Here is a 57,671-nt window from a genome sequence, read left to right as displayed (position 1 = left end):
GCAGCGACCATGGCGCATGCCGACATGTCCCTTGAAGTCCATCTGCCAAAGATCGTTGGGGGCTTCATGCTCAAATCGGATAAAGGGTTTGGTATTTGCCGCCTGCGGGTCGATTCGCGAATTACGCTGCAAAATCGCATGCACCGTGCTGACGGCGGGCATCAAATACCCCTCATCCTCCAGATTGCGTTTGAGCTTGCGGGCGCCCCAGGCCGTGTGCTCCACCCCCAAGGCCAGAATCTGCTTTTCAACCGTATCAGCGCAGCGTTTGGGTGAATGTTTTGGGCGCCGAGACTGGTCGTGCAAGCCGTCTGCACCAGAGGTTTCGAACCGGCCAAGCCATTTGTATCCGGTGCTTGGGCTGATATGAAAGCGTCGGCAGAGTTGTCGGATATTGGCCCCTTCTTGCCGAGCTAACAGTACAAATTCGGAACGAAGCTGCATGGTGGACACCTCTTCCCAAGACACAAACCATCTCCTTTCAGATGAGCAATGTGTCTATTTAAAAGTGTCCACCATGTCTCCGAACACCTGTCCACCATGTGTCCGGTACAAACACCCCAGAGGGTAGAGGGGACTGACCGAGGTGAATTTCGAGGTACATCGACCTGAGATTCCGAGTCGAACTCAGGTTTTGGACTGCTCGCGATCGGCTCCCTTTCCCCCTCTCCCCCGTGGGGAGAGGGCTGGGGTGAGGGGTCGATCCACATGACACACCACCGAAGTCCAGCAAACACAAAAAACCCGGCCGAAGCCGGGTTTTTCGTTAACCGATCACTGCATCCAAGGCGGAGGCGGCTCTTCGGTTTTGCCCGGTGGCGCGTCATCTGCCGCGCGCACCGCTTGCTTGCGCTCTTCATCAAGGCGTGCGGCCTCGATCTCGCGCATGATCCCGCCAACGTCAGCCAACTCTTCCGGCTCGTCGAACTCGCCGGTCAAGATGCTGGCCGGGTGCAAGGTGCCGGCTTCGAACAGGGCCCACATTTCCTTGGCGTACTTGGTCTTTTTCAACTCCGGCGCAAACCGCCCGAAGTAGGACGCCATGTTGCCAACATCACGCTCCAGCATGCTGAACGCGTGGTTGTTGCCCGCTGCGTCGACCGCTTGCGGCAGGTCGATGATCACCGGGCCGGTCGGGGTCAGCAGTACGTTGAACTCCGACAGGTCACCGTGCACCAGACCGGTACACAACATCAGCACGATCTGCGAAATCAGGAACGCGTGATACTCGCGCGCCTGATCCGGTTCCAGCACCACGTCGTTCAGACGCGGCGCGGCATCACCGTACTCATCGGCCACCAGTTCCATCAACAGCACGCCTTCAAGGAAGTCGTAAGGCTGAGGGACCCGCACGCCAGCACCGGCCAGACGGAACAATGCCGCCACTTCGGCATTCTGCCAGGCGTCTTCGGTTTCTTTCTTGCCAAACTTGGAGCCCTTGGCCATCGCACGAGCCTGACGGCTGTTGCGCACCTTGCGGCCTTCCTGATACTCGGCCGCCTGACGGAAACTGCGTTTATTCGCCTCCTTGTAGACCTTCGCGCAACGTAACTCGTTGCCGCAGCGCACCACATAAACAGCTGCTTCTTTACCACTCATGAGTGGGCGCAGCACCTCGTCGACCAGACCGTCCTCGATCAGGGGTTCAATGCGTTTTGGAGTCTTCATCAGCTTTTATTGGGGGTCCTTTATTACCAAACACGCGAAAGTCATTCGTTATACGGCAATCCACTCATTCGGGGGAGGGGTTGCCGACCTATGAACGTCCTGTGACCGTCAACAAGCACACAATGTGCCGGATTAATCGGTCAACAACCGCCGGTCGTCATCGGCCGCCACAGATCATAGCTGACCCTGCGTCACTTGTTGCTGAAGGGCTAAGCGGGTATTTGCGACAGAAGCTGACATCTCGATTCATACCCTTCGTAGGATTTTTCTTAATAGGCCTCAATTTCCGCCTCGGCTAGCCGAAGTCATCAGAGACAAAGTGATTTGTCCGACAATCGTTTCGGCAACAACAACGATGGCGCAATCACGGAACCGGGTCGATCAAAAACGTTTACGGCTACCAATAATCCGCGAGTCATCTGCACTGCGTGGGCCTACAAGAAAAATCTGGAGCGCGGATGAACATCAAACAGAAGTTGACCTGGGCGTTTGCAATCATCGCCTGCTTGCCGGTGGTGCTGGTCGCTACCCTGGTTGTGCTGAACTTGCGTAGTGATGCCAAGGACAGTTTCGTCGACGGCAGTGGCCGCGAGATTCGTCAGGTCAGCAACGCCATGCAACTGTTCTTTGACGGCATCAGCCAGAACGTGGATTACCTGGCGACCCAACCGCTGATCAAGAATTCCGACGACAGCCTCAAGACCTACATGAGCGCCAACGCCGAGAGCATTCCCCAAGGCGAGATGGACAAGAAGGTCTTCGGCCTCCTTCAGGACCTGGGTAACAGTCACCCGTCCTACGCCTATGCCATCCTCGGCACCGCGGCGGGCGGTTATGTGTCCTGGCCGGACGATGCGAAGCTGAGCAATTACGACCCGCGCCAACGCCCCTGGTACAAGGCTGCCCAGGCCAAACCGGGCAAGCCGTTCCGCACTGAGGCCTATTACTGGGCCCAGGACGACGCGACGTACGTCAGTACCGTGCGCACCATCGACAACAAATTGGGCACCCATGGCGGCGTGGTCAGCATCGACGTGACGCTCAAGCAGCTCACCGAAATCGTCAAACAGATCAAGCTCGGTGAAACCGGTTACCTGATGCTGCTGGAAAACACCGGCACGGTGCTGGTCGATCCGAAGCAACCGGAACACAACTTTAAAGCGCTGAGCAGCCTCGGCGACGGCTACGCGCAACTGGCCAAGGCCGGCAAAGGGCTGGTGGAAGTCGAGTTGAACGGCGAACGCTACATGGCCAACGTCTGGCCGTCGGAGCAGCTGGGCTGGACCTTTATCGGCCTGATCAAGCAGACCGACGTGATGAGTTCGGCAACCCAACTGACCTGGCTGATCGCGATCATCGCCGCCGTGCTGGCCGTGTTCTTCGCCATCGTCGGCGCCAGTTTCGCCAGCCTTATCGTGCGGCCGATCCGCAGCGTGGCCAGCGGTCTGGAAGGCATCGCCCAAGGTGAAGGCGACCTGACCAAGAACCTGCAAATCCGTGGCAGCGACGAAACCGCGCAACTGGCCAACTGGTTCAACCAGTTTTTGGCAGCGATTCGCAACCTGATTCAGAGCATTGGCGGCGCCGCGACCAAGATCCTCGCCACCTCCAAGAGTTCGACCCAGGTCTCCAGCGACATGGCCGAAGCCGCCGGGCGTCAGCGTGAAGCGGTGGACATGGTCTCCACGGCGTTCCACGAAATGGTCGCCACCGCCAACGAAGTCGCGCGCTCTTGCAGCCAGGCAGCGGAATCGGCTGACAGCGGCCAGCGTCAGGCGCGTGAAGGTCAGCAGCAGATTGATGCGGCCGTGACCAGCGTTGATCGCTTGAGCCAGGAAATCGAACAGTCGGCCCAGTCGATGCAACAGCTTGAGCGCGACAGCAACGACATTCAGTCAATCCTCGGGACCATTCGCTCGATTGCCGAACAGACCAACCTGCTGGCGCTGAACGCGGCCATCGAAGCAGCGCGGGCCGGTGAACAGGGTCGTGGGTTTGCGGTGGTGGCCGATGAAGTTCGGGCGCTGGCCAAACGCACGGCGGATTCCACGGCGGAAATCGACGGCTTGCTGGGCAACCTCGCCAAACGTACCAGTCAGGTGACTCAGCAAATGCACGCCAGCTTGGAAGTGTCCCAGCAATCGGTGACGCGGATCGGTGAAGCACGCAGCAGCTTCGGGCTGATTCGGGAATCGGTCGACGTGATCCGCGACATGAACACCCAGATCGCTACCGCGGCGGAAGAACAGCATCAGGTGGCTGAAGACATCAATCGACACATCAGCCAGATTCATGGTGATGCGCAATTGGTGGCGGAACTGGCGAACTCGGCGCGGCTGGATTCGCAGAGTCTGGCGGGGTTGTCGAATGAGCTGGATGGGTTGGTTCGGCGGTTCAGAACCTGATCCTGAATCCCGGTGGCCGCTATGCGGCCAATCGTCGGAACGCCGCCCGGAGCCGGCTCGCTCCCACAAGGACACTGCAAAACCCTGTGGGAGCGAGCCTGCTCGCGAAGAGGTCGTCACTGCTTGAACAATTCTCCCGGGGTAAACCCAAACAGGCTTTTGAACGCCGCAATAAACGCCGAAGTCGAGTCATACCCGCAAGACAGCGCGGCATTGGTCACGCTGTCCCCCTCCTCCAGCAAACTCAACGACGACAGCAACCGCATCCGCTGGCGCCACCCTCGAAAGCTCAACCCGGTTTCACGCTGGAATAACCGCATCAAGGTCTTCTCCGACGTCCCCAACCGCTCGGCCCACGCCTGCAAGGTCACATTGCGCTCAGGGCTTTCGATCAGCTCGTTGCACAACCCCAGCAACCGTTCATGGCGCGGTAACGGTAGCGAGAAGCCAACCTCCGGCAGATGCGCCAACTGATCCAGCAGTACACTCACCAGCCGCGATTCCTGGCTGTCGCCCTGTGGATATTCAACCGGCAGCAAACAAAAACTCTTGATCAGCTCCCGGGCCAACGGCGTCACTTCCAGCACCCGGCAACGCCCGTCCGCCCATTCACAATCCTCGCGGCGCACATAGAGGCTGCGCATTTCGGCGCGCATCGAGGTCACCACTTGGTGTTCAAGATCCGCCGGAATCCAGATGCCCCACTGCGGCGGCGCAAAGAAACTGCCTTCGGCGGTGTGCACGCCGAGAACACCGCTGATCGCGTAGGAAAACTGCACCCAATCGTGCCGATGTGGCGGCGTCCATGAACCGGCGTTGAGACTTTCCGCACGGGCATACAGCGGACGCGGCAGCGCCGTCAGCGTCGGAATCGTCCGTTCGAGGGAAAGTTGTCCGTTAGTCGGCATTGTTTGGCCTTATGTCGCAAGACGGCTGATGGAGCCGACGTTAGGCTAAGTCACCAATTCTTACAAATGTATTCGGTGCCTGTTATGCATGCCTTCAAACACCTCAAACGCGTGGTCACCGACTGGTTCTTGTGTGGCATGTTGATCGCCACGCTGCTGGCGTATTTCTTCCCGACCTTCGGCGCCACCGGCGGCGGAATGCACGCTGAATACGTAATCAACATCGGTGTGTTCCTGGTGTTCTTCCTGCATGGGGTCAACCTGTCCAGCGAACAGATCACTCACGGCCTGAAAAACTGGAAGCTGCACGTGATGGTCCAGGGTTTCACCTTCGCGGTGTTTCCGCTGATCTGGCTGCTGAGCGACACGCTGTTGGGTTCACACATGCCGTCGCTGCTGATGCTGGGTTTCCTGTACCTCTGCGCCCTGCCCTCGACCATCTCCTCGTCCGTGGCCCTGACCGGCAGCGCGGGCGGCAACGTTCCGGCGGCGATTCTCAACGCGAGCCTGTCCAGCGTGCTGGGGATCTTCCTGACGCCGTTGCTGGTGAGTTTCGTGGTTGGCAGCGGCGCGGGCGGCATCGATCTGGGCTCAACCCTGCTCGACCTCTGCGCCATGTTGCTGTTGCCTCTGGTGCTCGGCCAATGGGTTCGGCCATTCCTCGGCAAGTTCTTCGCCCGCCACAAGCGCTACACCAACATCGTCGACAAGCTGGTGATTCTGTTGCTGGTTTACGCGGCGTTCTGCAATTCGATGATCTCGGGAATGTGGCAAAAGCAGGGCAACAGCGTGATCCTCACGGCACTGATCGGCAGTGCGATCCTGCTGGCGATCATCCTGTGGATGACCACCCGCACCGCTCGTGCGTTGAAATTCAGCCCGGCCGATGAAATCGCCGCGGTATTTTGCGCCAGCAAGAAATCCCTGGCCGCCGGTGCGCCAATGGCGGCGCTGATCTTCGGCGCCAACCCGGGGCTTGGGCTGATTCTGCTGCCGATTATGATCTACCACCCGTTGCAGCTGATCGTCTGCTCGGTCATGGCCGAGAGTTACGCCAACCGCAACCGGCAGCTGGCCCAACAAAGCACCGCCGTCCTCAGCGCTCAATAATCGCTGTCACCCCTTGGCCACCGGCGGCGCAGATCGAGATCAACCCTCGGCCCTGCCCCGCCGCATCCAGCAACTTCGCCAGGTTCGCGACGATGCGTGCGCCGGTCGCGGCAAACGGATGCCCCGCCGCCAGTGAACTGCCTTTGACGTTGAGGCGACTGCGGTCGATGGGGCCCAGTGGCGCATCGAGACCGAGGCGGGTTTTGCAATATTCCGGATCCTCCCAGGACTTCAGCGTGCAGAGCACCTGCGCGGCGAAGGCTTCGTGGATTTCGTAGTAATCGAAGTCCTGCAAGGTCAGGCCGTTGCGCGCCAGCAAACGCGGCACTGCATACACCGGCGACATCAACAATCCTTCCGCACCGTTGACAAAATCCACCGCCGCCGTCTCGCCGTCACGCAAATAGGCAAGGATCGGCAGGCCACGCTCCTTGGCCCACTCTTCACTGCCCAGCAGCACCAGCGACGCGCCATCGGTGAGCGGCGTCGAGTTGCCCGCCGTCAGGGTACCCTTGGCGCTTTTCTCGAACACCGGCTTGAGTGACGCGAGTTTTTCCAGGGTCAGGTCCGGGCGCAGGTTGTCGTCGCGGGTCAGGCCGAGGAACGGCGTTATCAAATCGTTGTGCCAACCTTCGGTGTAGGACGCGGCCATTTTCTGGTGGCTTTCCAACGCCAGTTGGTCCTGTTCGGCGCGCGGAATGTTCCAGGTCTGGGCCATCATCTCGCAGTGCTCGCCCATCGACAGGCCTGTGCGTGGCTCAACGTTGCGTGGCAGATCCGGGATCAGGTGACGGGGGCGCAGTTGCAGGAAGGTTTTCAGTTTGTCGGCGGTGTTTTTGGCGTGGTTGGCTTGCAGGAGGATTTTGCGCAGGCCTTCGTTGACGCCGATCGGCGCGTCGGAGGTGGTGTCAACGCCGCCGGCGATACCGCATTCGATCTGACCCAGCGCGATTTTATTCGCCACCAGCAACGTCGCTTCCAGACCGGTGCCGCACGCCTGCTGAATGTCATAGGCCGGGGTGGTTGGCGACAGCCGCGAGCCGAGCACACATTCGCGGGTCAGGCTCATATCCCGGGAGTGCTTGAGCACCGCCCCCGCCACCACTTCGCCCAGGCGCAAACCGTGCAGGTTGTAGCGTTCGATCAGACCTTCGAGCGCGGCGGTGAGCATCGCCTGATTACTGGCGGTGGTGTACGGCCCGTTGGAACGGGCGAAGGGGATACGGTTACCACCAATAATCGCAACGCGGTGCAGCTGAGTCATGAAAAGCTTCCTATTCTGTGAAGGCCATAACCCACAAGCGTAGGCCTTATCTCGTGGATCGAACGACTGATCGCCATTCATGGTCCACACTTTGAATCCCAGCTGCTGGAGCGCGTTCCATGTCTGACCGCTATATCGACTTCGCCAATTCGTCCATCGGCCATCGTTTGGTCGGGGCCCTGGGTCTGCCGTCGCCGGTTCGGCTGGAGCGCTGGCAAGCCGGCCGGCTGCGGCCTGTCGAGGGGGCGCTGTTGTTAGGCGGTGGCCCGTTGACGGAGAAAATCGGCGCCTTCGCCAACCGCCTGACCGACGCGATTTACAGTTACGGCACCGAGCCTTCACTGGCCACCGCGTGGATTCCCGGCCACGGCCCCAAACTCAAAGCCGTGGTGTTCGACGCCAGTGACCTGGTGCAGACCGATCAACTCAAACAGCTGCGCGAGTTCTTCCAGCCGTTGATTAAAAACCTCGACCACAGCGCGCACCTGGTGATTCTGGGGCGCACGCCGGAGACCTTGAGCGATCCGTTCGCCGCCAGCGCCCAGCGAGCGTTGGAAGGTTTCAGCCGTTCGCTGGCCAAGGAACTGCGCAGCGGCGGCACCTTGCAGCTAATCTATGTCGGCGAAGGGGCGGAGGATCAACTGGAAGGCCCGCTGAGGTTTTTCCTCTCGCCCAAAAGTGCGTTCGTTTCCGGGCAAGTGATTCGCTTGAATGCTTGCGACACACAGGTGACGGACTGGACTCGCCCATTGTCCGGCCGCAAGGCGCTGGTCACGGGTGCTGCGCGCGGCATCGGCGCCTCCATCGCCGAAACCCTGGCCCGCGACGGGGCCGACGTGATCCTGCTCGACGTAGCACCGGCCAAGACCGACCTCGAAGCCCTCGCCGCACGCCTCGGCGGTCGCAGCATCACCCTGGATATTTGCGCCGAAGACGCCGCCGCGCAGTTGATCGAGCAACTGCCCGACGGCATCGACATCGTGGTCCACAACGCCGGCATCACCCGGGATAAAACCCTGGCCAACATGACCCCGGAATTCTGGGACGCGGTGTTGGCGGTCAACCTCAATGCACCGCAAGTGCTGACCAAGGCACTGCTCGACAGCGGCACCCTGCACGACAACGGCCGGGTGATCCTGCTGGCGTCCATCAGCGGCATCGCTGGCAATCGCGGGCAAACCAATTACGCCGCGAGCAAGGCCGGGCTGATCGGTCTGGCTCAGACCTGGGCGCCGCTGCTGAATGAGCGCGGCATCAGCATCAATGCGGTAGCACCCGGTTTCATCGAAACCCAGATGACCGCGCATCTTCCGTTCGGCGTGCGTGAGGCCGGGCGGCGCATGAGTTCGCTGGGCCAGGGCGGCCTGCCGCAAGACGTCGCCGAAGCGGTGGCGTGGCTGGCTCAACCGGGCACCGGCGCGTTCACCGGGCAAGCGCTGCGAGTGTGCGGACAAAGTGTTTTGGGGGCTTAGGCATGATCATCGATTGGCACCTACTCAACCGCGAACCAAGCCTGTCGGGACTGTACGTGCGGGCCGCGACGCGACGCAAGATCACCGGCACCACCCTGCCCGATTCGGGTTTGCGCTGCTGGATCAATGTCGATCCGAAGCGCCTGGCGGACTATCGCAAGGTCTGCGGTTTTGCCGACAACGGTTTGTTGCCGCCCACCTATCCACACATCCTCGCGTTCGCCTTGCAGATGCAATTGCTGACGGCCAAGGAATTTCCGTTCCCGCTGCTGGGGTTGATTCACCTGAGTAACCGCATTCGTATCTTTCGCCCAATGGGCGGTGTGAATCGTGTGCGGGTCAGCGTTCAAGTGCAAAACCTTCAGCCCCATGAAAAGGGCGCGACGTTCGATCTGGTGACGACGCTCGACGATCAGCTGGGGGCGTTGTGGGAAGCTGAAAGTCAGATGTTGTGCCGCGGGGTCAAACTCGAAGGAGAGCCCGTCGAGGACGTGTTGGCATCGACACTGGATATGTCGGAAGTGGCCCGCTGGAAAGCGCCGTCGGACATTGGGCGGCAGTACGCCAAAGTGTCCGGCGACTACAACCCGATTCACCTGAGTGCCGTCAGCGCCAGACTCTTCGGTTTCCCGACGGCCATCGCCCATGGGTTGTGGAACAAGGCCCGAACCCTGGCGGCGCTTGCCGATCATCTGCCGGCGGCGAATGTCGAAATTGCGGTGCAATTTCGCAAACCGGTGCGATTGCCCAGTGAGGTGACATTACTGGCCAGTGCGGCGGGATCCAGTGGGGATTTGAGGTTGGTGGGTGCAGGGGATCTTGAGCATATGGCGGGGCATTGGCGGCCGGTTGCCTGACCCGAACGTTTCCGAGCTCTGCGTTCGGCTCTTGGGACGCAGAGCGTGGGAACGATCAATTCACTGCTAGCTCATGCCAAGGATTCGCCGTCCTCACGGACTCACTAAATCCATGCGAGGCTGTGGAAACAAATTATTCAACGTCTCCAACAACCGCACGTGATAAATCGGCTTGCGAAACAGGTCGAGCACCTGCAACCGCAACATGTCACTCACATCCTCCATGTCCGCATGCCCCGACGTCACAATCACCGGCAAATGCTGGCGGGACGTATGTTCTCGCAACCGCTTGATCAACGACATGCCACTCTCCTCCGGCATCCGCAAATCAGTGATCACCAACGCAATATCGGGGTGGTGCGTCAGATGATTCAGCGCGAGCTTGACCGAGGTGGCGGTAAAGCAATTGAAGCCCTCGCCCTCGAGCAACTCCGCCAACTCCAGCAACGCATCCTCCTCATCATCGACCAGAAGTAGCTGTTGGCGTGGAAATGAGGGAGCGTTCATGGGCAACACCTGCAATGGACTAAGCGCTGACGTTAGAAGCCCTTTGCGGGATTGGCAAGTAGCTGACCATTGACAGCAGGCAGGTCAAAGCGCGTCTCGGATAGTGGTAAACATGGCGGTAACAGCCGTGGAGATCGGCGTCACAAACGCCGCTAGAGCGACTGCCACCATGCCCGCAATAATGGCGTACTCGATACCCGAAGCACCCTCAGTATCTTTGGCCAGGCCTTTGTAAAAAGCGATTTCGGATTTGATCTTCTGAGCAATTTTCGTAAAGGACATAGCGGTACTCCTGGACGACGACGGGTGTTGCACGGTCGCAACATGGTTCCCCTTTGCCAGCATCAGCATTGTCGGCATTCCCCATACCCACAACTGTAAGAACGAATTATCACTAAAGTATTAGTCGCTTCGTTGACGCCAAAAAAGTCACGTTTTCGCCCTGGCGACTTACTTTCGTTCGTTATTTTCAGTCCCCTAATGGCTTTTTGCTCTAGGTGAGCTACCGTCAAATAGCGAAATAGTTCCATGTTCATAGCTGCCTGATTGCGAAATTGTCTTGTTGGATGCGACGAGGTCTCAAGCAGCAGGAAAGGGAGAGCCGTCATGAACAGTCGTATCACTCTGGGCCTGGCCGGTTTATTTCTGGTGGGCGCCATTATTGCCGGTTACTGGGGCCTCACGCTGAGCCGCCAACCCGCTCCCGAGCCTGTCGTGCAACCCGGGATCGTCACGCCTGCACCCATCGCCCAGACGCCTGCCCCCGTGGACGACCCCACCCGCCAACCGGTGGTGGTGTTGCTGCATGATGTGCCACCGTTCATGCCGATCAGCGCCGCCGACGTGACCCTGGAAAAACTCCGTGCCGTCCCGGCCGGCAGCCTGAGCCGCCTCGATCAAGCGATTGGCCGAACGCCCTGGCGCGCCCTCAGTGCCGGCACCTGGCTCAATGATGAAAGTTTCGAATCCGGCGGCAGACTGGCGCGGATGATTCGTCCCGATGAACGCGCCCTCGCCGTCGCGGTGGATGAAGTAATCAATGCCGGTGGGCAACTGACACCGGGGGACTATGTCGATGTGCTGCTGTTTCTGCGCATGGACAACAACAACCTTCAGCCGTCGGCGCAACTGGTGGTGCCGGCCTTGCGGGTGCTCGGAGTGGGCGAACAGATGGGGTTGACCAACGACGGTCAACCCGCAAGCCCCGCCCGCAGCATCGAAGAAAATCTCCGGCAGGAACAATTGCGCACCAGCGCCCGCAGCGTCGTGCTTGCCGTCCCCGAACAACTGTTGAGTCGCCTGATGTTGGCGGCCCAGGCCGGCGTGTTGCGCCTGGCCGTACGCAGCGCCGATGAAAAACGTCTGGCGCGTTACTGGGCCGGCGAAAGCGATTCATCGGCCAACCTTGCCAGTGCCAACCGCGAGTTGATCCAGTTCAGCCAACTGGCCATGACGCCCCCACCCAAACCTGTCGCTACCCACGGCGGCACAGCTCCGCGCAAGTCGAGCGTGGAAGTCATCCGCGGCAACGAAATCACCCAACAAACCCCCTGAATCGAGCAAGGACGCATCTAAATGCGCAGTCGTTCCATGCCCCTGTTTCAAGGCCTGCTCTGGGTCTCTTTACTGAGCGGCGTGCCGCTTGGCGTAACGTTCGCAGCCGCTGGCAATTGCGCCGCGCTGGGTTCGTTGCCTGCGGTACTGGAAGTCAGTGAAGGGCTGCAACAGGAGGTGCAATCGCCGGTGGCAATCACTCGGGTGGCGGTGGGTGACCCGAAAATCGCCGACGTGCGAGTCAACGGTAATCAAGCGTTTTTGCTAACCGGAATGGCCCCCGGCGCTACCAGCCTGATGGTCTGGACCGCCTGCGCCAGTGCTCCGCGCCAAAGCATGGTTTTCGTTCAGGGCAAGGCCACCGCGGCGATGACCACCGCGACACGGTTACCCTCTGATGACCCACTGCTACCGTCGCAAGTACAGACCGACATTCGTTTCGTCGAAGTCAGCCGGACCAAACTGAAAGAGGCCGGCACGTCGATTTTCGGCAAGGGCTCGAACAACTTCCTCTTCGGCGCACCCGGTACGGTGCCCAACACGGCCGTGACGCCGGGCGTGGTGCCACTGTTCAACCTTGATCCCCGGATCGCGGTGCCCAGCATCCCGCTGCTCAACGACAGTTTCAACATTGTCTGGGGCGGTGGCAGCAGCAAATTCCTCGGCATCGTCAACGCCCTGGAAGGCAGCGGCTTCGCCTACACCCTGGCACGGCCGAGCCTGGTGGCCCTCAGCGGGCAGAGCGCGAGCTTCCTGGCCGGTGGTGAAATTCCGATCCCGGTGCCCAGCGCCAACAGCGACAGCTACTCCATCGAATACAAGGAATTCGGCATCCGCCTGACGCTCACACCGACCGTGGTCAGCCACGATCGCATCACCCTCAAAGTGGCGCCGGAGGTCAGCGAACTCGACTACAACAATGGCGTGACCATCGGCGGCACCACCGTCCCGGCGTTCACCATTCGCCGCACCGATACCAGCGTCTCGCTGGCCGATGGCGAGAGTTTCGTCATCAGCGGTTTGATCAGCACTCACAACAGTTCGCAAGTCAGCAAGTTTCCAGGCCTGGGCGATATCCCGATTCTCGGTGCGTTTTTTCGCAACTCAGCGGTCAACCGCGAAGAGCGTGAGCTGCTGATGATCGTCACGCCGCACCTGGTCCAACCATTGGCTGCCAACGCACAACTGCCATCGTTGCCGGGTGAAAAGCTGCGCAACTATGACCCGAACTGGTATCGCCTGTACTTCCTCGAAAACGGCAACTTCGATAAACGCAGCGGATTATCGCAATGAGCCAGAGCCAGAACCTGAGCCAGACCTTCCTCGCGATCACGCGCAACAGCACCGACCTTGAGTGGCTGCAAGGCGCCCTCGCCCCGTTGGGCCAAGTGGTCAGCGCCGGCGGTGGCAGCCTCGACGAATTGCTGGCGCTGGTGGACGTGACCTTCGCCAGCCTGGTGTTCATCGGCCTGGACCGCGAACACGTGGTGGCCCAAAGCGCACTGATCGAAGGTGCCCTGGAAGCCAAACCGATGCTGGCGATCGTCGCGCTGGGCGATGGCATGGACAACCAACTCGTGCTCAATGCCATGCGCGCCGGCGCACGGGATTTCGTGGCCTATGGTTCGCGCTCCAGTGAAGTCGCGGGGTTGGTGCGACGGCTGAGCAAACGCCTGCCGAGCGTGGCCCCGAACACCCAGCTGGGTGGCCTGACGGTGCTCTACGGTGTGCAAATCAACGCCGACGGCGCGCTGCTCGCCATGCACATGGCGCAAGTGGTGCAAAAGAGCGGACAGCAAACGCTGTTGCTGGACCTTGGCCTGCCGCGCGGTGACAGCCTGGCCTTGCTCGGGCTGGAGAGTTCGTTCCACTTCGGCGATGCACTCCGGCACTTGCGGCGCCTCGACGCGACGCTGATCGACAGCGCGTTCACTACCTGCGCCGCCGGGTTGCGGATCCTCGCCTACGCCCACCACGATGAGCCGCTGGAACACACCAGCACCGCCGAGTTGTACATGTTGCTCAGCGCCCTGCGCCAACACTTCCAGCACATCGTGGTGAACCTGACTGGCCAGCCGGACAGCGAAGCACTACGCACCTTCGTCACCCATTGCGACAAGTTACTGTGGTACACCGATCAGAACGTACTCGACTGCCGTCGCAACCTGGCGGTACTCAACCTGTGGCGTGAAAAAGGCATGAAGCTCGACCACGCCAAACTGCTGGTGGACCGCTACCTGCGCAACGTCGCACCGGACTCCGAGACCCTGAGCAAAAGCTTCGGCATGGAGATTATCGCGACCCTCGTCTACAGCCCGGAAGTTCGGCTTAACGCCAAGAACCAAGGTGTGACGCTGTTTGAACTGGCCCCCCGCGAAGGCCTGACTCAAAGCTTGCGCGCCCTCGGCGATCGGTTGGCCAAGCGCTCCGAGGGCCTGGCCAAGCCCAAGTCTGGCTGGTTCAACCGGTTGAGGGGTGCGCAATGAGCGGTGAAAAACTCTTCGGTGCCCCTGTGCGCACCACCACTGGCAACACCGACCACGAAGGTCTGAAACTGGTGCTGCACCGCTACATCATCGACGCCATCGAGGAGTCCGGCAAAAACCTGCTGGAGGGTTCGCGGCAGGTGCTCTCGCAGTTCGTCATCGACAAGGTTGCCGAGTACATCGCCCGGCTGCACCTGGCGATTTCCCGCTATGAAATGGAGCGCCTGGCCGAAGAAATAGTCGACGAGCTCACCGGTTTCGGCCCCCTGGAAGTGCTGCTGCGGGACCCGGCGGTGACGGAGATTCTGGTCAACGGCCCGCACCGGGTGTTCATTGAACGCGACGGCGTACTGCATCAAAGCGACTTGCGCTTCATCGATGCGCATCACGTCGAACGGGTCATGCAACGGATCCTCGCGCCCCTCGGTCGACGGCTCGATGAGTCGTCGCCAATGGTCGACGCACGACTGCCCGACGGTAGCCGGGTCAACGCGATCATTCCACCGATTGCGCTCGATGGTCCCTGCCTGTCGATACGTAAGTTTCGCAAGGACATGCTCAAAAGCTCGGACTTGATGGCGATGCAAACCATCGATCAGGCGATCTTCGACTTTCTTCAGGAGGCCGTGGGCAAGCGCTGCAACATCCTGATCAGCGGCGGCACCGGCACTGGCAAAACCACGCTGCTGAACATTCTCAGCCAGCTGATCAACCCTCACGAGCGAATCGTCACCATCGAAGACGTCGCCGAACTGCAACTGGGCCACCCTCACGTGGTGCGTCTGGAAACCCGACCGCCGAATGCCGAAGGCCACGGTGAAGTGAAGTCCAGTGACCTGATTCGCAACGCCCTGCGGATGCGCCCGGACCGAATCATCCTCGGCGAGATTCGTGGCGTCGAAGTGGTGGACGTACTCACCGCAATGAACACCGGCCACGACGGTTCCATGAGCACCGTGCACGCCAACAACGCTCAGGATGCGCTGTTGCGCCTGGAGACATTGGTGGGCCTGACGGGCCGCACCATCGCCGAACGTACCTTGCGGCAAATGATCTGCGCCGCACTGGACGTAGTGATCCAGCTGACGCGCATGCCCGACGGTCGCCGCTGCGTCAGCGAAGTGGTGGAGGTGATCGGCTTGCGTGATGACGTATATGTCACCAACACGTTGTTCCGGCTCGACCGGCGCAGCGGTTTCGGATTCATGCGCGAGGCGGTCAACCCCGCCGGCGACAAACTGCGCCGTGAGTTGGCGCTCTCTCCCTCAGCGTACTGAAGGCCACGGCATGCTCAAACCGGTGCTGCTCATCCTCGTTTGCCTGGTCTTGCTCGGACTGTCGATCCGCTTGTTTTATCGCGGTTTGCGCCAGACCGGCACCGAGCGGGTACTGGGACGCCTGACCCAGGGGCAACCGCAGCCGGTACTGACGAAAACCTCCTGGGTGGGTCTGGATCGGGCCTTTTTGCGGGCCGGCCTTGGGCGTCCCTCCGAGCATCTGGGGGTATGGCTGCTGCTCTGGGCCTTTGGCATCTTGCTCGGATTTGCAACCGGTGGCTGGGGCGGCTTGCTGGTTCTGTTACTGCTACCGCCGCTGATTCTGCGTCTGTATGTCAATTGGCGTTATCAGCGCCGACTCCAGCGCATGATCGAACAACTTCCATCCATGCTCGATCACACCGTGCGCAGTCTGAAGTCCGGGCGCACCCTGGCCGATGCGGTGCTGGGCGCCATCGACGCCGCTGAAGATCCGCTGAAAAACGCCATGGGGCGGGTTCAGCGCAACGTGCAACTGGGGATCAGCCTGCCGGATGCCGCGGCAGACCTCGCCGAGCTGTATGAGAAAGACGAACTTCGCCTGTTCGCGCTCGGTTTGAGGGTCAATCACCGCTATGGCGGCAATGCCAGCGAATTGCTGGAAAACCTGATCAAGATGATCCGGGAGCGCGAGCAGGCTGCGCGCCAGCTCAGGGCCATGACCGGTGAAACCCGGGTGACCGCGTGGGTCCTGGGCTGTTTGCCGATTGGACTGGCCGGCTATTTCCTCGCGACCAACCCTCATTACTTGCTCGCCATGTGGCACGACGATTCAGGGCAAATCATGCTCGCGTCCGCGTTCGGCTTGCAGGTGGTCGGCAGCCTGGCGCTCTGGCACATGTTGCGCAGCGTATGAAAGTGCCATTGCTGATCTGCGCATTGCTGTTTCTGGGGGCGACGTTGTTGCTGCTCAGCGGTTTGCTGGAACACCGTCGACGGGCTCGCCAGGTGGCGCAACGACTCGATGGAAAACTGGCGAGCGACAACCGGGTAAATCAGTGGCTACAGCTGCTGGGCAGCAGCCGGATCGGTCAGCGCTCGGTCAACCTGGATAACGAAACCCAGGCATTGCTTAACCGTCTCGGCTGGCGCAGCGCCCGGCGACGTTCACTGTTCGCGGCGTTCCAGGTAGGCGCCCCGGTGCTGGCACTGGCCCTGACCTTGCTGATCCAGGGCGTGTTCTTCCCTCAGGCAGACAACCACTGGATGGCCCCGGTGTTCGCCACCGGCATCGGCTATCTGTTGCCCAAACGGTTGCTGGCTGCTGCCGCGCAGCGTCGGCAAAAACAACTGGCGACCGAGATTTCCACCTTCATTCCGCTGCTGCGCATCCTGTTCGAATCGGGCATGGCGGTGGAGCAGTCGCTGCGCGTGTTGAGCAATGAAGGCAAACAATTATTGCCGGCCCTGACCCATGAATTGCGCCTGGTATTGGCCCGGGTCGATTCCGGCCTGGAACTGGGCGAAGAACTGCACAAAGCCACCCGACTGCTGGCCGTCGACGAGTTCACCGACACCTGCGTCATCCTTGAGCAGTTGATCCATCAGGGGGGCGGTGCGATGAAATCCCTGCTGACCCTCAAGCAATTGCTCGATGACCGGCGCCTGACGCGCTTGCAGGAATACATCTCCAAGATGTCCGCCAAAATGTCCGTCGTGATGATGCTGTTTCTCTTCCCGGCGTTACTGATCGTACTGGCCGGCCCGGGCTTCACCGCCCTGTCCCATGCCTTTGGTTCTTAGAGGGATCGATATGAAAGCAATAATTGCCGGTTTGACTCTGCTGTTGTTAGGCGGTTGCGCGAGCAACGGTGCGACGCCCTGGAGCTCCCTGACCAATACGGCCAGTTGCAGCAAGCTGACCTCCGAGGACCAGCTGTCGCTGAACCTCGCCGATGACATGGCCAATGACGGCAAACTGCACGCCAGCCTCGCCAACCTGCAAAGCCTGCCTGACAACCTGGCCGACGTGCGCCTGCGCAAGGCCAAGGTCTATCGACTGCTGGGCCGCAGCGAAGCCGAGCCGTTGTACCGCAGCCTGCTCGGCAGTTGCCTGGCCGCCGAAGCCGAACACGGCCTGGGCCAACTCGCCGCCGCCAAGGGCGACAACGGCCTGGCACAAGCCCACCTGCAACGGGCCGCACGGCTGGCACCGACCGACGAGAAAATCCGCAACGACCTCGGTGTGGTGTACCTCAACCAATTACGCGTCGAGGATGCACGCTTTGAATTTCTGACGGCCATGGAACTCAAGCAAAGCGATCAACTGGCCGCGTTGAATCTGGTGACGCTGCTGATCTACCAGGACGACTGGAGCCGTGCGGCCGAACTCGTCAGCCGTCTCGGCCTGAGTCCCGCCCAAGTCACCGAAGCCCAGGCCCGCGCGCAAAGACTCAAGACACCGAGCAAGTCCGGCCCGACCGCCGTAAACCAGGTCGCCGCCGCTACACCGACGCTTCAATAGGGAGAGGCTTTTGATGAAACCGACCATCCTCTGCTGCATCGGCCTGCTGGCCCTGCCCCTCACCACTCACGCCATCGACCCCGGCCCCGCTTCGGCCCAACAGCAGGAAACCGAAGGCTGGCTGCAACTGCAACGCAGCAACAAAGCGGCGTCCCAGAAGCCGCAAACCTCAACCGCGACCGAGCGCGAGCTGAGCATGCAGCGTTGGTTGAAAAGCTATCGGCATGAGATCCCGGAGTACTTTGATCAGTATGAGAGCGGGCAGGTGGACGGTGGGACGGGGGGATAGTCTTGATCCGGGCAATTCCAACCGCGACACTCTTTGTAGCAGCTGCCGAGCCCGCGAGGCTGCTGCTACAGATCGCGTTACGGCTTAACTGACTGGCTTTAGGCATTCCAGGCGCTTATAAAAAAGTGAGTCGCGGTCGTTACCGCCGGAATGGATAGGTACACCAACAAAAACCTAATGCGCAGTCACCCCCTGACGCAACCCAGAATGACTGGGTAACAAAGCCAGCGCCAACTGCGTCCGATTATGCATATGCGTCAACCGCAAAACCTGCGACACATAAAGCTTCACCGTGTTCTCGGTAATCCCCAACTCACAGGCAATCTGATAATTCGTCTGCCCCTTCCCCACCAACCGCGCCACCTCCAACTGCCTTGGCGACAGCTGACTGAAAATCGCCGGAATCTCAACCCGATCCGCAGCACTGACATCGTCATCAGCGGAAACCGACAACCGCGGCCCACGCCGAACCTTATCCAGATCCTGATACAGATCATCGATCGACTCGGCAAGATACTGCAGCTTCTGATCCAGATGCCCCAGCTGCAGATTCTTCTGCCGTTCCTGCAAAACCACTGCCTGACGCGCAATCCCTTCGAGCAACTCACCCAGATTAATCGGCTTTTGGTAGTAATCGGCAAACCCGGCCCGCAAAGCCTTGATCACATCCTGCTTGTCCGCACGCCCAGTGAGCATGATTGCTTCAAACACACGGTGCTTGCCGGATAACCGTTGCAGCTCCTGAACCAGTTGAATCCCGTCCAGACCGGGCATGTGCAACTCGCAAAGCACCAGGCCGATCGCTTCGTCTTCATTGAAACGCTCGACTGCCTGCTTGCCAGTCTCGCAAGGAACGCAACGGTAACCGCTACCTTCAAGAAACTCACAGAGCTCTGTGACAATCAACGGCTGGTCGTCGACCACAAGGATTTTTACTGCCGAAGAAAGCTTGTTCACGTGCGACTCCATGCAAGGTCAACGTTGACCGTTCCTCTAGCGACAGCCACAGGCTGTACAACTACTGAATTGAAAGTAGACGTACTTTCCGACTCTGTATATAAAACAGTCGACTAGTGAAACCAGGCGAGTGTGAGCAACAGGCCCACTAATACAAAGGGTGCAAAGGGCTGTTTCTTTGACATTCCAGGCCCCAGATATCGAAGATGATTTCTAAGCCCTTGGCCCATATGAAGCCAGACTCTTGGCGCCAGCAGCAGCCACAGCACACTGGCCAATCCGGCACCGATGAACACGCCGAGCAGGTGCATGCCGTCCGTCGCCAGGCCCAGGCCGGTCATCAGTTTCACATCGCCTGCGCCCAAGCGTCTCAGCGCATAACCGGGCAAGGTAAAGGCCAGCGCCAGCAAAAAAGCCCAGCCGCCCTGCACCGCCTCGGCCCCCAGCCAGGTAGTGCCCGTCCACAGGAGATACGCCAGCGCCAACACCGCTGCGCCAAGGGTCAGGCCATTGGCGATGTGTCGTTCTCGAGCATCCTGTGCTGCGCATAGCGTCAGCCAGATCAGTAATACAAAGCTCTGCATCCGGTAAAAAACGTCCGTTTTGGCTGAATGATTCTATGCTGATATCACGTTGTGAATATCAGGGTAGACGCAGTCATGAAAATAGGCCTCCCCCGTAAGCAAAAAGGCGCTGTAGCGATTGAATTCGCTTTGGTGTTTCTCATCTTTTTCGCCGTGTTCTATGGAATCGTCACTTACAGCTTGCCGCTGTTGCTGATGCAATCGTTCACCCAGTCGACCGCCGAAGCGGTGCGCCGAAGCGTGGCGCTGGATCCGAGCACCCCCGGATACGACACCGCGATAAAAACCGTGGCCACGACAGAACTGAGCCGACAGCTGGCCTGGATTCCTGCCGCACTGAATTTCAATGTCGCCACCGACGCCAGCGCCACCTACGTGGGCGGGGTGTTGAAGGTCAGCATCAGCTACCCCACCAGCAAACTGCAGCAGGTCATCCCGTTTCTGACCTTGCCTGGAATTGGCCAAGTGCCCAATCTGCCGGCAAACCTCACCGCCAGTTCGAGCCTGCAATTTTGAGTTCCGCAGACAAACTCTTCGGGCGCCTGCTCAACCGCCATCCGCCTCAGCCAGTGGACACCCTGAGCGTGCAAAGTTTCGGTTTGCAGATGCATCTGGATGCCGAAGGTCGAGTGATTCACCTGACCGGCCCGCTGCGGCATGTGCTGGCCCAGCAGACACCCGCGGCGCAAGCACCACACCTGCTCGATTTCCTCATGCCTCACAGCTGCCTCGCCGTTGAAGGCTCGCCCGTCGACTGGCAGGGACAGAGTCTGGACCTGGACTTTTACAGCCTCAACGGACAACCCCTGCACTTGCGTGGCTGGGTCCAGCCGTTGGCCGATGCCTGGCTGTTGCAGTTGCTGGACATCGGCGACTTGTTGCTCGATCGCCGGCAATCACGCAGCCGCGAGCAATGCCAATTACTCGCAGCGCAGATCGGCGAACAGTTGCGCCGGTGCAACCTGACGCGCCTGCCCGAGGTGTTGGTGGAACAGCTGCAAGGCCTGGCCCAGCGTTTCCAAATGCCATGCATTGCAGTGGCGTTACTCGATGAACAGGAAGAAGGCTGGCAGATTCACCAGCATTACACGGCCTTCGACGCGCCCCACTTGTGGCAAAACGCTCAGCGCCTGGGCACGGGGCTCGACAGTCTGAACGGCTCTGCGCCGCAATGCCTGACGCCCGCTGAACATCCCCGTTTGCAAGGCATCTTCGGTAATGCCGAAGGGTTCGCGGTGCCCTATCACGATGCCCAGGGTGTGGTCGCCTGGTTGCTGTGTGGCCTTTATCCGGTGCAGCAACAGGCACCCGACCTGAATGATCGCGACTGGTTACAACTGACCGCCGCGCTGGCAGGCCCATTACTTGAGCGCTTGCGCGAGCACCGGCACCATCTGCAACTGGAACGGCTGGAGTCGCTGCAAGCCTTGCTCGGCACCGGATGGTGGGAGGTGTTCAGCGACAGTCGCGAGGTGCAATTGGCGCCGTCGCTGGCCAGTCACCTGAACCTTGCGATCGATCGTTTGCCGCTGCACGACTGGCTTGATCGGGTGCACCCCGCCGACCGTGAAGAGCTGAGCAGTCGTCTGCAAGCCTTGCAAGGCGACGGCACCCCGCTGCTGCTGTGCGTGCGTTTGGCACAAACGCCGAACTGGTATCGCCTGCAAGGCCAGGTCCTGGGCATCGGTAAAAACCGGCGGTTGGTGGGTTTCATGCTCGACATCAGCGACATCAAAAACCAGGAACAAAACGCCGCGGCGGCCCATGCCCGACTGGACAATCTGATCGCCAGCTCACCGGCGGTGATCTACGTGCAGCGCTATGTTGAAGGTGCGCTGCAACCGACGTTTTTCAGTGACAGCCTACTGCCGCTGCTCGGCTGGACACTGGCTGATTGCGCGACGGGAGCCTTGGTTGAAAGGGTGCACCCAGAGGACCGCGATCGGTATTTCGAACGTACCCGGCATTTGCTGCGCGAAGGTTCGGTGCGCGCCCGTTATCGGCTGCGCGACAGTCGCGGCGAATACCACTGGCTACTCGATGAAGCCAAGCTACTGCGCGACGACCTTGGTTTGCCGGTGGAAGCCGTCGGCCTGTGGCTGGACGTCACCGAAGCAACCCTGGCCGCCGAACAGGTGAAGCAGAGTGAAGAACGCTATAGGATCCTGGTGGAAGACTCTCCGGCGATGATCTGCCGCTACCGCCCGGACCTGACCCTGGCCTTTGGCAACCGCCCGCTGGCGACTTACCTGGAGTGCCAGCCCGAGCAACTGCCCGGGGTGAATCTGGGCAGCTGGATGTCGCAGGAACAGCGCGAAGCGTTTCTCCAGCGGCTTAGCCGACTCAGCCCGGAATTCCCGGTCAGCACCGCAGAAATCAACCTGCAACTGCCGGGACGGGAACATGCCTGGTGGGTGTGGTCGGATCGCGGGGTGTTCGATGAGCACGGCCATTTGTTGGAGATTCAGGCCGTGGGGCGCGACAACACCGAGGTCCGCCGCGCCCAGCAGCAGCTCACCCAAAGTGCAAAAATGGCCACCCTCGGTGAAATGGCCACAGGGCTGGCCCATGAAATCAATCAGCCGTTGAATGTGATGCGCATGGCCATCGTCAACGTGCTCAAGCGTCTGAGCAACGGCGATGCGCAGATCGACTACCTGACCGACAAGCTCAACCGCATCGATGCACAGGTCCAGCGCGCCGCGCGGGTGGTGGATCACATGCGGGTGTTTGGCCGCCGCTCGGAGATCGAGCAGCATCCGTTTAATCCGGCGCAAGCCATCGAAGGCACGCTGTCGCTGCTGGCCGAAGGGATGCGCGGCAAAGGGGTCGATCTGCGAGTCAGCGAGACCGGGTTTGAAGTGCAAGTGCGCGGTTACGTCGATCAGCTCGAACAGGTGTTGATCAATCTGATGGTCAACGCTCGGGATGCATTGCTCGGCAAACGCGAGGCCGACCGCGAGTTCAAACCGTGGATCTCGGTGTACGCCGAACGTGATGAGTATTCGGTGCGGCTGTGGGTCGAGGACAATGGCGGCGGTATCGATCCGCGGTTGCTGGAGCGGATTTTCGAGCCGTTCTTCACCACCAAACCCGTGGGTGTCGGCACCGGGCTCGGGTTGTCGGTGAGTTACGGCATCGTCGAGAACATGGGCGGAAAACTGAGCGTTAGAAACTCGGTCGAGGGCGCACGGTTTTGTATCGAACTGCCGATTGCCGACGACGATCAGATCACCAGCGTCGCTCGTCCTGAGTGACAACTGAGGTTGGCGCCGACATCGACCTTGTTCAGATCGATCCCCAGGCTGAGCAGCAGTGTGTTGATCAAGGTGTCGAGTAACGGGTTGAGCACGCTGTTGATCGCATTAACCAACAATGTTGTGACCGTGCTGAGGATCGCCCCCAGACCACCGACCAGACTGCCCGTCGGGCCGTACATGTCGACCTTGATATTGGTCGCCGTGTCGGTAAGGCCACTGACGATATTGCTGGTGGAATAGGAATAATAGAACGGTGGCTGGTTGATTTCCGGCAGGCTGGTGGCCGGCGGTGCGGAATAGACGTGCGGCATGTTGGCGCTCTGCGCCACGGTGGTGTCGGCCATGATACTGATGCCGCCGCCGACGCCTGGAATCCGTGGGTCGCAGGAGATGGGCAGGAACAGAATCCTCATACAGGTTTTCACCCCGATATCGATCACCTTCAACGGCTGCACCACTACCGCCGGTGGCGTGGTGTTGCTGCCGAAAACGGTGGCTGGATCGATCTTGCCGATCTTCAGATTTACCAGCGAAGTGCTGGTGTTGGTGGTCAGGGTTTTGTTGGTGGTACTGACGCAACTGTAGGCAGTGACATAGCTGTTGGCGCTGGCAACGTCCAGCGCCACGTCGATACGTATCGGTGGCGGCAGCACGATGATGTCGGGAGTCTGACAGGGCACGAGCAAGGCACAGGTCAGTGAGTTGAGCACTCCCACCAGGTTGAGATTGAGCAAGGCGTTGAGTGTGTTGGTCAGCGGGCCTGCCAGATCAGCCACCGCATTGATCAGCGCCACGATGGAATTGAGCACCGGCAAGTCGATCGACAGCAATGTACGCACCTGAGCGGTTTTCACATAGATCCGGTTGGGCCCCAAAGGCGCGAGCGCGGCGCTTTTCGGATTGCCGATGGCCGAGAGCTGTGGCGGCTCCAGTATCTGCACCCGAGCAGTGATTTGCGCGAGCCCCGCGAGGTTGATCGGCAGGGTCGCCACCAGGCCGTTTTTCTTGTTGGCCAGTTGCACGACGGCTTCGATCAGGTCGAACACTTTCAGGTTGGTCCCCAGCGCCGTCACGGTGCTGCCAGCCTCGACGTGCAGCACGTTGCCGAGTACGACGGTGGTTGCGCCTGCCGCGACCTTCAGCGCTTGAAGACTCGCAATGGTTGCGGTCGCGCCGAGTGTGCCGCCGGGGTCCAGTACATTGACGGCGGTCTGAATCAGCTGGCTGACGGCAATCGTATTGCCCAATACCTGGTTATACCCGGCAGCGCTGAGGTTAAGGTCGACCTTCAATCGGTCAAGGTAGCCGAGCAGGCTGATATCGGTGTTCACCAGCCCGTTCCAGCCCGCCGCGTTGATGTTCAGGTTGCCCCCGAGCAAACCACCGAACAGCGCGTTGAGCGTGGCCGATTTGCTGGTATCGACGCTCAGCGCCGTACTGCGGATGGTCAGCGAAGCCAGGGGTGGCGGTAATGCGGCCACAGCGGTGGCCGTCAGGTTAATGGTCGCTCCACGTGGGGCGCCACCGAACAGGGCGCCGACACCGCCGGCGACACTCTGCGGGACCGAATGGCTGGCGATCACCCGAATGGCTTCGCTCTTGCTCGGGTCGGCGCCAAATACTCGAAGGTTATTGACATCCAGGGTCAAGGCGCCGCAAGCGACCAGCAGATTGTGATTGGGGTCAGGAAGGGTGAAGCCGTTACGGTTTGCGCTGGCGGTGGCATAGACGGTGGCGGTGTTGCCAGCGGCGCAATCACCCCCTCGGGTGGAAGCTTCAAGTGCGGCCATGTCCGCTACGCGCTGCAGGTCACGTTTTTTCAGGTACAAACGACCGCTGTCGACCACGACCAGCAAGAACATCAGGGCCATGCCCAATGTCAGCGCCGCCATCAAACCGATCGCCCCCCGTTGCCGGGACGGGCTGCGAAACTGCAAACGGGGAGACATCGCACACTCCTTTGCCGGTGCACAGCCGAGAGCTACCTCCATGGGTGAACAGCAGTGTAGTCGAGGGTTTTCGAGATTGCTGGCAACTCGCCACCCCAGACAACATAAAACCCTGTGGGAGCGAGCTTGCTCGCGATGGCGGTCTCATAGTCAACGATGATGTTGAATGTGATGGCCTCATCGCGAGCAAGCTCGCTCCCACAGGTTTTTTTGTTGTTGAGTTTATCTGGGTGGGTAGTTGGCGAGAATTCGCCCGACCGTTTCGCGTATCGCCGTGCTGCGATCCGACGGGTTCGTTGTGCGGCTGAGTATCTGCTCGTCACTGCCGCGCCACACCAGTTTGCCGTCCTTGCCGTCGAGCAGGTCGATCTGGATGATCGCCACTTTGTAGCTGACGTTGCGGGTTTCGTTGTACATCGGCCCACCCCAGTAGCCGTTCCATGGATTACCCCAAGCGCCGCCGTAGTTGGTGGTTACTTGTTGCTGGCGCTGTTCGACGATCAGATAGGTCTGCACGCTCAAATCGCCCTTTTGGCCACCCGCAGCCGGACGCAGGCCACGCTGATCCAGCTGATCGGTCACTGATTGGCGGATGCGTTGCTCAGTCAGGTCGCTCTTGATCCGTGGATCATCGGGGCGATATTGCAGGGCGGGTTCTTTCCAGCTCCAGCTGCGATAGGCGGCGAAGTCGCGGCTGGCATCGAAGTCATGATTGACCTGGTTGGCGCAGGCACTGAGCAGCACGGCCACAGCCAGTAAAGCGAGACGGCGGAACATGGTATTTCTCCGGTAGAAGACATGAACCTGCGCAAAGCTTCTTAACGACAGAAGCTAACTAGGAGGATACGCCGACATCGCCTTTTCTACAGCCTCCCGTATCGCATCGACACGCTCGCTCTGGCTACCTCGGTTACTGGTTTCGGCGCTGGCACTCCACACCGGTTGACCGGTGCCGGCATCAAACAGATCAACCCGCACCACCACAACCTGTTCCTGATAAGTCCGAACGATCGGCACGGTGTTGTACATGCCGTAACCGCTGCCGTAGCGGTTGTAACCGCCATAACCACCGCCGTAATAACCATAGTCGTCCCGAACCTGACGCAGGCGGGTTTCCAGGTGCAGGTCGGCGCTGACAAACAGGTCGGCCGGGCGGTTATCGTGCAGCGGGCGCAAGCCACGTTGATCGAGCGCATTGCTGACGGCTTCGGCGACCTGCGCCGAATCCGCCCAGGCGCTGCCCGGCGGCAGCTGCCCGTTGAGCCAGGCCCAGCTGCGGTAACGCCCGTAGTCGCGCGGCGGGGCCGGGTAGGCGCTGCGGTCAAAGGTGTTGGCCGCCTGAGGCGGCGCGGGTGGCAAAGGGTTGGATGACGCCACATAAGGATTGCTGCCCTGACAGGCCACCAACCCGAGACAGATCACCAATAACCCCGAACGACTGTTCATTTCGCGCTCCGATCAGACCGGCCGACAGATCCAGTGCAAGTAGCGCCCAAGCCCGGCAAAGCTTGGGTGACGACGGTGGGCCAGCTCCATTTCCAGCAAGTCCACCAGTTCGACGCGGGCCTGGAATTCCACCGGCATGTAGTCGTGAAAAACCCGCACCCCGCTCTGGGTTTCGACCTGCCACAAGCCTTCAAGTTGCGCCGCCAGTTCGCGCGGATCAAGCGGCTGTTGCGGAGTGAGGCTTTGCTTTTCGCCGGCCATGTCATTCTTGCGCATCTTGCGGAAGTGGCCTTTGAGCAGGTTGCGATAGATCAGCGCATCGCGGTTGTAGAAGGCCAGGGACAACCAGCCGTCTGACTTGGTCAATTGATGCAGCACTGGCAGGATCGCATGCGGTTCGGCCAGCCATTCCAGCACGGCGTGGCACAGCACCAAATCGTAGGGTTCGGTGAGTTGGCCGAGCAGATCCTGCCACGGCGCCTGAATGAACGTTGCTGTTTGCCCGGCGTCGGCAAAGCGCTGGCGGGCACCTTCGAGCATCGGCTCGGCGGGCTCGGCCAGCGTGACCTCATGACCACGCTGGGCCAGCCACAACGACATGTGGCCCAGACCAGCACCGATATCCAGTACGCGCAAAGGTCGGTCCGGCAGGGTTTCGGCCAAGTCGGCCTGAAGCACCGCCAAACGGATCGCGCCTTTGGCACCGCCGTAGATTTTTTCGGCGAAGCGAGTCGCCAGTTGATCGAAATGACGGTCGCTCATCAGCTGAACCTCCGTTCGCTGTCCGCGAGTTTGCTGCGCACCACGTCATTCATGTCCAACCCCAACTCGCTGCACAGCAGCAGTAGATAGAGCACGATGTCGCCGATTTCCTGCCCGGCATGGGCGAGCTTGTCCGCCGGCAACTGGCGCGACTGGTCTTCAGTCAGCCACTGGAAAATCTCCACCAGCTCGGACATTTCCACGCTCGCGGCCATGGCCAGGTTTTTCGGGCTGTGAAATTGCCGCCAGTCCTTGCGGTCACGGATGGCGTGCAGGCGTTCGGTCAGTTCAACAAGGTTCATCGGGCTCTCCTGAAGGCGTATAGCTTCGGGGGGATAAGGAATGAAGGCAAGCGGCAAGCGTTGCAAAACCACTATGCTTGGAGGGAACTCGGCACCCTGCTCGATAGCCCAAGGCTCAAGTCCGGCAACCACGCCACCACTTTCATCAAGGACGCTCACGACATGCAGGTAGAAAGTTTTTTCGAATGGCTCGGCCAGGCACTCGGTTCAGTAATTCGCTTCATCGTTGACGGCCTCAGCGGCTTGTTCAATCTGTTGAGCCACGCAGGCAGCAACTTTGTCGACGGGCTGTCCCGTGCGCTGGGCATGGACGCGTCGATCATCAGCATCATTGCGCTGATTTTGGGGTTGATGCTGTTGTGGTCGGCGATTCGGGCGTTCATGAATGCGTCGATCATCATGGGGATTATCTGGTTGCTGCTGGGGTTGTGGTTGTTGAGCTGGATAATTCATTGATCGGCTTGAAATCCAACCCTCACCCTAGCCCTCCCGAAACGTCGGACCGCCCGTAGGGAGAGGGGACTGACCGAGGTGTTCTTGGAGCTACATCGACCTGAAATTCCGCGTCGAACTCAGGTTCTGAAAACCATGAAGATCGGCTCCCTTTCCCCCTCTCCCCCGTGGGGAGAGGGCTGGGGTGAGGGGTCGATTTCTGATTCACAGCAAATCCCGAATCAACCGCTACAATGCCCGCTCCCCGAAGGAGCCTGCATGTCCAACCTGATCGCCGACTGGCGCGACCGCCCTACCCATCGTCGAGTCTGGGCGCTCGCCGCGCCGATGATTCTCTCGAACATTTCCGTACCGCTGGTGGCGCTGGTCGACAGTACCGTCATCGGCCACTTGCCCCACGCCCATCAGTTGGGCGCCGTCGCGGTCGGGGCCAGCCTGTATACCTTTCTCGCCTGGGCCATGGGTTTTCTGCGCATGGGCTCCACCGGGTTCGCCGCACAGGCCGCCGGGCGTGGGGACGGCGCGGCATTGCGGCAGATCTTGCTGCAGGGTCTGTTGCTGGCAATGGGCCTGGCCATTGTCCTGGGAGCACTGGGTGTCCCGTTGAGCGGCGTCGCGCTGCACTTCATGCAGCCGTCGGCGGAGCTGGATCAGCTGACCCGCGAGTTTTTCCACACGCGCCTGTTCGGTCTGCCGGCAGCACTGGCCAGTTATGCGCTGGTCGGCTGGTTCCTCGGCACTCAGAACGCCCGGGCGCCGCTGGCCATTCTGCTGAGCACCAACCTGGTGAACATCGCGCTGAACCTGTGGTTCGTTCTCGGGCTGGATTGGGGTGTGGTCGGCTCGGCCCGAGCGTCGGTGATCGCCGAATGGACCGGCGCGCTGATCGGCCTGCTGATGACCCGCAATGCCCTGCGCGCCTATCCCGGCCACATCGCCTGGGCCGCGCTGGCGTTGTGGCAGAGCTGGCGGCCGCTATTGGCGGTCAACCGCGACATTTTCATCCGCAGCCTGGCGCTGCAATCGGTGTTTTTCCTGATCACCGTGCAAGGCGCACGACTGGGTGATGCCACCGTCGCCGCCAACGCGCTGCTGCTCAACGGTTTGCTGCTGACCGCCCATGCGCTGGACGGCCTGGCCCACGCCGTGGAAGCCCTTTGTGGGCATGCCATTGGTGCTCGTGATCGAGAGGCCCTACGCCGCTCATTGGTGGTGGCCTGCGGTTGGTCGTTGCTGGCGAGCCTGGGTTTTGCCGTGCTGTTCCTGTTCGCCGGGCATCTGTTTATCGAGATGCAGACCAACATTCAGAGCGTGCGCGACACGGCGTTCATTTACCTGCCCTACCTCGCCGCGCTGCCGCTGATTGCGGTCGGGAGTTACCTGCTCGACGGGTTGTTTATCGGCGCCACCCGTGCCCGTGAAATGCGCAACGGCATGCTGCTGACCGTGGTTTTGTTGCTGCCGTTCGCTTGGGCGCTGCAAGGTTTTGGCAACCATGGACTGTGGATAACCTTTTTATTGTTCATGTTGCTGCGCAGCCTGACTCTCGGCGCGTTTGCCTGGTACCTGCACAAAAACGACGGCTGGTTCGCAGGCAAAGCTCACTGAGTCGGCGTGGCTTTGACGAAGGCCGTGACCACATCCAGCACCGGAGCCAAACCGCGCATCGGCCGGGACAGCGTCGCCACCAGCGTGGCGTGGCTGGTGCGCGAGAAATACAGGTCCTGCACCGGCACGCCCGCCTCGCGCAGTTTGCGCGCCAGACCACCGGAGTTGCGGGCCGGGTTGACCAGCTCATCGTCGCTCGCCGCGATCAACAAGGCCGGTGGCGCGCCGCGACTGACATGATTGATCGGCTGCGACCGCGGCGGTGAATCCGGCCAGAAAAACACCGGGCGCACCTGCGGATTTTTGATTGGCAGAAAATCATAGGGCCCGGCCAGGCCGATCCAACCGCTGAGGTTGTGCGGTGACAGACCCACCGCCCCCAGTAACCCGGGGTCCAACGCCAGCATCGCGACGTTGTAGGCCCCGGAACTATGGCCCATCAGGTACAACCGCTGCGGATTACCAGAAAACTGCCGAATGTGTTCATGGGTCCAGGCCACAGCCCGGGCGCCATCTTCAAGGAACAGCGGATAACGCACCTGCGGATACAACCGATAGTCCGCCAGCACCGCAATAATCCCCCGGGACGCCAAGGCCTCGCCGACAAAAGCGTAATCGCTGCGTGAACCGCTGTTCCAGCTGCCGCCGTAGAAAAACACCACTACCGGGGCGTTTTTCACGGGAGGGCGCGGCACATACACATCGAGTTTTTGCCGAGGATCAGCGCCATAGGCAATGCCCTCGGTCTTGTCGCAGGTTGCGTCGGGGGTCAGCGCATTGAGCAACTTCAGCGGCGAGCACGCCGTCATCGCAGCCAGCATTACGCCGCCGATTATCAGGCTGAACAACCGCCGTGTGGTGCTCGCCATCGATGTTGAACCTCGTGTTCAGGGCTGATCGTTCTGCCACAGGTTGCGCAGGCTATCGAGACGCTCCTGCTGGGTGAGTCCCGGCAATGCGTGCCCAGGCAAAGCGCCGGGGTACTGCAAGCGTAGCCACAACCAGTCATCGAGTACCGGGCGCTCGGTAAAATCCAGCGCCAACCCTTCCTGCACGTGGGACCACAGCGTGTTGTAGTCAGTCCCGGTGGATCGACTCCAGTGCCAGGCATGCTGCTCCAGCAGGCAGGTTTGCAGTTTTTCCTGCTGACGAGGACTGAGGTTTTCTTCAACCGCCAAAGGGCTGACGGCAAGACCCGGATTGACCAACTGCTGCCAGCCCTGACTGCCGATCGCACGATCGGCCCACGTCCCGCCGAACCAGCGCAAATGGCTGATAGGACCCAGCCAGCGACTCAGCTCCTGCGCATCGCAGGCATCGAACAAGTAACTGGCCGTTTGCGGGTTGTAGTAACTCAACAAGGCTCGGTGATGCAGACCGAACGTGACCGTGAGCATGCGGCGCAAATGCTCCAGCAGCTGCGACGACGACACCTCGCTGGCCATCAGCAAGCCGCGCCAGAGGGGCACTTCGCTGTCACACAACCCGGCCAGCGCAGGGCATGTCCAAAGGTCGATCAGGGCCGGGCCGTGTTCACGCAACGCATGCCACTCAGTGCCTTCGAACAACCAGAACCAACGGGCATGCGCAAATTGCTGTTGCAGCATCGCCCCCGCCTGTGACGCACCCGGTATATCCAGCAATAGCCATTGCGGGGTCGCGGCGATCATGCCGCACCGCTCTGATCAAACCGCATCGCCGCCCGGCAGGTGCAGAGGGCCTGCGTGCAATGGTTGAAACTGCCGCCACCGGGCAGCAGACATAGCAACATCAAGGGTTCGCTCGATTGCAGAAGCTCCAGCAAGCCCTCGACATCATCTGTCGCGGGTGTGCGCGGCGAGCCGACCTCATCAGCCTCTTCAACGGACGAAGGGGTGTGAAGAATCCCGGTAATCAGCGGCTGATCCGGATCCCCCTCGATAAAGCTCACCACCACCTCGGCCCCCTCACTCAACTGCGTGACTGCCGCGTCGCCCAGTTCAGCGGCCACCGGCAGCCAACAGTGGCTGGGCACCGCGCCCTCGCCCTGATAGAGCCAGTCAAATTGCACGGCAACCGGTCTGGACGGATCGGGGCATGACTCATCAATGTCGACCACCCAGGCCCGTTGCAGGCTGTGCATTCTGGGTTTCACTGCAGAATGAGGTGACACAAATGGCACCTCCCCGTGAATCGCGCGGATCTGGTTGCTGTAGGACGCCGCTAAATCCTGGCGGCCCTGATGCTCCACATGGGTCAGCAGCCAGAGATGATTCCAGTCGGCGATTGGATGACCGGACAGCGGCATCAACTGACCGCTGCGCAGCGCCGTCAGGTCCGTCCGACCTTCGGCAATCGGCGCGGTTCGTTGCCCAGCGCACCCCAGAAGCTTGAACTGACGCACGGCCGGCTGCTCTCTCTCGACCTGGAAGACCGCGCGCTCACCGAAACGAAAGTGCCCCTGCCCCTCACCAAAGACCACGCAATGCCCGCGCTGGCCGTGTTCGAAATGGTAGTGAAGCCGTTCCTGGGCACACAGACGCTGGATAAATTGCAGGTCTGATTCCCGGTACTGCGTACAGAAATCACGGCGCGGGTAATCGCCACCCAGCTCAAAGCGCCGATTCATGCCGGCAATACCGTGTTCCTTGAGCACCTGACTGAGGATTTGCGGCACCGAGCGTGCGCTGAAAATTCGCTGACTAAAGCGCAGGGAAAGGCACGCCAGCTTCGGCCCCAGACGTACGCGACAGAGCCTGACAGCCAAGTCATGGTCACGCTGGACGAGTTCATGCAATTGTCCGTGAAAGCCGTTTCCCGCAGGCCCGACATGCAAAAAGGCCGGACGGTACAGCAGGCTTGCAAGGTCGAGTGTCGGGTCATCGATCAGCAGATCCACGTCGAACACAAAAGGCTCGCTGATGGCTTCTCTACCGGTAAAGGCCAAGACCTCAAAGGGGTCGGGCAGGCCCTCTACATCCAGACGAAATGACGGCTCGTTGACTGGATCGAACATCGGCGATTCTCTACTGGAGGGGCGGTCGGGGATTCTCTCCGAGAGAGTTGGCCGAGTAGAGTGCCGAAGTACAACTTAGGAAATGACCTACGCGAAAAGAAGACCACATCGCTTGGATGGCCAAGAATGTAAGTCATTTCGCTTGAAATCAGAGAGGCATCTCACCAAGTCATCTGAAATTTCCGCAGCGTGCGGAACATTTTCAGACAACCTGATGAGAGCGGTGCCTTACCTCAAGAAGACAGGTAAGAGGAACGGGTCAGACCCAGACGCAGCGCGTCGAGGAACTGGGTGCGCTCGGCGGCGGTGATGCGGGCACTGGCGCATTTGTCGCGGTAGTGGGTCATCAACTCTTCCGGCGACAAGTGCACGTAACGCAGCATGTCTTCAATAGTGTCGTGGGTTTCGATACCCGCGTGGTACACGCTGCCGTCAGCGTTCTGATAGATGTTCACCGAGTCGGTGTCACCGAACAGGTTGTGCATGTCGCCGAGAATTTCCTGGTAGGCGCCGACCAGGAAGATACCCAGCAGGTAGTCTTCACCGTCGTTCAAACCGTGAACCGGCAGGCTGGTTTCGATGCTCTGCTCGTCGACGTATTGCTTGATCTTGCCGTCGGAGTCGCAAGTCAGGTCTTGCAGCACCGCACGGCGCAGCGGCTCTTCGTCGAGACGGTGCAGCGGCAGGATCGGCAGGACCTGGCCGATGGCCCAAGTGTCCGGCAGGCTCTGGAATACCGAGAAGTTGCAGATGTACTTGTCGGCCAGCTTGTCGTTGAGCTCGTCGAGCACCTGACGGTGCGAACGCTGACGAGCCTTCAACGAGTTGTGCAGGCGACGGCACACCGCGAAGTAGCATTGCTCGGCCAGGGCTTTCTCGGCCAGGGTCAACTTGCCATCGGCGTACTGGGTCGCGATGTCGCTCATGTAGTGCGTGGCGCGCCAGTAGGTTTCGGTGACCATCTCGATGTCGGTCGGGCCCAGCAGGTCAACCAGCCACTGCACGGTTTCCGGCAGTTCTTCCTTGTTGTCGATCTGCGGCACGTCGTCGTTGTGCTTCTCGACGTCGGTCACTTGCACCACCAGCATCGCGTGGTGAGCGGTCAGGGAACGGCCGCTTTCGGAGAAGATGTTCGGGTGCGGCAGATTCTGCGCGTCGCAGAATTCCTTGAGCATCCCGACCACAACACCGGCGTAATCGTCCATGTCGTAGTTGATCGAGCTGGCGTTACGCGAGTGCGTACCGTCGTAGTCCACGCCCAAACCGCCGCCGACATCGATGTGATCCACCGGCAGGCCAAGGTTGCGCAGTTCGCCGTAGTAACGAATCGCTTCCTTGAAGCCGTGCTGGTAGTCCGCCAGGTTGGCGATCTGCGAGCCCATGTGGAAGTGCAGCAGGCGAATGCCCTGATCCAGGCCCGCCGCGCGGAAACGTTCGACCACCGACAGCAGTTGCGCCGCCGACAGACCGAACTTGGATTTCTCGCCGCCAGTGTCGGCCCACTTGCTCGACGCCAGGGACGACAGACGCACACGCAGGCCAACCTGAGGTTTGACCTTGAGCGAGGCGGCTTCTTCGATCACCAGTTCGACTTCGGATTCTTTCTCGATCACGATGAACACGTTGTGGCCGAGCTTTTGGCCCATCAGCGCCAGACGAATGAATTCGCGGTCCTTGTAGCCGTTGCATACGATGGTGCCGCCCTTCGGCGCCAGGGCCAGCACGGCCAGCAGCTCAGGCTTGGAGCCGGCTTCAAGACCAATGGACACGTCTTGGGTGGCAATGATGTTCTCGATCACCGCTTCTTGCTGGTTAACCTTGATCGGGTACAGCGCGGTGTACTTGCTCTGGTATTCCAGACGCTCGATGTTGGCGTCGAACGCGCCGGTCAGCTGACGCACGCGGTCTTGCAGAATGTCAGGGAAACGCACCAGCAACGGCAAGGACAGGCCGCTTTTACGCAGCTGGTCGACTTGCTCGAAGAGGTCGATAGGCGAACTGGTCGGACCGTTCGGACGAACTTCGACGCGACCGGCGTCATTGATCGCGAAGTACCCGGCCCCCCAATGGCGAATCCCGTAAACACTGCGGCTGTCCGCAACTGTCCATTGGCTGCCATCGTCTTTACGTGTGCGTCGTACGGACATTGAAGTCCCCTATAAAGAAGTCATAGAGCGTCGCCTGGGTTCAGGCCGGCGCAGTCTAAAGAATGAAAATGACGGTTCGTCAACGAGGGGATAGACCTCGCTGACCGCAGTGAGTTTAGAAACCGGTCAGAACAGGCTCTGTGAAAACCATGTATACGACGCCAAACCTGAATCGGATCAGGGCTGGATCAAGCCGAGGGTGGTTTTCACAGAGGCTGCTAGCCGCCGGACTTCTTCGCTTTGAAACCGTGTTTGATCAGCTCGGCCAAGAGTAGCTCGACATGATCGCCCTGGATTTCAATGATTCCGTCTTTCAACGCACCACCGGTCCCGCAACGTTTCTTCAACGTGGTCGCCAGGTCCTTGAGTGCGTCTTCGGCCAATGGCACGCCGGTGATGGTGGTCACCGTCTTGCCGCCACGCCCCTTGCTTTCGCGACGAACGCGAGCGATGCCGTCGCCGGCCGGGATAACGGTCTGTTTGCAGATGCAGGCATCCACCGGTTGACTGCAATCCGGGCAATGACGACCTGCGTCGGTGGAAAATACCAGGCCACCAAGGGCGGCGAAGGATGCGGCTTTTTTGGCCACCGGCAATCCTCTTGGGAGGACAAAGACTGGTCGCAGCACTTGGGCAAGTGCCATCGACCGCGAAGCCCCACTCAGGCAGGGGCAGCGCTACTGACCGGACGCCCTTACAAATAGGAGTGCCGGTTCAGTTTGAAAAGGTCGCGCAGTGTAACGGCAAAAAGCCGACTTGCTAAGAGCCAATCGGCGCCAATTTATGCCTCTTTTGCGACGTCCGGCCCACGGGCCCGGAGATACCGCTTCAACGCAGCCAGAGAGTCCGGGCAATAAGGCTTTTGCTGGATTTCCAGCAGGACTTGATCAACGGGAATAAAGCGCGCTTCAAGGACTTCTTCGGGTTGCAGGATCAACGGGCCGTCCCACACCGCCGAAAACGCCGAACACCAGAGCCGATTACCGGTGTCTTCGAAGAAAAAGTGATCATGGGCAGTCAGTTCCACACCGCTCACGCCCAGCTCTTCTTCCAGCTCGCGGGCAGCCGATTCGGCGTAGGTTTCGGTAGCGAGCACCATCCCCCCCGCTGCCACATCCCAGAAACCTGGATAAATGGCTTTGCTCAGCGTGCGTCGATGTACGCAGAGTTCACCGGCAGAATTGAACAGCATGATGTAAGTGCCGCGTCCGATCAGTCCGCGTTCCCGCAGGTCGGAGCGGACCAGGGCGCCGAGCAGGTTGTCCTGCTCGTCAACCCAGGCGATCTGTTCGGCATCCGAGGCCGCGCGGTGCGCGACCTCTCTGGCGCTATCGACCATGACTCAGCCCTGATTGAGCAATTGACGCAAATCGATCACTGCGGCGTTGGCCCGGGAGATGTAGTTGGCCATGACCAGCGAGTGGTTGGCCAGCACCCCGAAGCCGCTGCCATTAAGGATCATAGGACTCCAGACCGGTTCCTGCGAGGCTTCCAGTTCACGAATGATCTGACGCACGCTGACCGTGGCGTTCTTCTTGGCCAGCACATCGGCGAAGTCGACTTCGATGGCGCGCAGCAGATGGGACAAGGCCCACGCCTGACCGCGAGCTTCGTAGAACACGTTGTCGATCTGCATCCACGGGGTTTCGACGATTTCTTCGTCAACCTGCGGCACCTGACCCGGCGCGACGACTTCGGTTTTCAGCGCAGTGTTGAGTTTGACCCGGCCAACGCTGGCCGACAGCCGTTGGGACAGTGAACCCAGACGAGTACCCACATCGCCCAGCCAGTTGTTCAGGTTGTCGGCGCGGGCGTAGAACAGCGCGTTTTTCTGCGACGGATCGGACAGGCGCGCCTGATAACGGCTCAGGGAATTCATGCCTTCCTGGTACTCGGACTCACTGGATGGCAGCACCCAGCTTTTGTTGTCGAAGTTGAAACGCGGCTCGGCCTTGGCCAGATCGGAGTCTTCGGCAGATTGCGACTGCGAACGGGCGAAGTCTTTACGCAAGGCACGCGTCAAGTCGCGGACCTGGACCAGCACGCCATATTCCCAGCTCGGCGTGTTGTCCATCCACAGGCCCGGCGGGAAACGGTCGTTGGAGATATAGCCACCCGGTTTGGTCAGCAAAGTACCGGCGACGGTCTTGAGGGTTTCGACCGTGGTGTAGCCAATGACCATTTGCTTGCCTTCTTTCTCGGCGGCCATCTGGGCGTTCTGCTGAACCGGGAACAGCGCAGGTTCCTGGCTCCAGTACCAGCCCAGCGCAATAGCCACCAACAAGTAAAGGCCAATCAGAGTGGCCAGCGCCCGGCTGAACAACAGTCCACCCAAGTAACTACGGGTGGCCGATTTCGGTTCAGCGGTACGTTCAGGCGCGCTGCCCGCGCGGTTCTTCCAGTCCAGCATGGCGATATCCTTTCAATCACTTGAGTTCATCGGTTCGACCACAACCCTATCTCATCGTGCCTCGTTTGCCGCGCATTAAATCCTGCGTAAACACTAACCGCACAATGACCACGATCGACGGCCACTATAAATGAAGCACAGCTTCGATCCTATGCGACCAGTCGGTCAGAAACTGAATAAGGTCGCTTTGCAGTTAATTGACGTACGACACTCATGCGATGGAAAAGAGGTGCTAGCATAGAGCCACCAGTCGATCTCAGCATGCACCCTAACTAGTAGTCAGGATATGACCGAGCCAGAAGACCCCAGCCGTGAGCGCCTCAAGCACCACTTTGCCCAGCGGGTAATTCATCAGGCACGTCAAATTCTTGAGATATGGCAGCGCCTGCAACGCAGCGAGTGGTCCACCACCGACTTATCGGAACTGAGCGAGGCCAACCTGCGCCTGCTGCGTTTCGCCGAGCGCTTCGAACAACCCGAACACACCCAACTGGCACGCCACATCGGTCAGTCGCTGGAGGCTGTCGACGCCAATCGCGGACGCCTGAGCAGCGGACTGATCACTGACCTCAATCGTTTGATGCAGCGCCTGTCACGCACCGGTTTGCGCCATGGCGATCAGTTGGAGCAGACCTTTCTGCCGCCGCTGCGCAAGCCGATCTACGTGATGCTGCAGGATCACGACCGCGCCGAGCGTCTGGCCAAGCAGCTGGAATTTTTTGGACTCAGCGCTCAAGCTCTCGACAGCGTTGCGGCGTTCCGCTCTTCGATGATCGAGCGCTTGCCTGCGGCGATCGTCATGGACGTGGACTTCAGTGGTGCCGGCATTGGCCTGAAACTGGCCGCCGAAGCCCAGGAAGGCCTCGATCATCAATTGCCGCTGCTGTTCTTCAGCCTGAACGAAACCGATACCCCGACCCGCCTCGCCGCCGTGCGTGCCGGTGGCCAGGAATTCCTGACCGGCACCCTCGAAGCCTCGAACCTGCTGGAGAAGATTGAAGTCCTGACCTGCGTCGCCCAGTACGAACCTTATAAAGTGCTGATCATCGACGATTCCCGCGCCCAGGCCTTGCACACCGAGCGCCTGCTCAACAGCGCCGGGATCGTCACGCGGACCTTGATCGAACCGATCCAGGCCATGGCCGAACTCGCGGATTTCCAGCCAGACCTGATCATCCTCGACATGTACATGCCGGCCTGCACCGGTACTGAACTGGCCAAAGTGATCCGCCACAACGACCGTTACGTCAGCGTGCCGATCATTTACCTGTCGGCCGAAGACGATCTGGACAAGCAACTCGACGCCATGAGCGAGGGCGGCGACGACTTCCTGACCAAACCGATCAAGCCCCGGCACCTGATCACCACCGTGCGCAACCGCGCGGCGCGGGCACGCAATCTTAAAGCGCGGATGGTGCGCGACAGCCTGACCGGCTTGTACAACCACACCCACATTCTGCAATTGCTCGAAGACTGTTCGTTCCGCGCCCGTCGCGAGAACAAGCCGCTGAGCTTTGCAATGCTCGACATCGACCACTTCAAACGGGTCAACGACAGCCACGGCCACCCCATGGGCGATCGGGTGATCAAGAGCCTGGCGCTGTTTCTCAAGCAACGCTTGCGCAAGACCGATTTCATCGGCCGTTACGGCGGTGAAGAGTTCGCGATCGTCATGCCGGACACCGATCTCGAATCGGCCCACAAAGTGCTCGACGAAATCCGTCGACGCTTTGCCGAGATTCACTACCCGGCTCAACCGCAGGACCTCTGGTGCACGTTCAGCGCCGGCGTGGTGGAACTGTGTGAACACTCCGACAGCCTGATGATGGCCAGCCAGGCAGACGAAGCGCTATACCGCGCGAAAGACGCCGGACGCAACCGCGTGCAGGCTGCGCGGACGTCAAAGCAAAGTGCCACCTTTTCATCGGAATCGACCCATTCGGTCATAACCCTGTAACACAAACGCAATAAATTCAGGCGCTTACCATTCTGCCGCTGGTAGACCCGCGATGCGCCTGAAGCTGCTGACCAATCTCAACACTCTCCTTTTAGTCGCCGTGTGCGTAGCCCTTGGCGCCACGCTTTGGTGGTCGCAAAAAGCCCTGGAACGCCCCTATCTATTGATGGAGCGTTACTTGGGCTTGTCCCAGCAATTTCAAAATGAAGTTGCACGCAACATCGACGACTACCTCGCCAGCGGCGATGCCCTGCGCCTGAGCAGCGCCAGCCAGGCCATCGACGGCGTGCAAAAGGAACTCGGCGAGTTGCCGTCGGCATTGGCCGACACCCTGCGCCCGAGCCTGTCGAACCTCGAAGAATTCAGCAAAACCGACCTGCTGGCCGCCGGTAAACTCGCGGGCGATCCGCAAGCGCTGCTGCTGCAAGCCGAACGCGAACTCGGTGCCAGCCTCGATCAGCTCAGCCAGTACGCCAGCGCTAACGCGGCGTATCTGACGCCGTTGCTCGCGGCCTCCCAGCACTTGGGCACGTTGTCTCTGGCCCGGGACAAACTGGTCAGCAGCGGCCGCAGCGAATTGGCCGCCGATGTCGAGCGCGAAGTCAGCAACATCCGCACCCAGGCCGAGCTGCTGGACGCCTTGCCGCTGCTGGGTGTGACGAGCAAAAGTGAATCGAACACGGATGATTTCGCGGCAATGATGGGTCTGGAGAACAACGAAAAGGCCGTTGCCGAGGATGCTGGCGTCGGCCTCAAACGCGAACTCAACAGCCTGCTGACGCGCTATCCCGCCGAACTGGCGCGCACACGTGACCAGATCCAGAAACGCACCGACCTCAGCGCTGCCACTCACCTGAAAATCGCCGCCGTGCAGCAGGCCATTGCCGGACTGGAGCCGGTGGTTCGCGCCCAGCACGGACAGATCCAGGGCGAAGTGCGGCTGATGCAAGGGGTGATGATTGGCCTGATTCTGCTGATTGCTTTGCTGATCGACACCTTGCAACGGAAACTGGCCCGGACGCTGACCAACCTCGCCCCGGCCCTTTCGACCTGGGCAGAGGGCGACTTCAGCCGGAACATTGAACTAGGCGCTACCAATCGTGAACTGCACGACATTCAAGCTTCGCTCAATCGCTTGCGCGCCTATCTGGTCGATTTGGTCGGGACCATTCGCCTCAACGCCGAACAGGTCGCCGGCAGCAGCCGAACCCTGGCCGAGTTGAGCAATGACCTGCACAGCGGCGCCGAACATCAAGCCGGCGACACGGCGCTGATCCGTGATTCTCTCGGCGAGCTGGAAGCGACCATTCAACAGGTTGCCGGCGATGCCAGCCAGGCCGCCGACGCCAGCCGCCATGCCGGGCTGGCGGTGGAGCACGGCCAGAAAGTCATCGGTTTGAGCCTCACCGGGCTGCACGCGCTGGTCGGTGAAGTGCAAGGCAACGCGCAAATGATCGAACACCTGGCCGAGGAGTCGGCAACCATTGGCGGCGTACTGACGGTCATCCGTTCGATTGCCGACCAGACCAATCTGCTGGCCCTGAACGCCGCCATCGAAGCGGCCCGTGCCGGGGAAATGGGTCGAGGGTTTGCGGTGGTGGCCGAAGAAGTTCGCTCACTGGCGCAACGCACCGCCGGCGCCACCGCAGAGATTCAGACGTTGATCGCGGGACTGCAAACCGCCGCACGACAATCAGTAGAAGGCATGCGCGCCCAAGTCGAACACGCCGAAGCCACTGCCAATCAGGCCCAGGCCGCCGACGGTGCGCTGGATAAGATCGTCGGCGCGATCCAGACCATTTCCGACACCGCCGTGCGCATCGCCGATGTCACCGCCCAGCAGAGCGGCGCCGTCAGCGAAATCCGCGATCACAGTGAGCGGATTCACCAATTGGGTGGGGATAATTTGCTGCGGATTGGCGAAGGGCGCGTACAGGGAGAGAATTTGCTGGTGTTGGGTGGACGGTTGCATACAGCCGTCCAAGCCTTTCGCGTCTGAAAGGTCGCCTTCGCGAGCAGGCTCGCTCCCACAGGGGTACGCATTCCATTGTGGGAGCGAGCCTGCTCGCGAAAGCGTCATTGCAATCACCGCAAGACTTCCCGCCCTGCACACCCCGCGACTGTCCGCTATCATGGCTTCACTTTCGATACGCGAGATTGTCATGCGCCGTTTGCTCTGCCTGCTGCTTTTAGTGCTCGCCCTGCCGGCCACCGCCGCCGGGTTGCTGGACAGTCGGCCCAGTTCGACGTTGGGCTCGATCAACAACAGCGCCGACTTTCTGCCGGTGCGTGAAGCCTTTCAGCTGAGCCTGGCCGAAAGCACGCCGCAATCAATCAAGCTGCGTTTCATCGCAACAGAGGGTTACTACCTCTACCGGCATCGTTTTCAGTTTCGCGCAGATCCGGCCGATGTTGACCTGGGCGCCGCGCAACTGCCCAAGGGCGAACAAAAACACGATGAGTACTTTGGCGATGTCGAGGTCTACCACGGGGTTCTCGATGTAGAGCTGCCGCGCACCGATCAACGCGCCTTTACCTTGGCCGTGACCTATCAGGGTTGCGCCGACAAAGGGTTGTGTTACCCACCCGAAACGGAACGCCTGAGTATTGACGGCAGCGCAGGCACGACACCCGCCTGGAGCTGGCGCGAACTGGCGTTGTTTTTCCTCGCAGGCCTGGGCCTGACGTTCACACCGTGTGTGCTGCCGATGCTGCCGATCCTGTCCGGCGTGGTGTTGCGCGGTCAAGTGGGTGGTTTGCGCGGCTTCAATCTGTCCCTGGCCTACGTGCTGCCAATGGCCGCCTGCTTCGCCCTGCTCGGGGCGTTGATGGGGATGTTCGGCGCACAGCTCAATCTTCAGGCGCGGCTGCAATCGGCGTGGGTGCTGGTGCCGTTCGCGATGTTTTTTGCGCTGTTTGCCTTGGCGATGTTTGGCGTCTTCGAACTCAAGCTGCCTCACGCTATCAGCAGTCGGCTGGATCGGATCGCCGGTCGCACCGAGGGTGGTTCGTTGTGGGGCGCCGCCGTGCTGGGCGTGGTTTCCAGCCTGTTGGTGTCGCCCTGCGTCTCGGCGCCGCTGGCCGGCGCGCTGCTGTACATCAGCGCCAGCGGCGATGCAGTGGGCGGTGGTCTGAAATTATTCATGCTCGGTCTCGGCATGGGCGCACCGCTGTTGCTGGTCGCCACCGGTGGCGCCGCCTGGCTGCCGAAAAGCGGACCCTGGATGATCTATGTGAAAAACGCGATTGGCGTTTTGTTGCTGGGGCTGGCGATCGGTCTGCTCAGTCGAGTACTGCCGGGCCAGATCACGTTGCTGCTGATCGGCTTGCTGGCCGCTGGTGTCGGGTTGTTCATGGGTGCGCTGGAGTTCGTCTACAAACCGCCGAGAAAACGCCTGGGCCAACTACTGGGAATATTCTTCCTGTTTTATGCGCTAGCGTGTTGGTACGGCGCATTCAGCGGCCAGACCGATCCGCTCAATCCGATTGGCCAGCCTCGCATCACCATGGGTACCGAGCAATCGCAAAACACCAGCGCCTGGCAAACCATCAGCACCCCGGCGGAACTGGACCGCGTCCTCGCCGAAGCCAAATCTTCAGGCGCCCCTCTGCTGCTCGACTGGTACGCCGACTGGTGCATCAGTTGCAAAGTCATCGAACGTGAAGTGCTCAACGACGCCAAGGTCGTCGAACGCCTCAAAGGCTATCGACTGATCCGCTTCGACATCACCGCCAGCAACGCCGAGCAACGCGCCCTGCTCGACCGCTACAAACTGTTCGGCCCGCCAGCGCTGATGCTTTTCGGCAAGGACGGCGTCGAACACACCGATGTGCGAGTGATCGGCGAGATCAACGCCACCGACTTCGCCGAACGTGTTGCGAAAGCAAATGACCGGATTTAATAACCCGGTCACATATTTCGCGCAAACATCGGCCATCGTGCTGGCTATTGCATAGAACTGGACAGTCACAAAGGCTTTGCGGCATAGTCGCCGGGTTCTGACAATTGCACACAGATCACAAGGAACAGCAGATGGCGACGCTACTGGTTCTGCACGGACCCAACCTGAACATGCTCGGCACCCGTGAACCGGGTACCTATGGCGCTACGACACTGGCGCAGATCAACCAGGACCTGGAACGCCGTGCCCGTGAAGCCGGCCACCATTTGCTGCACCTGCAAAGCAACGCCGAGTACGAATTGATCGACCGCATCCACGCTGCCCGCAGCGAAGGTGTGGACTTCATTCTGATCAACCCAGCAGCTTTTACGCACACAAGTGTCGCATTACGTGACGCGCTGCTGGCGGTGAGCATCCCATTCATCGAAGTGCATTTGTCTAACGTGCACAAACGCGAACCTTTCCGCCATCACTCTTACTTCTCCGATGTAGCGGTGGGAGTGATCTGCGGCCTTGGCGCCAGCGGTTATCGACTGGCCCTGGAGGCCGCATTAGAGCTGCTTGAAAGACAGGCAACGGCTTGAACAACAAGCGTAACGCCCCTGACCGACCCTTGGGAGTTGATGATTCATGGATATCCGTAAAGTTAAGAAACTGATCGAACTGCTGGAAGAGTCCGGCATCGACGAGCTCGAGATCAAGGAAGGCGAAGAGTCCGTACGCATCAGCCGTCACAGCAAGACCCCGGCTCAGCAGTACTACGCACCGGCTCCAATGCATGCTCCGGCGCCGGCGCCTGTTGCTGCTGCCCCGGTTGCCGCTGCCGCTCCTGCTGCTCCGGCCGCGCCAGTGCTGAACGGCAACGTTGCCCGCTCGCCTATGGTCGGCACCTTCTATCGCAAGTCTTCGCCAAGCTCGCCGTCCTTCGCTGAAGTCGGCCAGACCGTGAAGAAAGGCGACACCCTGTGCATCGTCGAAGCCATGAAGATGATGAACCACATCGAAGCTGAAACCAGCGGTGTGATCGAATCCATCCTCGTCGAAGACGGCCAGCCGGTTGAGTACGACCAACCGCTGTTCACCATCGTTTGAACCGCGGAGAGACTTTGATGACTGAGAAGTTGGAAAAAGTTCTGATCGCCAACCGCGGTGAGATCGCCCTGCGGATTCTGCGTGCCTGCAAAGAGATGGGCATCAAGACTGTCGCCGTTTACTCCAAGGCCGACAAAGAGCTGATGCACCTGGGTCTGGCAGACGAATCCGTCTGCATCGGCCCGGCCTCGGCCGCGCACTCTTATCTGCACATCCCGGCAATCATCGCCGCGGCTGAAGTGACCGGCGCTACCGCCATTCACCCAGGCTACGGTTTCCTTGCGGAAAACGCTGATTTCGCCGAACAGGTCGAAAACTCCGGCTTCGCCTTCATCGGCCCGAAAGCCGACACCATTCGCCTGATGGGCGACAAGGTATCGGCCAAGCACGCCATGATCGCAGCGGGCGTTCCAACCGTTCCGGGTTCCGACGGCCCGTTGCCTGAAGACGAAGAAACCGCTCTGCGCATCGGTCGCGAAGTCGGTTACCCGGTGATCATCAAAGCCGCTGGCGGCGGTGGTGGTCGCGGCATGCGCGTTGTGCATAAAGAAGAAGACCTGATCTCCTTCGCCAAGCTGACCCGCACCGAAGCAGGCGCGGCGTTCGGCAACCCGATGGTCTATCTGGAAAAATTCCTGACCAACCCACGTCACGTGGAAGTTCAGGTACTTTCCGACGGCCAGGGCCACGCCATCCATCTGGGCGACCGCGACTGCTCGCTGCAGCGCCGCCACCAGAAGGTTCTCGAAGAAGCGCCGGCACCGGGCATCGACGAGAAGGCACGGGCTGAAGTCCTCGCACGCTGCGTCAAGGCGTGCATCGACATCAACTACCGTGGCGCGGGTACTTTCGAATTCCTGTACGAGAACGGCGCGTTCTATTTCATCGAAATGAACACCCGCGTTCAGGTTGAGCACCCGGTTTCGGAAATGGTCACCGGCATCGACATCGTCAAGGAGATGCTCAGCATCGCCGCTGGCAACAAGTTGTCGTTCACTCAGGATGACGTGGTCATCCGCGGTCACGCGCTGGAATGCCGGATCAACGCCGAAGACCCGAAAACCTTCATGCCGAGCCCAGGCACGGTCAAGCATTTCCACGCACCAGGCGGCAACGGCGTTCGCGTCGATTCGCACCTGTACAGTGGCTATGCCGTTCCGCCGAACTACGATTCGTTGATCGGCAAGCTGATCACCTACGGCGCAACCCGTGACGAAGCCCTGGCGCGCATGCGCAATGCGCTGGACGAAATCGTTGTCGACGGGATCAAGACCAACATCCCGCTGCACCGCGACCTGGTCCGCGATGAAGGCTTCTGCAAAGGTGGAATCAACATCCACTACCTGGAACACAAGCTGGCTGGCGAAAAGCATTAAGCTGTGATCCATACCAACAAAGCCGCTTTCGAGCGGCTTTGTTGTTTCTGGAGGTTTCATAATCTGCACGCGAACAAGGCTGCTCCCACAAAAGCCCCGCGCTCGCGTAAACTTGCGCGCTTCTCGCAGCCCGCTAGGCTGCAATCAATATTTTTCAAAGGTGCCCGCCATGCCTTGGCTGCAAGTCCGTCTCGCCATCAGCCCAGAACAAGCCGAAACCTACGAAGACGCTTTCCTTGAAGTGGGCGCCGTATCGGTGACTTTCATGGACGCCGAAGATCAACCGATCTTCGAGCCGGAACTCAACACCACGCCACTGTGGTCGCACACGCACCTGCTGGCCCTGTTCGAAGGTGGCACCGAAGCCGCCACCTTGCTGGCCCACCTTGAATTGCTGACCGGCAGTCCGCTGCCCGAACATCACAGCGAAGTCATCGAAGACCAGGACTGGGAACGTAGCTGGATGGACGGTTTCCAGCCGATGCGTTTTGGCCAGCGCCTGTGGATCGTTCCAAGCTGGCACGCCGCGCCAGAGCCTGACGCGGTGAATTTGCTGCTGGATCCGGGCCTGGCGTTCGGCACCGGCACTCACCCGACTACCGCGCTGTGCCTGGAATGGCTCGACGGCCAGGACCTGAAGGACTGCAACGTATTGGACTTCGGCTGCGGCTCGGGGATTCTGGCGATTGCTGCCCTGCTACTGGGCGCCAAGGAAGCCGTCGGCACCGATATCGACGTGCAAGCCCTGGAAGCCTCCCGTGACAACGCCGGGCGCAACAACATTGCCGAAGAGCTCTTCCCGCTGTATCTGCCGCAAGATCTGCCGCAGGTTCAGGCCGACGTGCTGGTGGCCAACATTCTTGCCGGCCCGCTGGTTTCCCTGGCGCCGCAATTATCCAGCCTGGTCAAATCCGGTGGTCGTCTGGCGCTGTCGGGCATCCTCGCCGAGCAAGGTGAAGAAGTCGCCAAGGCTTACGCCCAGGACTTCGATCTGGACCCGATCACCAATCGCGATGGCTGGGTGCGCATCACTGGCCGTCGGCGCTAGAATGAACGCCTGTATAAACCGGATCGCCGCATGACCGACAGCTTCGTCACCCAGTGCCCGCATTGCCAAACCAGTTTCCGCGTCAGCCATGCTCAATTGAGCGTGGCCCGCGGAGTGGTTCGTTGCGGCTCGTGCTTGCAGGTGTTCAACGCCGCCAAGCAGCTACTTGAGCAACGGTCCGGCAAGGACGCGATCACGCCGGCTGCCCCGGTCATCGTCGAACCGCCGGAGCCGCGAGCCATCAGCCAAAAGCAATGGACCGCGGCCGAGCTGGATCTGGACAGTCTGGACCTGGACGAAGAGCTCGCCCGCCTCGAACAACGGGAGATCCAGCCGACCACGGAATTCGGCCGCCCCCGCGAAGACAACCTGAGTGCCAGCCGGGATACCGTCGAGCACGAAGAAGCGCCGTGGCCCGACAGCCTGTTCAGCGAATCGGCCGCCGATCGTGCGCAGACCACTGAAGCCGACTTGCCGGAGCTGGAACTCGACCCGAGCAAATACTCGCGCACCGAACCTTCGCTATCCCTGGAACCGGTGGAGCCGGACGACGAATCTCTGCCGCCACAGCTGCGCCTGCACGACCCACTCGACGCACCGATGCAGCACGAACGCCTGTCGGCGACCGATGATATCGACGACGATCTGCCCTCGATTGAGCCTCAGCGCAAAAAGCGTGAACCGGCTGTCCGCGCTGAAGCCCTGCAAGACCTGACCGATGACCCACTGCAACTGGACTGGCAAAAGCGCCGTTCACCCTGGGGTCGCCGATTTTTCTGGCTGCTGCTGGTCCTGCTCGGCGCCGCTGCGCTCGCCGGTCAGTACATTGCCTACCATTTCGACGAGCTGGCGCGCCAGGACCAATACCGTCCGTGGTTCCAGCAACTGTGTCCGCAAATCGGCTGCACCGTACCATCCAAAGTCGACATCGCCAAAATCAAAAGCAGCAACCTGGTGGTCCGCAGTCACCCGGACTTCAACGGTGCACTGGTGGTCGACGCGATCATCTACAACCGCGCGCCCTTCTCCCAGCCTTTCCCGCTGCTGGAGTTGCGTTTTGCCGACCTCAACGGCCACCTGATCGCCAGCCGTCGCTTCAAGCCCGGCGAGTACCTCAACGGCGATCTCGAAGGGATGGCGGAAATGCCTCCGCAAACGCCGATCCACATCGCACTGGATATCCTCGATCCAGGTACCAAAGCGGTGAATTACAGCCTGAGCTTCCATTCGCCCGAGTGAAACGGTTCAGTGTTACGGCTTTGACGGCATATTTCTGACTTTGACCGCTCATACCTAACCGCTGGCGATAACAGAATAACTGTTCAGATTTTGTTCAATTCAGCCTTTATCCAGTCATCGAGAGCGGGTATCATGCCAACCCTTTTTCGAACTCTCATGATCCGACCCCACAACAGGGAAGTCCTATGTCGGCGGTACGCATCGGTCCTTACACATTGCACAACGGCTTGATTCTCGCCCCGATGGCGGGGGTCACAGACCAACCCTTTCGTCAGCTGTGCAAGCGACTGGGCGCAGGACTTGTAGTCTCGGAAATGGTCACCAGCGACATGAGCTTGTGGAACACCCGCAAATCGCGGATGCGCATGATCCACGAAGGTGATCCCGAGCCCCGCTCGGTACAGATCGCCGGTGGTGATGCTCAGATGCTGGCCGATGCAGCCCGGGCCAACGTCGAACTGGGCGCACAGATTATTGATATCAACATGGGCTGTCCGGCGAAGAAGGTCTGCAACAAGGCCGCCGGGTCCGCGCTGTTGAAGGATGAAGCACTGGTGACCGAGATCCTGCAGGCTGTAGTGGCTGCGGTTGATGTGCCGGTGACCCTGAAGATCCGCACCGGCTGGGACCGGGACAACAAGAACGGCCTGACCGTGGCGAAGATCGCCGAGCAGGCAGGCATTACGGCGTTGGCGGTTCATGGCCGCACCCGTGCCGATCTGTACACCGGCGAAGCCGAGTACGACACCATTGCCGCGATCAAGCAGGCCGTGTCGATTCCGGTCTTTGCCAATGGCGATATCGATTCGCCAGAGAAAGCCCGGTACGTGCTCGAGGCGACCGGTGCCGATGGCCTGCTGGTGGGCCGGGCCGCCCAGGGGCGGCCATGGATTTTTCGTGAGATCGATCATTTTCTGCGTACCGGCGAGAAACTCCCGGCACTGGAACTGATCGAGGTGGAACGCATTCTGCTTGAGCATCTGGCTGCGCTGCACGTCTTCTATGGAGACGTCATGGGCGTACGCATTGCTCGAAAGCATGTGGGCTGGTATCTCGCAACCTTGCCGGGCGCCAGGGAGTTTCGCGCCCACTTCAATCGTTTGGAAGATACGGAAGCACAATGCGCCAACGTTCAGGGCTTCTTCGCCGAACGTTACAAGAGCCTGACAGGGGACGGAGACGAGGTGGCCGCATGACGATGATGACCGAGACTTTAGTGAGTGGAACAACACCCGTGAGCGACAACGTGAATTTGAAACAGCACCTCAATACGCCGAGCGAAGAAGGTCAGACCCTTCGCGGGAGTGTCGAGAAGGCGCTGCACAATTATTTCGCCCACCTTGAGGGCGCTGCCGTCACGGATGTGTACAACCTGGTGCTCTCCGAAGTCGAGGCTCCCCTGCTCGAGTGCGTGATGAACTACGTCAAGGGCAACCAGACCAAGGCCAGCGAGCTGCTCGGGCTGAACCGAGGCACGCTGCGCAAGAAACTCAAGCAGTACGATTTGCTGTAAGCATTCAATCAAACCAGAAAGGCGCCCGCGTAAAAACGGTCGCCTTTTTTGCTGACTCCTTTGCTTTTGATGGAAATTGAAATGACCGACCAGACTACCCGCCTGCCGATCCGCCGCGCCTTGATCAGCGTTTCCGACAAGACCGGGATCCTCGAATTCGCCAAAGAGCTTGAAGCCCTGGGCGTCGAGATCCTCTCCACCGGCGGAACGTTCAAGCTGCTGCGCGACAACGGTGTTGCCGCAGTGGAAGTCGCGGATTACACCGGTTTCGCAGAAATGATGGACGGTCGGGTGAAAACCCTGCACCCGAAAATCCACGGCGGGATCCTCGGTCGTCGCGGTATCGACGACGCCATCATGAACGAGCACGGCATCAAGCCGATCGACCTGGTAGCGGTCAACCTGTACCCGTTCGAAGCCACCATCAACAAGCCAGGCTGCGACCTGCCGACCGCGATCGAAAACATCGATATCGGCGGCCCGACCATGGTCCGTTCGGCTGCAAAAAACCACAAAGACGTGGCCATCGTGGTGAATGCCAGCGACTACGCCAGCGTCCTCGAAAGCCTCAAGGCTGGCGGCCTGACCTACGCTCAGCGTTTCGACCTGATGCTCAAGGCCTTCGAACACACCGCAGCGTATGACGGCATGATCGCCAACTACATGGGCACCGTGAACCAGGCGGCTGACACCCTCAGCACCGAAGGTCGCAGCGAGTTCCCACGCACTTTCAACAGCCAGTTCGTCAAGGCTCAGGAAATGCGCTACGGCGAGAACCCGCACCAGAGCGCGGCGTTCTACGTTGAAGCCAAACCGGCCGAAGTCGGTATCGCCACCGCCACCCAGCTGCAAGGCAAAGAGCTGTCGTACAACAACGTGGCCGACACCGACGCCGCGCTGGAATGCGTGAAGAGCTTCGTCAAACCGGCTTGCGTGATCGTCAAGCACGCCAACCCGTGCGGCGTGGCCGTGAGCCCGGACGCCGAAGGCGGTATCCGCCAGGCTTACGAACTGGCCTACGCCACCGACACCGAGTCGGCGTTCGGCGGCATCATCGCCTTCAACCGCGAACTGGATGCTGAAACCGCCAAGGCCATCGTCGAGCGTCAGTTCGTCGAAGTGATCATCGCCCCTTCCGTCAGCGCAGAAGCTCGCGCCATCGTGGCGGCAAAAGCCAACGTGCGCCTGCTGGTTTGCGGCGAGTGGTCGGCTGATCGCGCCGCTGCCTGGGACTACAAACGCGTCAACGGTGGCCTGCTGGTGCAGAGCCGCGACATCGGCATGATCGGTGCCGACGACCTGAAAGTCGTGACCAAGCGCGCCCCGACCGAGCAAGAGATCCACGACCTGATCTTCGCCTGGAAAGTCGCCAAGTACGTTAAGTCCAACGCCATCGTCTACGCCAAGAACCGTCAGACCATCGGTGTCGGCGCTGGCCAGATGAGCCGTGTGAATTCCGCACGCATTGCTGCGATCAAGGCTGAACACGCTGGTTTGCAGGTACAAGGTGCGGTCATGGCATCGGATGCATTCTTCCCGTTCCGCGACGGTATCGACAACGCGGCCAAGGTCGGTATCACTGCGGTGATCCAGCCTGGCGGCTCGATGCGCGATAACGAAGTGATTGCTGCGGCTGACGAGGCCGGCATCGCCATGGTATTCACCGGCATGCGCCACTTCCGTCACTAACTAGACGACGGCCGCACTGAAGCCGGCATCTGCTGCGTTGGAGCCGACCTCGATGATGCTCATTGCCAAAAGGCAACTCCGCTCATCGAGGTCGACTCCGCCTTGCATCTACCGACTTCATTGCGCCCTCCTACAGCGTGAAGCGCTTTAGGTTCTAAAAACAGAATTAGCGTCATCCGAGGTTTTTGAAATGAATGTTTTGATCATTGGCAGCGGTGGCCGTGAACACGCCCTGGCCTGGAAAGTGGCTCAGGATCCGCGTGTGCAGAAAGTTTTCGTGGCGCCCGGCAACGCCGGCACCGCCATTGAAGCCAAGTGCGAGAACGTCGCTATCGATGTGCTGGCCCTTGAACAGCTTGCAGATTTCGCCGAGAAAAACGTTTCCCTGACCATCGTCGGCCCGGAAGTGCCGCTGGTCGCGGGTGTCGTCGATCTGTTCCGCTCCCGTGGCCTGGACTGCTTCGGTCCGACCGCTGGCGCTGCTCAGCTGGAAGGCTCGAAAGCCTTCACCAAGGATTTCCTGGCGCGCCACAAGATCCCGACCGCCGACTACCAGAACTTCACCGAGATTGAGCCTGCCCTGGCTTACCTGCGTGAAAAAGGCGCACCGATCGTGATCAAGGCCGATGGCCTGGCCGCCGGTAAAGGCGTGATCGTTGCCATGACGTTGGCCGAAGCCGAAGACGCCGTGCGCGACATGCTGGCCGGCAACGCATTCGGCGACGCCGGTTCACGCGTAGTGATCGAGGAGTTCCTGGACGGCGAAGAAGCCAGCTTCATCGTCATGGTCGACGGCAAAAACGTATTGCCGATGGCCACTAGCCAGGACCACAAACGCGTCGGCGACGGCGATACCGGTCCGAACACCGGCGGCATGGGTGCTTACTCTCCGGCACCGGTGGTCACGAGCGAAGTGCACAAGCGCGTCATGGATCTGGTGATCTGGCCGACCGTGCGCGGCATGGCCGAGGAAGGCAACGTTTACACGGGTTTCCTGTACGCCGGTCTGATGATCGACAAGGCTGGTAACCCAAAAGTTATCGAGTTCAATTGCCGTTTCGGCGACCCTGAGACCCAACCGGTGATGCTGCGTTTGCAGTCGAGCCTGGTGTTGCTGGTCGAAGCGGCGCTGGCGCAAGCCCTGGACAAGGTCGAAGCACAATGGGATCCGCGTCCGAGCGTCGGCATCGTGCTGGCGGCTGGCGGCTATCCTGGTGACTACGCTAAAGGCGTTGCAATCAACGGCCTCGATGCAGCTGCCGCACTGGAAGGCAAAGTCTTCCACGCCGGTACTGCACTCAAGGACGGTCAAGTGGTGACGGCCGGTGGTCGGGTGCTCTGCGCCACGGCAATGGGTGCCAGCGTCGATGCCGCTCAGCAGCAGGCTTACAAGCTGGCGGCCAAAATTGACTGGGAAGGCTGTTTCTATCGCAAGGACATTGGCTACCGTGCCATTGCCCGCGAGCGTGGCGAAAATCAGGAATAAGAACGCCATTCGGCCAGGCAAGGGCTTCGGGCCCTTGCCGGACTATTCCGGCGCCGCGCATAGTTATATTCTGGCATCAACCTACGAAGGGATTTCGCCGTGCGCTGGCTCAGGATTGCCATAGGTTTCACCGTCACTCTGCTGACCTTGCTCTGCATGCTCCCGGCCCAGGCCGCGCAAGGCAGTGGCTGGGCGGTATTGCTCGACGAACAGGGCGACTTGCAGCTCAGCGACATCCGTTCCGCTCGCTACACCAATCAATTCAGCCCCATTGAACTCGACCGCCTCACCGCCGCCGAGCCCGATGGCGCGTTATGGCTGCGTTTCAGACTCGCTCCCGGCAAGCATGAACAGTTGCTGCGGGTATCCGCGCCCGACCTGTCGCACCTCAATCTGTATGTGCTGGACGGCGACACGCTGATCGAGCAACTGAACACCGGCACCGGCCAGCCCCAGGCTGAACGGCCACTGCCCAGCAGCGACTTCATGTTGCCGTTGCCGCAAAACGAAAAACCTCTCGATGTTTACCTGCGACTGGTCTCCGACCATCAATTGAGGCCTTACATCACCCTGCAGTCGGCGGTCATGACCGCGGCCAATCAGAATCAGACGCTGATCTACGGACTGTTGTTCGGCTGTATCGCGATGCTGATCCTGCACAACCTCATTCGTTATGCCTACTCCCGTTCACGCAGCAGTCTCTGGCTGGCGGGCTGCGAAGGGCTGTTGATGCTCAGCCTGGTCCTGCTGCTGAACCTGGCCGGCCCGTGGTTGCCGAACTGGCACGCGGTCCAGACACCGGGCGCTTACCTCGCCCTGCTGCTGACGGCACCCTGCGGCCTGATGTTCGCCTATCGTTTCTTCGCCCCGCTCGGCCCGCACCCGCTGAACAAGCTGCTGTTGGGCGACATCCTGCTCATCAGTGTCTGCGGCTTGCTGCTGTTGTTCGTCAACACGCTACCGCTGAACATCATTACCTACGCGCTGGTCGCCCTCGCGGGCCTGACCATGTTGTTCGTCAGCGCCTATCACTGGCAAAAAGGCTATCGTCCGGCACGTCTTTTCGTGGCGGCAATGGTGGTGTTCAACGCCGGTACGCTGATTATCCTGCCCGCCCTGCTGGGGCTGACCCTGGTGGAGCCTCAAGGTCTGATCACCACGTTGCTGGTGTTCATCTGTATCAGTGGCCTGTTGATGAGCATTGCCTTGAGCGAACGTCAGCGCAGCATCACCGAAGACCGTTTCAGCGTCAGCCGCGACCTGGCCGCCAGCAACGCCGAGATCAACGCCAAGGCCGAATTCCTGGCAAAAATCAGCCACGAAATCCGCACCCCGATGAATGGCGTGCTGGGCATGACCGAGCTGCTGCTGGGCACGCCGCTCTCGGTCAAGCAGCGCGACTATGTACAGACCATCCACAGTGCCGGCAACGAACTGCTGACACTGATCAACGAGATTCTCGACATCTCCAAGCTCGAATCCGGGCAGATCGAACTGGACGATGTGCAGTTCGACCTCAACGCACTGATCGAAGATTGTCTGAGCATCTTCCGCGCCAAGGCCGAACAGCAGAACGTCGAGCTGATCAGCTTTATCCAGCCGCAAGTGCCGCGCGTCATCAGCGGTGACCCGACTCGCCTGCGTCAGACCTTGCTGAGCCTGCTGGAAAACGCCCTGAAGAAAACCGACGAAGGCGAAATCCTGATCGTCGTCGCGCTCGATGAGCGCAGTGCCAAACCGCGCTTGCGCATTGCCGTGCAGGACAGCGGTGAGCCGATGGACGCCGAAGAGCGCGACGCATTGATGCACGCCGAACTGCACAGCAAGCACTTCCTCTCGGCCACCCGTCTGGGAGGCAACCTGGGACTGGTGATCGCCCGTCAGCTGATTCGCTTGATGCAAGGGGAGTTCGGGATCAAGAGCGGCGCCAACCAGGGCAGCACCTTGTGGCTGACCCTGCCGCTGGACCCTGACCGCCTCGAACACCCGACATCTGACCTTGATGGCCCCCTGCAGGGTGCACGGGTACTGGTGGTGGACGACAACGACACCTGTCGCAAAGTGCTGGTGCAACAGTGCACCGCCTGGGGCCTGAACGTTAGTGCCGTAGCGTCCGGGAAGGAAGCGCTGGCGCTGCTGCGCACCAAGGCTCACTTGCGCGATTACTTCGACGTGGTCTTGCTGGACCAGAACATGCCCGGCATGACCGGCATGCAACTGGCGGCCAAGATCAAGGAAGACCCGAGCCTGAACCACGACATCCTGCTGATCATGCTCACCGGCATCAGCAATGCGCCCAGCAAGATCATCGCGCGCAACTCCGGGATCAAACGCATCCTCGCCAAACCGGTGGCCGGTTACACCCTCAAGACGACGTTGGCCGACGAGTTGAACCAGCGAAACAAGGGCCTCTCCATCTCACAGCACCTGCCCATCGGCCCGACCTTACCGGTGAAGGTGCCAAGCGATTTCCGCATCCTGGTGGCCGAAGACAACAGCATCTCGACCAAGGTGATTCGCGGCATGCTAGGCAAGCTCAACCTGCAACCGGATACCGCCAGCAATGGCGAAGAAGCCTTGCAGGCGATGAAAACCCAGCGTTATGACCTGGTCCTGATGGATTGCGAAATGCCGATCCTCGACGGCTTCTCCGCAACTCAGCAATTGCGTGCCTGGGAAGTCGGTAATCAGCGGACTCGCACGCCGGTGGTGGCGTTGACTGCGCACATCCTCGCCGAGCACAAAGAACGTGCACGCCAGGCCGGTATGGACGGGCATATGGCCAAACCGGTCGAGCTGTCGCAACTGCGTGACCTGATCGAGCATTGGGTGGCCCAGCGCGATCAGCAGATCCGGGCAGCGACTCAAACGTCCTGAGCCGACAGACCCCGCAGCGCCTGATAGACTCCCCCTCGACTTCCCTCGCCAGTGAGCTTGCACCATGCTCCACGTGTTGTTCAGCGTTTACCTGAAGATGCTGGTGCTCTACAGCCCGTTCTTCGTATTGTCCTGCTTCATCAGCCTGACCCGCGGTTATTCGCGCAAGGAACAGCGTCGACTGGCCTGGAAAGTGGCGACAGCCACGCTGGTCTCCAGCGTCTTGCTGTACCTGTTCGGGAGGGTGATTTTCAGTGTCTTCGGCATCACCGTGGACGCCTTCCGCATCGGCGCCGGCAGTGTGTTGTTTATCTCGGCGCTGGGCATGGCCCAGGGCAAGTCGGCGGTGCAAACCGACAACGTGCAGCAGGACGTGACCATCGTCCCGCTGACCATTCCCCTGACGGTCGGCCCCGGCACCATCGGCGCCTTGCTGGTGATGGGCGTGAGTCAGCCTCATTGGGACGACAAACTCACGGCCATTCTCAGTATTGCCCTGGCCAGTTTTACGGTCGGCGTGGTGCTTTATCTGTCCAACCGCATCGAGCGGATTCTCGGTGACCAGGGCTTGCAGATCGTCAGCCGGTTGATGGGGTTGTTCGTCTGCGCATTGGCGGCGCAGATCATCTTTACCGGGGTGAAGGGCTATCTGGTTCCGTGACGCCCACCTTCGTCATTAGCGCGGCGAGCTGCCTGTCCTCGCCATCGATGGCCAGTGCCTGCACTAGCTGATCAAGGGTTACGGTCACTGTGGTGCCATGAACCTGAAGACTCAGGCTCACCGCGCGGCGCTCGGCCAAATCGTCGGAGTGATCGCGCAAGATCAGGCTGTGCCCGGTGTTCGGATCGGTGAACAGCAACTGCCTTTCAACCAGGCTGACCCGCCACACATCCTGCGCCCCGGTATCCAGAATCAATGTGCCAGGCATCAGAGACTCAGCGCTCAACGAACGACGACAATCAACCACAATGCATTCAAGCCGCTGCCAGACAGTGCTCGATACGCTGCAGCTGATCGCTCTGGGCCCATAACTCAAGATCAACTGGGTAACGCCGTCAGGTATCAACGGCATAACGTCATTGAGCTCACCCTGAAACTCCAGCATCAACACCTCGGCTTCACGACGTGCAACGCTGTTCTCCAGCCACACATCCTTCGAAGCGCTGTATGTCAGTTGGCTGGGCGTTTCATGTAACAAGGCAACAGCTTTGTTTCGAACACCCAGCAGTCGGGTTTCCAGGCTCGTATTGACCTCACCCACCACACGATCGATGCCCTCGACGTACCATTGGTAGCCCGAGTAACCGCCAACCGATACAAATGCTTCGTGGGGATGCTTGCTCACCAGCGCCTTTAACGCTTGCCTCACCCCCGCATCGTATGGGTAATTCGTACCCTGTTGCGCCAGAACCCAGTCTCCCGTGACGCCGACAATACGTGCCGGTTCACCGAACATCATCTCGAGTTCAACCCCTTCAAGCGTCCGCCCTCGCAGACCGGCACCCTGTGTCCATACCTGCGCAAAAGACCATTCGGGCCAGACCTTTTGTAGCACAGGCAACAGGTCCTTCCGCAGAAGCTGAAGACCATTATCAAAGAGTGTCGGTAGTTTTTCAGGCTCAAGGAACGCTTGGCGGTAAAGTTGCCCAACGGAAATATCCAGCAGCCAGCCCGCCTCCTCATCTGGAGGCGTTGCCACCAACTGCACTACCTTGCCGGGGCCCACATCAGCAATCAGCAATCGATGGTCGACGTACCAGGCACACAGTTTTTCATCCCGTACGCCGGTGCCCAGACCAAGAATCGAAAAGCTCGACGCTTGATGCGCCTTCGCAAGCGCCTCAACGTCGGTCCAAAACTCAAAGCCAATGCCCAACGGCCCTCTGGCATCCTCCAGCCAGTCTTCGGAGACTCCGGCCAGCTGCGACTGCCCTTGCTCGTTGATATCGAAATACAGCCCTTCCCTGGTCAACGCAACGTAGCGTTTTTCATTGGCGATGACTTCAATCACATTCCAGGGCCCGATACGCTCAGCCTGGGCATCCACACCGGTGACAGTCATCCCGATCTTCTGGCGATAGAGGGTCCGATTGTGCTTGTCAAAGAACAGGACGGTATCGCCCGTGCTGGTCGCGGGTGTCAGCAACATCGGGCTGACCGCGCCGCCCGGCCCCTCAATCTGCGGCACATTGGGACGAATCAGCAGGCCATCAGCAGCACGGACCCACGTGCTGACCGGTTCCTTTCTGCCCTGGGTCAAAGGTGTTATCGAGACAAACGCCGCTGGCTGATAATCCACGACTATCACTTGGGTCAAA

At 60.2% G+C, this 57,671-nt stretch carries 50 protein-coding genes and 2 pseudogenes (2 of these 52 only partly in view); 31 read left to right on the top strand and 21 right to left on the bottom strand.

Annotated features, from left to right (window positions below):
• A protein-coding gene (locus QFX16_RS03310; protein WP_439900100.1) for an IS481 family transposase crosses the window boundary here: on the bottom strand, positions 1-468 show its start. The gene continues 675 nt to the left of window position 1, outside the view; the window shows 468 of its 1,143 coding nt (coding positions 1-468); it begins with the start codon at positions 466-468; its stop codon lies off the left edge, out of view.
• Between the two features lie 306 nt (positions 469-774).
• Positions 775-1,668: a PA4780 family RIO1-like protein kinase gene (locus QFX16_RS03305; RefSeq protein WP_129438758.1), complete on the bottom strand. Its 894-nt coding sequence runs from the start codon at positions 1,666-1,668 to the stop codon at positions 775-777.
• Positions 1,669-2,126: 458 nt separating this feature from the next.
• On the opposite strand from QFX16_RS03305, the pseudogene QFX16_RS29655 reads away from it, so the two are divergent.
• Positions 2,127-3,215, top strand: a pseudogene (locus QFX16_RS29655) (cache domain-containing protein); the annotation flags it as partial.
• A 90-nt stretch (positions 3,216-3,305) separates the two neighbouring features.
• Positions 3,306-4,073, top strand: a complete 768-nt coding sequence (locus QFX16_RS29650; protein WP_371916927.1) for a methyl-accepting chemotaxis protein — start codon at positions 3,306-3,308, stop codon at positions 4,071-4,073.
• Positions 4,074-4,189: 116 nt separating this feature from the next.
• On the opposite strand, the gene QFX16_RS03295 is transcribed toward QFX16_RS29650, so the two are convergent.
• On the bottom strand, positions 4,190-4,981 hold the full coding sequence (locus tag QFX16_RS03295) for an AraC family transcriptional regulator (protein WP_150656532.1): 792 nt from the start codon (positions 4,979-4,981) through the stop codon (positions 4,190-4,192).
• Positions 4,982-5,065: 84 nt separating this feature from the next.
• Here QFX16_RS03295 and QFX16_RS03290 point away from each other — a divergent pair, with 84 nt between their 5' ends.
• Positions 5,066-6,091 (top strand): bile acid:sodium symporter family protein, encoded by a 1,026-nt coding sequence (locus QFX16_RS03290; RefSeq protein WP_283182821.1) that lies wholly within the window; start codon positions 5,066-5,068, stop codon positions 6,089-6,091.
• Here QFX16_RS03290 and QFX16_RS03285 read toward each other — a convergent pair.
• On the bottom strand, positions 6,078-7,355 hold the full coding sequence (locus tag QFX16_RS03285) for an acetyl-CoA C-acetyltransferase (protein ID WP_283182820.1): 1,278 nt from the start codon (positions 7,353-7,355) through the stop codon (positions 6,078-6,080). The genes QFX16_RS03290 and QFX16_RS03285 overlap by 14 nt on opposite strands.
• Positions 7,356-7,474: 119 nt before the next feature.
• On the opposite strand from QFX16_RS03285, the gene QFX16_RS03280 reads away from it, so the two are divergent.
• Together QFX16_RS03280 and QFX16_RS03275 are read left to right on the top strand one after the other, a co-directional pair.
• Entirely contained in the window at positions 7,475-8,827 is a 1,353-nt protein-coding gene (locus QFX16_RS03280) for a 3-oxoacyl-ACP reductase (RefSeq protein ID WP_283182819.1), read from the top strand.
• 2 nt (positions 8,828-8,829) lie between these two features.
• The gene (locus QFX16_RS03275; RefSeq protein WP_283182818.1) at positions 8,830-9,684 is read left to right on the top strand and encodes a MaoC family dehydratase; all 855 of its coding nucleotides are present in this window, start codon (positions 8,830-8,832) and stop codon (positions 9,682-9,684) included.
• A 93-nt stretch (positions 9,685-9,777) separates the two neighbouring features.
• On the opposite strand, the gene QFX16_RS03270 is transcribed toward QFX16_RS03275, so the two are convergent.
• Both QFX16_RS03270 and QFX16_RS03265 read right to left on the bottom strand, forming a co-directional pair.
• Positions 9,778-10,191 carry a response regulator gene (locus QFX16_RS03270; RefSeq protein WP_283182817.1) on the bottom strand — a complete coding sequence of 138 codons (414 nt, stop codon included), beginning with the start codon at positions 10,189-10,191 and terminating at the stop codon, positions 9,778-9,780.
• Between the two features lie 84 nt (positions 10,192-10,275).
• Positions 10,276-10,473 carry a Flp family type IVb pilin gene (locus QFX16_RS03265; protein ID WP_283182816.1) on the bottom strand — a complete coding sequence of 66 codons (198 nt, stop codon included), beginning with the start codon at positions 10,471-10,473 and terminating at the stop codon, positions 10,276-10,278.
• Positions 10,474-10,797: 324 nt separating this feature from the next.
• On the opposite strand from QFX16_RS03265, the gene cpaB reads away from it, so the two are divergent.
• Genes cpaB through QFX16_RS03225 form a run of 8 tightly spaced genes read left to right on the top strand, consistent with a single transcriptional unit; the run spans position 10,798 to position 18,300 of the window.
• The gene (gene cpaB / locus QFX16_RS03260; RefSeq protein WP_283182815.1) at positions 10,798-11,745 is read left to right on the top strand and encodes a Flp pilus assembly protein CpaB; all 948 of its coding nucleotides are present in this window, start codon (positions 10,798-10,800) and stop codon (positions 11,743-11,745) included.
• Positions 11,746-11,766: 21 nt separating this feature from the next.
• Positions 11,767-13,038 carry a type II and III secretion system protein family protein gene (locus QFX16_RS03255; protein ID WP_283182814.1) on the top strand — a complete coding sequence of 424 codons (1,272 nt, stop codon included), beginning with the start codon at positions 11,767-11,769 and terminating at the stop codon, positions 13,036-13,038.
• On the top strand, positions 13,035-14,231 hold the full coding sequence (locus QFX16_RS03250) for a CpaE/TadZ family protein (RefSeq protein WP_283182813.1): 1,197 nt from the start codon (positions 13,035-13,037) through the stop codon (positions 14,229-14,231). The genes QFX16_RS03255 and QFX16_RS03250 overlap by 4 nt, the downstream gene beginning before the upstream one ends.
• The gene (locus tag QFX16_RS03245; RefSeq protein ID WP_283182812.1) at positions 14,228-15,508 is read left to right on the top strand and encodes a TadA family conjugal transfer-associated ATPase; all 1,281 of its coding nucleotides are present in this window, start codon (positions 14,228-14,230) and stop codon (positions 15,506-15,508) included. The genes QFX16_RS03250 and QFX16_RS03245 overlap by 4 nt, the downstream gene beginning before the upstream one ends.
• A 10-nt stretch (positions 15,509-15,518) precedes the next feature.
• Positions 15,519-16,403: a type II secretion system F family protein gene (locus QFX16_RS03240; RefSeq protein ID WP_283184514.1), complete on the top strand. Its 885-nt coding sequence runs from the start codon at positions 15,519-15,521 to the stop codon at positions 16,401-16,403.
• Positions 16,400-17,290 carry a type II secretion system F family protein gene (locus QFX16_RS03235; protein ID WP_283182811.1) on the top strand — a complete coding sequence of 297 codons (891 nt, stop codon included), beginning with the start codon at positions 16,400-16,402 and terminating at the stop codon, positions 17,288-17,290. The genes QFX16_RS03240 and QFX16_RS03235 overlap by 4 nt, the downstream gene beginning before the upstream one ends.
• Before the next feature lie 10 nt (positions 17,291-17,300).
• A complete protein-coding gene (locus QFX16_RS03230; RefSeq protein ID WP_283182810.1) occupies positions 17,301-18,011 on the top strand; it encodes a tetratricopeptide repeat protein in 711 nt (236 codons plus the stop codon).
• A 13-nt stretch (positions 18,012-18,024) separates the two neighbouring features.
• The gene (locus tag QFX16_RS03225; RefSeq protein ID WP_283182809.1) at positions 18,025-18,300 is read left to right on the top strand and encodes a DUF3613 domain-containing protein; all 276 of its coding nucleotides are present in this window, start codon (positions 18,025-18,027) and stop codon (positions 18,298-18,300) included.
• Positions 18,301-18,474: 174 nt separating this feature from the next.
• On the opposite strand, the gene QFX16_RS03220 is transcribed toward QFX16_RS03225, so the two are convergent.
• Complete coding sequence (locus tag QFX16_RS03220) at positions 18,475-19,257, bottom strand: response regulator transcription factor (RefSeq protein WP_283182808.1); 783 nt, start codon at positions 19,255-19,257, stop codon at positions 18,475-18,477.
• A 113-nt stretch (positions 19,258-19,370) separates the two neighbouring features.
• Positions 19,371-19,841 (bottom strand): prepilin peptidase, encoded by a 471-nt coding sequence (locus QFX16_RS03215; RefSeq protein WP_008156575.1) that lies wholly within the window; start codon positions 19,839-19,841, stop codon positions 19,371-19,373.
• Positions 19,842-19,916: 75 nt separating this feature from the next.
• Here QFX16_RS03215 and QFX16_RS03210 point away from each other — a divergent pair, with 75 nt between their 5' ends.
• Together QFX16_RS03210 and QFX16_RS03205 are read left to right on the top strand one after the other, a co-directional pair.
• Positions 19,917-20,357: a TadE/TadG family type IV pilus assembly protein gene (locus tag QFX16_RS03210; protein WP_283182807.1), complete on the top strand. Its 441-nt coding sequence runs from the start codon at positions 19,917-19,919 to the stop codon at positions 20,355-20,357.
• Positions 20,354-23,098 carry a PAS domain-containing sensor histidine kinase gene (locus QFX16_RS03205; RefSeq protein ID WP_283182806.1) on the top strand — a complete coding sequence of 915 codons (2,745 nt, stop codon included), beginning with the start codon at positions 20,354-20,356 and terminating at the stop codon, positions 23,096-23,098. Before QFX16_RS03210 ends, QFX16_RS03205 begins: the two co-directional genes overlap by 4 nt.
• On the opposite strand, the gene QFX16_RS03200 is transcribed toward QFX16_RS03205, so the two are convergent.
• The 5 genes from QFX16_RS03200 to QFX16_RS03180 form a co-directional block, all read right to left on the bottom strand.
• Positions 23,068-25,050, bottom strand: coding sequence for a pilus assembly protein TadG-related protein (locus tag QFX16_RS03200; RefSeq protein ID WP_283182805.1), 1,983 nt, complete (start codon positions 25,048-25,050; stop codon positions 23,068-23,070). The two genes, QFX16_RS03205 and QFX16_RS03200, sit on opposite strands and share 31 nt — an antisense overlap.
• A 222-nt stretch (positions 25,051-25,272) precedes the next feature.
• A complete protein-coding gene (locus QFX16_RS03195) occupies positions 25,273-25,827 on the bottom strand; it encodes a DUF4136 domain-containing protein (protein WP_283182804.1) in 555 nt (184 codons plus the stop codon).
• Between the two features lie 54 nt (positions 25,828-25,881).
• On the bottom strand, positions 25,882-26,496 hold the full coding sequence (locus QFX16_RS03190; protein WP_283182803.1) for a DUF4136 domain-containing protein: 615 nt from the start codon (positions 26,494-26,496) through the stop codon (positions 25,882-25,884).
• A 12-nt stretch (positions 26,497-26,508) separates the two neighbouring features.
• Positions 26,509-27,258 carry a methyltransferase domain-containing protein gene (locus QFX16_RS03185; RefSeq protein WP_283182802.1) on the bottom strand — a complete coding sequence of 250 codons (750 nt, stop codon included), beginning with the start codon at positions 27,256-27,258 and terminating at the stop codon, positions 26,509-26,511.
• Entirely contained in the window at positions 27,258-27,560 is a 303-nt protein-coding gene (locus tag QFX16_RS03180; RefSeq protein ID WP_283182801.1) for a MazG-like family protein, read from the bottom strand. Before QFX16_RS03180 ends, QFX16_RS03185 begins: the two co-directional genes overlap by 1 nt.
• 162 nt (positions 27,561-27,722) lie before the next feature.
• Here QFX16_RS03180 and QFX16_RS03175 point away from each other — a divergent pair, with 162 nt between their 5' ends.
• Together QFX16_RS03175 and QFX16_RS03170 are read left to right on the top strand one after the other, a co-directional pair.
• A complete protein-coding gene (locus QFX16_RS03175; protein ID WP_283184513.1) occupies positions 27,723-28,016 on the top strand; it encodes a hypothetical protein in 294 nt (97 codons plus the stop codon).
• A gap of 255 nt (positions 28,017-28,271) precedes the next feature.
• Positions 28,272-29,621, top strand: a complete 1,350-nt coding sequence (locus tag QFX16_RS03170) for an MATE family efflux transporter (protein ID WP_283182800.1) — start codon at positions 28,272-28,274, stop codon at positions 29,619-29,621.
• Here QFX16_RS03170 and QFX16_RS03165 read toward each other — a convergent pair.
• From QFX16_RS03165 to QFX16_RS03135, 7 genes are all read right to left on the bottom strand, one after another.
• Positions 29,615-30,490 carry an alpha/beta hydrolase gene (locus QFX16_RS03165; protein WP_283182799.1) on the bottom strand — a complete coding sequence of 292 codons (876 nt, stop codon included), beginning with the start codon at positions 30,488-30,490 and terminating at the stop codon, positions 29,615-29,617. The genes QFX16_RS03170 and QFX16_RS03165 overlap by 7 nt on opposite strands.
• An 18-nt stretch (positions 30,491-30,508) precedes the next feature.
• Positions 30,509-31,291 (bottom strand): DUF4123 domain-containing protein, encoded by a 783-nt coding sequence (locus tag QFX16_RS03160; RefSeq protein ID WP_283182798.1) that lies wholly within the window; start codon positions 31,289-31,291, stop codon positions 30,509-30,511.
• On the bottom strand, positions 31,288-32,616 hold the full coding sequence (locus QFX16_RS03155) for a contractile injection system protein, VgrG/Pvc8 family (RefSeq protein WP_283182797.1): 1,329 nt from the start codon (positions 32,614-32,616) through the stop codon (positions 31,288-31,290). Before QFX16_RS03155 ends, QFX16_RS03160 begins: the two co-directional genes overlap by 4 nt.
• A gap of 233 nt (positions 32,617-32,849) precedes the next feature.
• Complete coding sequence (gene speA, locus QFX16_RS03150; RefSeq protein ID WP_283182796.1) at positions 32,850-34,763, bottom strand: arginine decarboxylase; 1,914 nt, start codon at positions 34,761-34,763, stop codon at positions 32,850-32,852.
• A 218-nt stretch (positions 34,764-34,981) separates the two neighbouring features.
• A complete protein-coding gene (locus QFX16_RS03145; protein ID WP_007907444.1) occupies positions 34,982-35,353 on the bottom strand; it encodes a translation initiation factor Sui1 in 372 nt (123 codons plus the stop codon).
• Between the two features lie 191 nt (positions 35,354-35,544).
• A complete protein-coding gene (locus QFX16_RS03140; protein WP_283182795.1) occupies positions 35,545-36,102 on the bottom strand; it encodes an NUDIX hydrolase in 558 nt (185 codons plus the stop codon).
• Between the two features lie 3 nt (positions 36,103-36,105).
• A complete protein-coding gene (locus tag QFX16_RS03135; RefSeq protein ID WP_283182794.1) occupies positions 36,106-37,173 on the bottom strand; it encodes a DUF2333 family protein in 1,068 nt (355 codons plus the stop codon).
• Between the two features lie 286 nt (positions 37,174-37,459).
• Here QFX16_RS03135 and gcbA point away from each other — a divergent pair, with 286 nt between their 5' ends.
• From gcbA to tspR, 14 genes and pseudogenes are all read left to right on the top strand, one after another.
• A complete protein-coding gene (gene gcbA, locus QFX16_RS03130; RefSeq protein WP_283182793.1) occupies positions 37,460-39,130 on the top strand; it encodes a diguanylate cyclase GcbA in 1,671 nt (556 codons plus the stop codon).
• A 1,492-nt stretch (positions 39,131-40,622) separates the two neighbouring features.
• Positions 40,623-41,129: pseudogene (locus tag QFX16_RS29645) on the top strand (methyl-accepting chemotaxis protein); the annotation flags it as partial.
• 163 nt (positions 41,130-41,292) lie between these two features.
• Positions 41,293-43,032 (top strand): protein-disulfide reductase DsbD, encoded by a 1,740-nt coding sequence (locus tag QFX16_RS03120; RefSeq protein ID WP_283182791.1) that lies wholly within the window; start codon positions 41,293-41,295, stop codon positions 43,030-43,032.
• A 131-nt stretch (positions 43,033-43,163) separates the two neighbouring features.
• A complete protein-coding gene (aroQ, locus tag QFX16_RS03115) occupies positions 43,164-43,616 on the top strand; it encodes a type II 3-dehydroquinate dehydratase (protein ID WP_129438831.1) in 453 nt (150 codons plus the stop codon).
• A 46-nt stretch (positions 43,617-43,662) separates the two neighbouring features.
• Complete coding sequence (gene accB / locus QFX16_RS03110) at positions 43,663-44,124, top strand: acetyl-CoA carboxylase biotin carboxyl carrier protein (RefSeq protein WP_283182790.1); 462 nt, start codon at positions 43,663-43,665, stop codon at positions 44,122-44,124.
• A gap of 17 nt (positions 44,125-44,141) precedes the next feature.
• Positions 44,142-45,500, top strand: coding sequence for an acetyl-CoA carboxylase biotin carboxylase subunit (gene accC, locus QFX16_RS03105; protein ID WP_283182789.1), 1,359 nt, complete (start codon positions 44,142-44,144; stop codon positions 45,498-45,500).
• A gap of 169 nt (positions 45,501-45,669) precedes the next feature.
• Positions 45,670-46,548: a 50S ribosomal protein L11 methyltransferase gene (gene prmA / locus QFX16_RS03100; RefSeq protein ID WP_283182788.1), complete on the top strand. Its 879-nt coding sequence runs from the start codon at positions 45,670-45,672 to the stop codon at positions 46,546-46,548.
• A gap of 30 nt (positions 46,549-46,578) precedes the next feature.
• The gene (locus QFX16_RS03095) at positions 46,579-47,787 is read left to right on the top strand and encodes a DUF3426 domain-containing protein (RefSeq protein WP_283182787.1); all 1,209 of its coding nucleotides are present in this window, start codon (positions 46,579-46,581) and stop codon (positions 47,785-47,787) included.
• A 185-nt stretch (positions 47,788-47,972) separates the two neighbouring features.
• Positions 47,973-48,983: a tRNA dihydrouridine synthase DusB gene (dusB, locus tag QFX16_RS03090; RefSeq protein ID WP_283182786.1), complete on the top strand. Its 1,011-nt coding sequence runs from the start codon at positions 47,973-47,975 to the stop codon at positions 48,981-48,983.
• Entirely contained in the window at positions 48,980-49,300 is a 321-nt protein-coding gene (fis, locus tag QFX16_RS03085) for a DNA-binding transcriptional regulator Fis (protein ID WP_007907419.1), read from the top strand. The genes dusB and fis overlap by 4 nt, the downstream gene beginning before the upstream one ends.
• 81 nt (positions 49,301-49,381) lie before the next feature.
• A complete protein-coding gene (purH, locus tag QFX16_RS03080; protein WP_283182785.1) occupies positions 49,382-50,989 on the top strand; it encodes a bifunctional phosphoribosylaminoimidazolecarboxamide formyltransferase/IMP cyclohydrolase in 1,608 nt (535 codons plus the stop codon).
• Between the two features lie 190 nt (positions 50,990-51,179).
• Positions 51,180-52,475: a phosphoribosylamine--glycine ligase gene (purD, locus tag QFX16_RS03075; RefSeq protein WP_084319205.1), complete on the top strand. Its 1,296-nt coding sequence runs from the start codon at positions 51,180-51,182 to the stop codon at positions 52,473-52,475.
• Positions 52,476-52,574: 99 nt separating this feature from the next.
• Positions 52,575-55,352, top strand: a complete 2,778-nt coding sequence (locus QFX16_RS03070; RefSeq protein WP_283182784.1) for a hybrid sensor histidine kinase/response regulator — start codon at positions 52,575-52,577, stop codon at positions 55,350-55,352.
• 64 nt (positions 55,353-55,416) lie between these two features.
• Positions 55,417-56,013, top strand: a complete 597-nt coding sequence (gene tspR, locus QFX16_RS03065; protein ID WP_007937197.1) for a MarC family protein — start codon at positions 55,417-55,419, stop codon at positions 56,011-56,013.
• Here the strand turns inward: tspR and QFX16_RS03060 are convergent.
• A protein-coding gene (locus QFX16_RS03060) for a TcdA/TcdB pore-forming domain-containing protein (RefSeq protein ID WP_283182783.1) crosses the window boundary here: on the bottom strand, positions 55,982-57,671 show its 3' portion. 5,396 nt of this gene lie beyond the right edge of the window; the window shows 1,690 of its 7,086 coding nt (coding positions 5,397-7,086); the start codon falls outside the window, past its right edge; its stop codon occupies positions 55,982-55,984. The two genes, tspR and QFX16_RS03060, sit on opposite strands and share 32 nt — an antisense overlap.

The sequence above is a fragment of the Pseudomonas svalbardensis genome (genome assembly GCF_030053115.1).
In the GTDB taxonomy this organism is placed as follows: Bacteria; Pseudomonadota; Gammaproteobacteria; order Pseudomonadales; family Pseudomonadaceae; genus Aquipseudomonas; species Aquipseudomonas svalbardensis.
The sequence above is the reverse complement of the archived record's forward strand: the minus strand, read 5'-3'. Positions and strand labels throughout refer to the sequence as shown.

Bases quoted from the DNA above. Each gene is read 5' to 3' on its own strand.
- speA (WP_283182796.1), bottom strand. From the start codon at position 34,763: ATGTCCGTACGACGCACACGTAAAGACGATGGCAGCCAATGGACAGTT.
- tspR (WP_007937197.1), top strand. From the start codon at position 55,417: ATGCTCCACGTGTTGTTCAGCGTTTACCTGAAGATGCTGGTGCTCTAC.
- QFX16_RS03235 (WP_283182811.1), top strand. From the start codon at position 16,400: ATGAAAGTGCCATTGCTGATCTGCGCATTGCTGTTTCTGGGGGCGACG.
- QFX16_RS03185 (WP_283182802.1), bottom strand. From the start codon at position 27,258: ATGAGCGACCGTCATTTCGATCAACTGGCGACTCGCTTCGCCGAAAAA.
- QFX16_RS03245 (WP_283182812.1), top strand. From the start codon at position 14,228: ATGAGCGGTGAAAAACTCTTCGGTGCCCCTGTGCGCACCACCACTGGC.
- QFX16_RS03255 (WP_283182814.1), top strand. From the start codon at position 11,767: ATGCGCAGTCGTTCCATGCCCCTGTTTCAAGGCCTGCTCTGGGTCTCT.
- cpaB (WP_283182815.1), top strand. From the start codon at position 10,798: ATGAACAGTCGTATCACTCTGGGCCTGGCCGGTTTATTTCTGGTGGGC.
- QFX16_RS03275 (WP_283182818.1), top strand. From the start codon at position 8,830: ATGATCATCGATTGGCACCTACTCAACCGCGAACCAAGCCTGTCGGGA.
- QFX16_RS03095 (WP_283182787.1), top strand. From the start codon at position 46,579: ATGACCGACAGCTTCGTCACCCAGTGCCCGCATTGCCAAACCAGTTTC.
- QFX16_RS03200 (WP_283182805.1), bottom strand. From the start codon at position 25,050: ATGTCTCCCCGTTTGCAGTTTCGCAGCCCGTCCCGGCAACGGGGGGCG.
- QFX16_RS29650 (WP_371916927.1), top strand. From the start codon at position 3,306: ATGGCCGAAGCCGCCGGGCGTCAGCGTGAAGCGGTGGACATGGTCTCC.
- QFX16_RS03155 (WP_283182797.1), bottom strand. From the start codon at position 32,616: ATGTTCGATCCAGTCAACGAGCCGTCATTTCGTCTGGATGTAGAGGGC.
- purH (WP_283182785.1), top strand. From the start codon at position 49,382: ATGACCGACCAGACTACCCGCCTGCCGATCCGCCGCGCCTTGATCAGC.
- QFX16_RS03160 (WP_283182798.1), bottom strand. From the start codon at position 31,291: ATGATCGCCGCGACCCCGCAATGGCTATTGCTGGATATACCGGGTGCG.
- QFX16_RS03210 (WP_283182807.1), top strand. From the start codon at position 19,917: ATGAAAATAGGCCTCCCCCGTAAGCAAAAAGGCGCTGTAGCGATTGAA.
- QFX16_RS03180 (WP_283182801.1), bottom strand. From the start codon at position 27,560: ATGAACCTTGTTGAACTGACCGAACGCCTGCACGCCATCCGTGACCGC.
- QFX16_RS03250 (WP_283182813.1), top strand. From the start codon at position 13,035: ATGAGCCAGAGCCAGAACCTGAGCCAGACCTTCCTCGCGATCACGCGC.
- fis (WP_007907419.1), top strand. From the start codon at position 48,980: ATGACGATGATGACCGAGACTTTAGTGAGTGGAACAACACCCGTGAGC.
- prmA (WP_283182788.1), top strand. From the start codon at position 45,670: ATGCCTTGGCTGCAAGTCCGTCTCGCCATCAGCCCAGAACAAGCCGAA.
- QFX16_RS03265 (WP_283182816.1), bottom strand. From the start codon at position 10,473: ATGTCCTTTACGAAAATTGCTCAGAAGATCAAATCCGAAATCGCTTTT.
- purD (WP_084319205.1), top strand. From the start codon at position 51,180: ATGAATGTTTTGATCATTGGCAGCGGTGGCCGTGAACACGCCCTGGCC.
- QFX16_RS03225 (WP_283182809.1), top strand. From the start codon at position 18,025: ATGAAACCGACCATCCTCTGCTGCATCGGCCTGCTGGCCCTGCCCCTC.
- QFX16_RS03305 (WP_129438758.1), bottom strand. From the start codon at position 1,668: ATGAAGACTCCAAAACGCATTGAACCCCTGATCGAGGACGGTCTGGTC.
- QFX16_RS03170 (WP_283182800.1), top strand. From the start codon at position 28,272: ATGTCCAACCTGATCGCCGACTGGCGCGACCGCCCTACCCATCGTCGA.
- QFX16_RS03165 (WP_283182799.1), bottom strand. From the start codon at position 30,490: ATGGCGAGCACCACACGGCGGTTGTTCAGCCTGATAATCGGCGGCGTA.
- QFX16_RS03230 (WP_283182810.1), top strand. From the start codon at position 17,301: ATGAAAGCAATAATTGCCGGTTTGACTCTGCTGTTGTTAGGCGGTTGC.
- QFX16_RS03285 (WP_283182820.1), bottom strand. From the start codon at position 7,355: ATGACTCAGCTGCACCGCGTTGCGATTATTGGTGGTAACCGTATCCCC.
- accC (WP_283182789.1), top strand. From the start codon at position 44,142: ATGACTGAGAAGTTGGAAAAAGTTCTGATCGCCAACCGCGGTGAGATC.
- QFX16_RS03135 (WP_283182794.1), bottom strand. From the start codon at position 37,173: ATGCTGGACTGGAAGAACCGCGCGGGCAGCGCGCCTGAACGTACCGCT.
- QFX16_RS03295 (WP_150656532.1), bottom strand. From the start codon at position 4,981: ATGCCGACTAACGGACAACTTTCCCTCGAACGGACGATTCCGACGCTG.
- QFX16_RS03190 (WP_283182803.1), bottom strand. From the start codon at position 26,496: ATGAACAGTCGTTCGGGGTTATTGGTGATCTGTCTCGGGTTGGTGGCC.
- QFX16_RS03280 (WP_283182819.1), top strand. From the start codon at position 7,475: ATGTCTGACCGCTATATCGACTTCGCCAATTCGTCCATCGGCCATCGT.
- QFX16_RS03175 (WP_283184513.1), top strand. From the start codon at position 27,723: ATGCAGGTAGAAAGTTTTTTCGAATGGCTCGGCCAGGCACTCGGTTCA.
- accB (WP_283182790.1), top strand. From the start codon at position 43,663: ATGGATATCCGTAAAGTTAAGAAACTGATCGAACTGCTGGAAGAGTCC.
- QFX16_RS03140 (WP_283182795.1), bottom strand. From the start codon at position 36,102: ATGGTCGATAGCGCCAGAGAGGTCGCGCACCGCGCGGCCTCGGATGCC.
- QFX16_RS03195 (WP_283182804.1), bottom strand. From the start codon at position 25,827: ATGTTCCGCCGTCTCGCTTTACTGGCTGTGGCCGTGCTGCTCAGTGCC.
- QFX16_RS03120 (WP_283182791.1), top strand. From the start codon at position 41,293: ATGCGCCGTTTGCTCTGCCTGCTGCTTTTAGTGCTCGCCCTGCCGGCC.
- QFX16_RS03290 (WP_283182821.1), top strand. From the start codon at position 5,066: ATGCATGCCTTCAAACACCTCAAACGCGTGGTCACCGACTGGTTCTTG.
- QFX16_RS03215 (WP_008156575.1), bottom strand. From the start codon at position 19,841: ATGCAGAGCTTTGTATTACTGATCTGGCTGACGCTATGCGCAGCACAG.
- dusB (WP_283182786.1), top strand. From the start codon at position 47,973: ATGTCGGCGGTACGCATCGGTCCTTACACATTGCACAACGGCTTGATT.
- gcbA (WP_283182793.1), top strand. From the start codon at position 37,460: ATGACCGAGCCAGAAGACCCCAGCCGTGAGCGCCTCAAGCACCACTTT.
- QFX16_RS03240 (WP_283184514.1), top strand. From the start codon at position 15,519: ATGCTCAAACCGGTGCTGCTCATCCTCGTTTGCCTGGTCTTGCTCGGA.
- QFX16_RS03270 (WP_283182817.1), bottom strand. From the start codon at position 10,191: ATGAACGCTCCCTCATTTCCACGCCAACAGCTACTTCTGGTCGATGAT.
- aroQ (WP_129438831.1), top strand. From the start codon at position 43,164: ATGGCGACGCTACTGGTTCTGCACGGACCCAACCTGAACATGCTCGGC.